Here is a 42,197-nt window from a genome sequence, read left to right on the forward strand (position 1 = left end):
GATCCCGCCAACCCAAAGATGGTTGACGGGCAGATCGGTGATCCTTGATAACACTTCAAATACCGGCAGGAACAACGTGCATTTAAGCCCTTAAAGAACGAGACCCACCAACCGGATGAGGGTTGACGGGCCACTTGGGGTGGGTGAAGCGTCGTCAAGCGCGTGCGGCGCCGAAGATAGCTAGGCATTCACCGACGAACCACCCAGAGCCGAGTCAAGGATTCCCGCACCCACGAGATAGTTGGCCAAATCATTCAAGTCCGCTTCGTCCCCGTTGGCATCATAGCCGTCCATGACGTACTCGATAACCGCATTGCCATCCTCAAGCACTTCAGCTATCACATACTCATCTTCCTCACTAAAAGCACCAATCTGGGAGCCGCGGGCCGAGGTGAAATCCTCGACGGTGCCGGCCAGCCCAACGCTTTCAGTATCGCGTATAGCATCCTTGTTCTCTGTGTACTGAGCCACGAATTCTCTGTCCGGACCATAGATGCAAGAAATCGTCGGAACCCACTGAACATCTAGGCCCAGATAGTCCGCCTGCCCGAAGAATGACGTGTCCTCATAGCACTCGTCCGAAAGGTCAATGAGCGGAGCGGGCACCGGGGCAGAAACCTCGGAGGCGCGGATCCTGTCAACCTCATCGGAGTCATATGTGCTGTTCCAATAGGCATTGTCGGAAGCACTTGCGTCTTGTGGCGCATCATCAAAATCGGCAGCAACATCTTTGAAGAAAGAAACTGCAGCAATAATAGCGACGACTGCGATGATGGCGAATACAAGAACAACCGCCAGAACGATCCACAATGCTTTCTTCGAGCTTGGCTTCTTTTCGGGCGCCTGTGGCATCGCCGGTCCGCCGGCGTGAGCACCTTGATTTTGATTGATAAAGCCAGGCGGTGCTTGGTTGTGCTGCGGGTTCTGGCCAAATCCACGGGGCTGCTGCTGCGGGCTACTGAAAGGGTTCGTCATGCCGATCAATTTAGCAGAGACCTACATCACATTACTGCCAACAGTGCAGGATGCGAGGCCCATTCCCCGCACTGGCTTTTCTATCTGGCAGCGAACCGAACTAGACTTCCTCCCGATGAATACTTTCGCCGACCTCGGCCTCCCCCGCGATGTTGTCCGCGTCCTCGACAAACAGGGCATCACGACCCCCTTCCCTATCCAAGAAGCCGCGATTCCCGACGCCCTCTCCGGCAAGGACGTCCTAGGCCGCGGCCCCACGGGCTCGGGAAAAACCTTCACGTTCGGCCTTCCCATGCTCACTCGACTTGCCGAATCCGGGGTCTCCCGACCGGCGCACCCCCGCGGTCTCGTGTTAGCACCAACGCGTGAGCTGGCAACGCAGATCCAACAACGCCTGGATGAACCCGCAGCCGCGCTGGGACTGCGTGTGTTGGCAGTTGTCGGTGGTGTCAACATCAACAACCACATTCGCTCATTGGCCCGCCCGGTTGATCTACTTGTTGCTACGCCGGGCCGCGCACTGGATCTCATCGACCAAGGCAAGCTTTTCTTCGACCAGATCACCATCACTGCGCTCGACGAGGCCGACCAGATGGCGGACATGGGCTTCCTTCCCCAGGTACGCAAACTGCTCAATCTCACCCCACCAGACGGCCAACGCTTACTCTTCTCCGCCACCCTCGACGGTGAGGTCAACAAGTTGGTTAAGCAGTTCATGCACGACCCCGTAACCCACTCCACAGCCCCCGTCGAGGCCGCCGTGGACACGATGGAGCACCACCTCATTTTCATCGGCACGCGCGAGGCACGCAACGACGTCGTCCTGCGGCTCGGTGCGCGCAAGGGCAAGACCATCATGTTCATGCGGACCAAGCACGGAGTCGACAGGCAGGCGAAGAAGCTGCGCAGAGTCGGTATTAACGCACTGCCGCTTCACGGCGATAAGGGCCAAGGTTCACGTACCAAGGCGATTGAGGGATTCGCCGACGGGAGCGTACCCGTGCTCGTCGCCACGGACATCGCCGCGCGCGGTATCGACATTGCGGATGTCTCCCTCGTCGTCCACGTAGATCCACCCGCCGAGCACAAGGCTTACCTACACCGTTCCGGCCGCACCGCCCGCGGCGGTGAGTCAGGAACCGTCGTCACACTCGTTACCGACGAGCAGCGCGACGAGGTGGCCAAGCTCATTGCAAAGGCCGGAGTGGACCACACCGACCTCGACATCAGTGACCGCGCCAACCCCGCCAGCAGCCCCGAACTTGCCCAGATGACCGGTGCGCGCAAGCCGAAGGGCGAGCCGCTCGGGCCACCGAACCAACAGCAGCCTAAGCAGGAAGCACCGGGGCACCGCCGCCGCGGCCGTAACAACCGCCGCCGTCGAGGCAGTGCTGGACAACGATGATTCTCGCGCCCAAGGATTGGCAAGCCCGGATGCGACAGCACGAGGAGGAAGCAAATGAGTTCCTCGCTCGCTATCGCCACCCAGGCTCGTATCACCCTGTCTACGACTTCCTTTTCGAGTACTACCCCGTCCGCCCCTCTCATCTGCGCCGTTGGCACCCAGGCGTAGGGGTCACCCTGGAAGGGAACGCTCCGCACAGCGAATGGCGCTACTACCGCCGCACTGCCGAGGGCATCACGATGGACACCGAGGCCTTCCTCGAACGCCGCGGCGGAACCGTGCGCTACATCCTGGAACTTCTGGAAAAGACGGCGCACAATCCCACCCAATTTGATTGTTTTGGCCTGCATGAATGGGCCATGGTGTACCACACCGATTCCCCTCGCCATGACCTGCCGCTGCGGTTGGGAGCGGAAGGGACGAACGCAGTCGTCGACAAGCACCGCATCAAGTGCACGCACTACGATGCCTTCCGTTTCTTTACTGAGCCCGCCCGCCCGCTTAACCTCACGGTGCTGACCCGTGAGGACCAACCGGACAACGACCAGGCTGGCTGCGTCCATGCGACTATGGATTTATATAAATGGGCGTGGAAATTGGGCCCGTTGGTGCCAGGTGACTTGTTCCTCGATACCTTCCGGTTGGCGGTGGCCGCGCGCACGCTCGACATGGAAGCCTCGCCATATGACTGCCGCGAGTGGGGCTTTGGGGTTGTCCCCATCGAAACGCCAGAGGGAAAGTCTGAGTATGTGCGGCGCCAACGCGCGCTTGCCGACGCCTCCGAGCCGCTCCGCGCGCGGCTTGTCTCCCAAATTAGAGCAGCGCTGAGCGCTACAATGAGAGACCATTGATGTGACCCATCGGGGCGCCCTCTACTGCCCCGAGACCCCAGCGCGGAAGGAAAACGATGGCCCGGCACTCGGATGGAAAGAATAACTATGCAATCGCACCGTGGGTCATCATCGTGGCCGTCCTCGCGGTTTTGGCGTTGGTTATCGGCGCATTCTTCCTCTTTCGCGGAGGGGAATCCGATTCGAGCGAGCCAGTAGCGGCGGATAAAACCACTGAGTCATCGGCCGTACAGAAACCAACGAGTGAAAGCACTAGCGCTACGTCTGCATCGACCACGCCCTCGAAGTCAGAACAGCCGTCCAAATCGGTATCAGCCGCGCCCAGCACTGAAAACAAGGAAGATCAAGGGGTGGCGCCGAATACGTTGTTCCTTCTTGATACCTCCGACAACCTTGCGCCGTACTTCAATGAGGTAACCGAGGGCGTGGCGGAGGCGGCGTCGGCAGTCGGCGCGGAGGGAAGCCAGGTGGCTCTCTGGAACTATTCCTCACCCATTTCAGCCACGGCCACCGTGGGCTTCCGTCAGAATGTAGCCTATGGCGACGCCGAGAACGTGGCCTTCGCAGTACAGCAATTCGGCACTGGTGGCGTTCCTCAAACTCGCAGCGCCGTGGTTGCGGCACTGGATAACGCCACGGACCAAGAGGCAGAAACGGGCAAAGACGCCCGCGTCGTGCTCGTTACTACCGGGACCCAACAAGATATGGATGACGCAAGCTTTACAGAGGCAGTCAAAGCTGCGCGCGGTCAGGGCGTTAGCTTGAGCGTGGTGCATATCGGTGAAGGTGAAAAGGACGCCGAGCTCGAAAAGCTCGCTGACTCCTACAAGACCATCTCGGACCCTTCAAATGCCCAAGAGGGCAAGAAGGCCATCGCCAACGCCGCCGGGGCACGATAACCGGGACACTTCAGGCGCATCGACGCCGCACATCAAAAAAGCCGCCGCTTCCTCTAGAGCACTGACGTGAGCTGCAGTGACTAAGAGGAGCGGCGGCGGATGGCTTCCTTAGGAGGTTTTGCGCTTGCGCCGAGCAGCCAGTTCGTCGAGGCCAAATACAACGTCGACTTCTTCGTCCTCCACAACGCGCTCGGCCGGGAAGGAAGTGATGGTTCCGGAAAGCTCCTTCAGGATGCCTGGGACAGCGATGCCAAACACGCCCTGTCCACCGGCAAGAAGGTCGATGACTTCGTCGTTCGAGCGGCACTCATAAACCGTGGTGCCGTCGGAGACGAGGGTGAGCTCAGCAAGATCATTAACTCCGCGATCCCTCAGGGATTCCACCGCGAGGCGAATATTCTGCAAAGAAATGCCGGTGTCCAAAAGGCGCTTGACAATCTTGAGAACCAGCACGTCCTTAAAGGAGTACAGGCGCTGGGAACCAGAGCCGCGAGCAGTGCGAATCGAGGGCTTCACCAGGTCCGTGCGCGCCCAGTAGTCCAACTGGCGGTAGGTAATGCCGGCTACCTGACAAGCGATGGGCACGCGGTAGCCCAGCTCCTCGTCGGGCCCGACATCAAAAAGGGATTCCTGAACGTAGTCGTTGGCTGCGAAATCTTCGAGCGGCAGTGCGCTGGACTCGGGACGGTTATTCTTACTGCTCACGTAATTACTCCAGTGATACTTGAGGGGAGTTCTATTTTTCTATTAAAGGGCACGTCAGCGACCGCGTCAAGAGTCGTCCTCCGTGAACCTCTAGTAGAACTTTAGACTTTTTGAGTCACTTTGTCATCATTAGTCACACGCGTGTCATTAAAAAATTCAGTGGTAGCACGACTAAAGCGACGCCACAGAGGGCGCCGCTTCTAATGTCTAGCTGGGATCAGGGCTTAGGGCTGAATTATGTGGAAGGGAGCTTAAACTCCCCTTTTACTCCTCTTCACCATCTTTGCCGCCGAGCAAATCTTCCTCGGAGATTCCGGAATCACGCATCATCTGCTCGAAGTCATCGTCCTCCAGCGCGCTTTGCTGGGAATGGCGCTCCTTAAACTCGCGCATGCGCTTCTCCGGGAACGTCTCCAGGGATTCTGCCTCGCGTTCTAGGCCGTAATATTCTTTAAGGTCCTCATCGCTAATGTAAATGGCTACCTCGTCGAGCACATCCTTCTCAAAATGAATGGGCAACCCATAGTGATCTGCGAGGACAAGAGCGTCGCACAAGCGGGCATCGTGCTCTTCGCCGGTACCATCCAGGAGATCAACCATGAAAACGCCCTTACGGTACTCGGACACGCAAATATGCTCGATGCCATCTAGCTGATCCGCAAAGGCGATGAGCAGTTCATACGTGCTTGGGCGCGCATTAAAGTGCCGCTCAAGTACTTGGAGGACACGCGCGCCGTCGATGGGTGAGACCCAGACCGGCACGTGCCGGTCCGCCTCCGCCCAATAGAAAAGAGCACATAGGTTATTTTCGGGGCCAACGGGGTGGATACCTAGAAATTTCAATACTTCAGTGTTCATGGAATCCACTTTTACACACATTCCTTGCACATGGTTGTCGGGCCGGTTAAGTGGCGTAGAAAAGTCGGCGCCAAACTTACGGAAATAAAAGCCCGTATGGTTTAAGGGCGGAATTCGTCACGAAGCTCGGTCTTGACCAACGTCCCGTGAAGCGACAGAACAAGGGCCGCCATCTGCTGAGAAAGCTCCTCGGCCTGTTGCGGGGCAGTATCAGACTTCGAATGCGCCACCGGCGTTGCCACCTGCGAAATCATGTCCGCCTGGCGGCGGGCAGCATTGCGCAGCGACTTCAACTGTCGCGCCTCAAACCCGAAGGATTCCAGCGCCACGGCCGCGGCCACGATGGACACGTCATCCGTATCAAAGAAGCCCGCCGGATCCGGCTTAATCAGTCCCACAGAAACCAGCTTGGCGATGTTTTCCTGCGTAGTGCCTGCTTGGTCGGCCACATCGGCGTCGGTAAGCCGAGTGACCACCGGCGCGCGCAGCTGCTCGGCGCTGATGAGGGCCTCGGCCTGGGAGGACACGATGGCGGTAACTTGCCCCGAATCCATCGCGTCTAGCTGTTCCCGAATAACCTTGAGCGGCGTATAGTGATCGCGCTGCGCGGTCAGAATATAGCGAAGACGATCAAGGTCCTTCTGGTAGTAGCGGCGGTAGCCCTTCGCGGTGCGCTCTGGAGTAATCAGCCCCTCAGATTCCAAGAAGCGAATCTTCGACACCGTCACATCCGGAAATTGCTTCTGCACGTGCTTCAGCGTTACGCCAATAGACATGGGCTTCTGCTTAGCAGGCTTGGTCTTCTTGACCACGGAAGACGCTGCTGCGGCAGCGGCGGTGGACTTCTGTGCGCTCACGATAGGACTACTACTGCTTTCTTCACGATTTCACTATGACAAAAGGGGAGCTCAGGTGGAAGCTTCCCCCGGCCTTCTCCCCTAGTTCTTTAGGACAGGCACTGCCTTATTTCGGGGCAATGAATACCAAGCGGAATTTACCAATCTGGATTTCATCGCCCACTTCGAGTACCTGAGCATTGCGCGGCTCGCGGTTCACGTAGGTTCCGTTGAGCGATCCGACATCGACTACCTCAAACTGACCGTCCTTCGCGCGGAACTCCGCGTGGCGACGAGACACGGTGACGTCATCGAGGAAGATATCAGCCTCTGGATGGCGGCCGGCGGTGGTGGTCGGCTGATCAAGCAGGAAGCGAGCGCCTGCATTGGGACCGCGCTTGACGACGAGCAGTGCCTGGCCCTCAGCCAAGTTCTCAGCGCCAGCAACGGAGGCGTCAGAACCCGCCGCGGTGCCGTTTTCCATCTCCTTGAGAAGATCTGCGCGGAAGACAGAAGTAGTTTCTGCCTGCGGTTCCGGCGTTCCGGTATTCTCGCTCATTTTTACCTCCGAAGGGTCGGATCAATGTTGACTCATTCCATATTAGCGACTCCGCCGCCCGCGCGAGTCGCCTCTCCGCAATTTACATCAACGGAAAATGTTTCCTATGCCCTTGAGCACGGAGTTTCCGCCCCCTGATAGTGGGTTATCGGAGACCATATAAGTCCACGTTGCGCTCGGGCGGGACAGGCCGTGATCCTCTAGATGGGCTCCATCTGAATCGATAAGCACGGTTTTAAAAGTATCAACGGCGTCATTAACCGCGCGCTGCGCGAGGTCTTTAAACTCGCGCACCGCGATGCGGTGGTATTCGTCGATTGGCGTCTCGCGGGCGATGGCACGTAGGTGAATAGATTCCCGCACATCATCCATCAACTCCAGGTGGTCGGCCCATGCCTGGTCGAGGTGGAAGAGCATAATCTCACGGGCCGCCCGCTCGCGCGCTTCAGCGGAGACGTCACGAAGCTCAGCGGCACGCTCCGGTGCCCGCTCAGCCAGCTCCTGCCAGGCTTGGTCGGTATCGAGCAGCCTGGCTCGCCGCTCATCAATGATGATGCGCTGATCTGCGAGCAGGTGGTTGTACTTCCAGGTCTGCGCGTGAATCTCTAGAAGCTGCCCTTCGGTCACGCGCTGACAGTGTGCAATGAAATCACGAACCCTTTTGGATTCGATGAGCCCGTCGGCATCGGGGCGGGCGGACAAGGATTCATCTTCCCCACCCTGTTTAACCACGTCATCTTCTAAAGAAACGAAGAAGACGGACTTGCCAGGATCTCCCTGGCGGCCAGCGCGCCCGCGCAACTGGTTATCCAAACGTGAGGAACGGTGCCGCGAGGTGCCGAGCACCGCCAGGCCACCCCTCTCGACGACGGCATCGCGGTCTGACTCATCAGCGCCACCCAGCTTGATATCCGTGCCGCGGCCCGCCATCTGGGTGGAAACGGTGACACGGCCGACGTCGCCAGCCTCCGCCACAATGCGCGCCTCGTCCTCGTCATTCTTCGCATTAAGGACGTTAACCTCGATCCCCCGTTCGCGTAACGCAGCGGCAAGATCTTCGGATTCGGCGACGTCGTGGGTGCCCACCAAAACTGGTTGGCCGGTGCTGTTGATCGCGACGATCTCGTTCACGATGGCCCGGGACTTCTCATCCACCGAGGCATAGATGCGATCCGCCTCATCGAAGCGCTGCAGTTCCTTGTTTCTATCGATGACCGAGACGTGGAGGGTATAGAACTGGCGCAGCTGATCGGTCGCCTCCACAGCGGTACCGGTCATCCCGCACACCAACGGGTAGCGGCGCATGAGTTCCTGGAGCGTAATGGTGTCGAGGATGCGCCCTCCTTCCGATACCTCCAAGCCTTCCTTGGCCTCCACAGCGGCCTGCAGGCCGTCGGGCCAGCGCTGCAGTTCGGCTACGCGGCCGCGGGAGGCGTCGATAAGCTGCAGCTTTCCGTCCGTGATGATGTAGTGAATGTCACGAATGAGCAGCGCCTTCGCGTGCAGCGCCAAGTTCACTTTGACTAGTACGGAGCCGATATTCTCCTCGGAGTAGAGCGAATCAATGCCCAACTCGCGCTCGACTCGCGCCGCTCCATCGTCGGTCAGCGCCACCGTGCGCCCATCCTCCGCGATGACATAGTCCTGCTCCTCACGCAGGCGCGAAACCACGTTGGTGATGTGGCCTGTGGACTCCTCACCCGGGCGGTTTCCGGCGAGGACGAGGGGAACGAGGGCTTCGTCGACAAGCACGGAGTCCGCCTCATCCACCAACGCAACATCTGCGCGCGCCTGTACCGTCTGCTCGCGGGAGGTGATCTGGTTATCCCGCAGAACGTCGAATCCCAGCTCGTTGACGGGAGCATAGATGATATCGCTCAGGTAGGCCGTGCGACGCTCCTCTGGGCCTAGCTTCTCGGTGACCGAGGCCACCGTGAGGCCGAAGAACTCCACGAGCGGGCGCATCCACTCGGCATCGCGCGCCGCTAGATAGTTATTGACCGTCACCAGGTGGACGCGTTTTCCGGTCAGCGCAAAACCAGTCGCGGCCATTGCGCCCACCAGGGTCTTTCCCTCGCCGGTGGCCATCTGGATGACGTCACCCTCAAGCAAGCGGAGAACGGCTTGGGACTGGACATTAAATGGGCGCATACCGAGCTTGCGTTCGCTGGCCACAGCCAGAGCGGCGAGGAAACGCGACTTATCCGCAATCGCGCCATCCTTCACGCATTCCCGTGCGGTGGTGGCAACGTCTGCATCCGATAAGTTGGCAATTTCTTCCACCGCGGAATCCGCAGCCGTGACGACAGCTTTCGACTTTTTATTGTTGCGCTCGGACTGCGCGCCCATTGCCTTCCAGAACCAATCGAATGCGCCCATGAGCACTCCTCCATCCTTGTGCGTCATACAGGTCTTCTATCGACTTTAGTCAACCCCGGTTCGCAGGCGTGCAGTTGCCCTTATATCCTTGTGGGCATGCAATCCGTGAACGTGTCGCTCCCCTCCAGCACCGGTACCACGATGGCCGGAACCATCGATTTCCCAGACTCCCCTCCGCAAGCCTTCGCCATCTTTGCGCACTGCTTTGCCGGCTCGCGCCATACCCCCGGCGCCGCCCGCGTGAGCAAGCAGCTGACAAACTTTGGCATCGCCACCCTACGCTTCGACTTCCCAGGCTTGGGACAGTCCGAGGGAAATTTCGCTGATACCTGTTTCAGCCAAAACGTTGCAGACATCCAGGCCGCCGCCGAGTGGCTGGCCCAGAACTACTCCGCACCGCAGCTCCTCATGGGGCACTCGCTGGGCGGCGCCGCTGCCCTCGCGGCGGCCAACGGCATTCGTTCCCTTAAGGCCGTCGCCACCATCGGCGCTCCTTTCGATCCCGCGCACTCTGTACTGCACTACGCCGACAAGATTGGCGAGGTCGACGCCAATGGCGAGGTAGAGGTCACCTTGGGCGGCCGCGCGCTAACCATTTCGCGCCTTTTCCTCGAAGACCTTGCTGAGACCAACCCGGAGGAGTACCTTCCGCGCCTACGCAAGCCCCTGATGGTGCTGCACTCCCCCATTGATCAGACCGTTGGCATCGACAATGCGCAGAACATTTTCCGCACCACGCGCTACCCCAAGTCCTTGGTCGCCTTGGATAAGGCTGATCACCTCGTCACCAAGCAAGGCGCCGCCGCACGCGCTGCGGACCTGATTGGCGCGTGGGCGGAGCAGTTCATCGTTCCGGAGAATCTTCCCGCGCCGGTCGCAGATGACTCCGCGGTGGCAATCCCTGCGGTGGGCACGAGGATGGGCGTCGTAGTACGCCACAACGACCGTTCTGTGACCGCTGACCGCACGAAGAAAAGCGGCGGCAAGGGCCAAGGTTTTACCGCTGAAGGCCTCCTCATGTCCGCACTGGCTGTGGCAAGCACCCAGGCCATCAAGGCAGCGGGCAAGGCACAGAAGATCGACGCGAAGGCTCTCGAAGCTGTGTCCGTCAACATTACCCAAGAGTCCGAATCCCGATTTACACGTACGGTGACACTTCCTGCCTCCCTTAGCGCGGACCAACAACGCGCGCTTGGCGACGCCTCCGCATCCACCACCATCGACTCCCTCCTCACCGTCGAGGTGACCACCACCGTGACAACCGCGGCACGATAGATTCACATGATTGTTCTCAACCCTCTTGATCCGGCTGCCCGCTGCCCCTGCGGATCCGGCTTGACGTTTGGCGAGTGCTGCTCGCGCTACCACGCCGGCACGCCCGCGCCCTCGGCCGAGGCGCTGATGCGCTCGCGGTTCAGTGCTTTCGTAACCGGCGACGAGGACTATTTGCTCCGTACCTGGGACCCAGAGACCCGCCCTGAGCGCCTTAACCTCGCAGATAACGGCATCCGCTTTTACCGCCTCGATATTATCGACACCGTCGCCGGCGGCCCCTTGGACGATACCGGCGTCGTTGAGTTCGAGGCCTTCTATAAGGGCGCCGCAAAGGGTTCTCAACGGGAACGCTCCTCTTTCCGCCGGCAAGACGGGCAGTGGGTATATTCCACCGGCGAGTTTTAGCTGCCGCTAAAACGAAGGGTGACCTGGGATTTGTCGAAGCGAATACCGCTGGTGTAATCTGTAGCAGTTGCACCAAATGGTGCGGCGGCGGACTATGGCGCAGTTTGGTAGCGCACTACACTGGGGGTGTAGGGGTCGCAGGTTCAAATCCTGTTAGTCCGACAGCATCCAGGCTGGTCAGAGCTTTTCTGACCAGCCTTTCTTTTTCGCCCAATTCATAGGCGGCGCTGTTTAGCGGATCTACTTCTCTTGGCTAAGGACGTAGCCCAGGGCGTCGATAAGCGTGCGGCGAGAATCCGGCGATTGTTCATTGAGAAAGGCCTGCCATTCCCCGCCTGGTGCTAATGCGGCAAGCAGCAAGCACAACTGAGCACCGGCCTCATATGGCAATCGATTACGCAGAAAGTCTTTGTCGATCTGCCCGGACTCTAGGAACGGAACAACGTCCGTGAAACGCGCTTCCTTAGTGTTGTCGAAGTACATCGGGCCAAAGTCATACCCCACCGCACGTGAGGCCATTATCCCGAGGTAGGTAGCCGTGCCTTCCACGGTTTCCATCCAGCGTTCTTGGCTGACGTAGTCAGGATCTGCAGCTAGGCGTTCCTTTTCCAGAGCGAGCAATTCTGTGGCCAGTTCCCTCAGCCGAGCTTGGTCTGCACCCGCGTCGCGGACTGCATCGAGCAGCCGCATTCTCTCGTCGAGCAGCTCCACCCCATGCGGGGAGAGCTCGCCAAAGACACGCGAGTCCAAAGCCCACCGAGCTTGACCGTAGAAGTGGAAGGATTCATGCGCGAAGAAGGTAATGAAGTGTTCTGAGGAGAATTGCTTGTCAAAATTATCCTCGCCGAATTTGAGGTAGTAGACATCGCTCCCATGGACCGTCGTGGTCTCGCCCACCGTGTTGAAGTTGCCGCCGGCAATCTTAATCGGCCACAGCCTCGGGTAGATCCGGTCCAACCGATAGACTTCGAGGCCGGCGGGGTTATCGCCCATGTCTACAGGGGCAGCGAAGGGCGAAGAGACTTCTTGGGAGGGGTTGATCAGGTAGGAATAGTGGGTCTTCCTGCTGATTAGCAGCGTGGGGTGCTCGGTCGCAGCCGCATTGAGCCAGGCCGCCGAATCTGGAGCATCCTCTACGGCAGCGGCGTATTCCGAGTACTCCTCTAAGGCGCGCCGATCAATCGGGTCCAACTCTCCCACGGATATCCCTGCGGTATTACGCGCCACGTGTACGCTGCCGGCGATGATCACGACGACGAGCAGGATTACGCCGATTTCCCACCACCGGCACGGCAACCTCCGCGAGCTCTTCATAGTTGCGGGCTGAGCTGATTTGCCCACCTACTTCACCTCCAATGGGTCGGCGGTACCGCGAACGACGTGGCGCATGAAAGAGAAATTAGTGCTTAAAGGACTATTACAGTCACGCTTCCCACTCTATAGTCCGGTGTTTACGACCTACTCATCGCCTAGAACCGCCACAGGAATGGTGCTCTTATTGCGATAAACCATCTGGTCAACACCGCTGTGTTCGTTGTGCCATCCCGACGGGAGGGTAGACGCCATCACGGGCAGCTCTGAAACGCGCACTCACGCTGCTATAAACAGCGAGCTTTGCCCCAATGCTGCGCTTGCCTACCCTTCAATCGCTCATGCAAACAGCCCCACTGCGGATGCAATGGGGCTGTTCTGTAGTGCTCTGCCTGAGATTTCTCTGCTCAGGCTGGAACTACGAGTTGGTCTTAGCGGTTAGCGCGCCACGGAATGCCTTCCTTGGGCAGGTAGCCCAGCAGGTAGAGGTAATCAATAGCGCCGAAGATGGAAACGATTAGACCGCCACCGAGAATCGCTCCAAGGAATGAGTAACCAACAGCGGAGGACATATCAGCGTCTTCGCCATCTTTACCATCTTTGCCGTCGACGCCATCGCGGCCGTTGATGCCATCCTTGCCGTCACGCCCATCGCGGCCGTCACGGCCATCCTTGCCGTCGGCGCCGTCCTTGCCGTCACGCCCATCGCGGCCGTCCTCACCGTCGCGTCCATCGCGGCCATCCTTGCCGTCGGCACCGTCCTTGCCATTACGGCCAGGCTCCCCGTCTTCACCGTTATTATCCTCATCATCGGAATCTACAGGGGCCGAGGTAGTGGAAGCAGGCTCGGATTCCTCCGTCGGATCCTCAGGTTCGGCCGCCTCGGACTCAGTAGATTCAGGCGCAGTCGACTCTGCGGACTCAGAAGCCTCATCTGATGCGGAGGGTTCACTCGACTCGGAAGGCTCAGTGGACTCGGAGGGCTTCTCGGAATCAGAAGGCTCGGCGGACTCGGAAGGCTCAGAGGACTCGGTTGTCGAGGTGGAATCCGGCGCTTCGTCGCTGACCTGCTTGCCATTGAGCATGTCCGCACACTTCTGTCCAGCCGGTGCGTTAACCTCGGCCAACGCAGAAGCCGCGGTCGAGATACCAGACAGGGTGGACTCAATTTCCTTGCGCTGAGTATCGCTCAGCTTCAAGTCCTTAGCGGCACTAGCGCCCGGGAAAAGGCCAGCAATCGTAACGGCGGCATTAAAAACCTTCAATACGGTAGCGACTCCAGTACCGAAAGCACCATCAGCAAACTTGATGAGCCCAGAGACGGTCTTCTTCGCCGCATCCGGGTTCTTCAAATCGACATCAGCATCGGAGTTCTCGATCTTTGCGATAGCCATGCCCTGCGCACGTGCGAGGTCCCACGTGACATCCTTGTCTTTCTCGCCTTCACGGACCATTTCAGCGATCCGCTCCCACGAGCTTGCGCCAATCTTCTTGATGAAGTCCGACGGGACGAGATCGCCGACAACAGGAATAACTTCCCATACGGTCTGCAGCAGCTTGTTGCCGCCATCATAGAATGCACGAGCTAGGTCGAGCTTGCGCTCAAGAATCTCGCCTTCCTTACCAGGAGCATCAGAAATCTCACAGACCAGCTTGCCGTCCTTCTCGACGACCTTGATCGAAGCGTCAGCCGTCGATGCTTCAGTGCTCTTCAGCTCATCAAGCGTCGTCGGTTTGCTGTTTTCCGCGTCATAAAAGCTGATGTCGTTGTTGCGAGAGTCGCGGTCAAGCTCTTCAATCGCGTTATCACCAGCGTTGTCTTCATCAACCAGGTTGCCGTCTTCGTCGAAGGCAGTGCCGTTGACATCAAGAGTGCCAGTGCCATTCTCCTCATGAACGAAGGAAGATTCTGCCGGTTCCTCTACCGCAATTGCCTGAGGAGCAACGATAACGGAGGAAAAGGTAGCCACTGCCGCTACAGTGGCGACAATGCGAGAGCGAGTAGGGCGCATAGTTAGTCTTTCTTAAACTGAAGTGAAAACCCGCTTAGCCTTATAAGGCTTGCGATTAAGGTTCGGACGTGGCCACCATACAACCTGCAGAGTATATTTTCTACACTTGAGCAACTACTTGCTACCCCCATTCAGAGACACCGGCCATCGACATCTTTGCAGTTCACGCCGTAAACATTAGTCGCTCCAGACCGATTTCTACCCCCTTCACGCAATGAATGCGCCCAGCCAAAGCCCACGTCCACACCACCCCGACAAGGTGCAGCCACCCTCAGATATTGACAAAAGAATCCCCACTTTCACTCTAAGAAAGTGGGGAGGAATATGATGCGAATCACTCTCAGTTGAGCATCCCGCACGCTCATTTCACTGAACTAGCCTGCCATGCCATTGAGGCTTCGCATGATGCCGCCGAGTTCGATATCCATATACTGAGTCAGAATTTCAAAAATAAAATCGGAATTATACCCACGCAATGGCCCGTTGGTGCTCAGCATGGCAAGACCGTGGGCGCCAGCCCACACTGAAATCACTAATGTAAAAAGAACCCATGGAGTGCGCGGCCCGTCCACCTCATCGATAGCCTCGCGCACGAGAGACATAATGAACCCAAAGGCTCGGCCGAACTCGCTGAAATCACGTTGAAGCTCGACCGCTTTATTCGCGTTTGGCAGGAAGTCATCCTCAAACGACATGGGCACGATCGGGCCGGATGCGATCTTAATGAGCGCCTCAAATCCTTGCGGGTCATGCAAAGCATGCGAGACATATCCATAGCCCGTAGCTTTAATCTTCGACACTGCGCTAGCGTCCTGCGGCAACGCGGCTACCTGACGGTAAATGAACTCATAGTTGATTTTGTCCAAATAGCGCTCCAAGAAACTCGCCAGCTCTTGGTCGCTTTCAATAAGGTGTTCAGCCTCTTGGACGCTAAGTCCTGCTCGTTTTGCGGCGCCACCGATATGCAAGCCAGTCACGCCGTGGTCTAGAGCCTCCTCAACGGCACCTCGGAGCAGAGCTCTCCGCTGCTCTTCTTCAGTCCCCCGCGGAAAGTTTTCTGCACTGATTAGGAGTGTTTCAGGCTGCTCCCCTGCCAGGCCGCAAGGTTCGGCGCGCTTGATACGCTCGCCCCTAAAAAAGGGATAAAGACCAACGCTCAGCGTATCCATAACAGCACTAAAGGTTTGCTTTTTCGCCGCTGGCGAGAGGTAGCGCAGAATCCCTTCGGCTGCAAGCTGTGTAACGCCGTGTAGGTGGGAGAATATCGACAGAGCAGAGAGCAGCGTCCCATAGGCATCGAGCTCCGTGCCGCCGGATTCTTTAATAGCGTCTTTAGTCAGGTCAAAAAGAATACGCATAATGGGGCAGGTGTCAGCCTCTCCATCACGGCTAGCAAAGTCCTCAGCCGTCAATCCCGTGCGGGGAGAAGCGTAGACAGCAGTAAAAGCCGCAAAAGAGGATGGGTCCTCGACCGCAAAAGAAAAGTAGGACAGCGCGGTCGCACGAAGCTTATCTACCGCGGTCGCATTCTCGGGCAATTCTTGTAGGTGCAAATCAATAGTTGACGTCAGCGCATCATTGAGAGAGTGCTTAGTTGCCTCGACGAGTTCCGCTTCGGAAGCAAAAAGTGCCTGAGCTTCCGCAAGAGGCACATCAACCTGGTCAGCAACCTCCCGAAGGCGCACTTCATCGATGCCCACCTTAGCAATGACCCGGCCAGCTTGCTCAATCAGAAGCTGCTTAAAGGGCTGGCTACTTTGTTCCACACCTACTGAAGTATTCACAGTGTTCAGCCTACCTAGGAAATGACCGATTTTACATTCATAAACACAACATAGGAGGATTTAAAGGTTTCTCTCAGATTCCTTTTCTCTATCAACTCGCCCATATTATGTCCCAGCCGAAGCCAACATATACATTGCTACAAAACTTATACAGTCCTGCCCACATCGTGGACAGGACTTATAGAGCGCGCCTAGCGTGGCATTTCAGAGGCAGTGGGCTCTTATTCCTGCAACGTCAGGTTCCCAGGCACACTGCTTCCGCACTCAATCTTTAGGACTTAAGCGCCCTCGTTACCGATACGATCATCGAGCTGGTCGCGAGCAGAGTCAATCTTGTCGGCCTTATCTTCGCCGAGCTTACCCTTAGCAAGATCAGCGCCCTTGTCCAGTGCGCTGTCCGAAACCTGCTCGCCCTTATCGGAGTTCAGCGCGTCCTTTGCCTTGTCAAAAATACCCATTCCTACAATCCTTTCGTTACTTCTACTCTTTCTAAGCGTGCTAGCTACCAACGTGTCGATACGCCTGCGGCTACAACCGATCAGTAGGCGTGAACCCCATCGATCGGCTCCGCACACTACGAACAAGTGCACTATCGACCGCTGCATTCACGTTGCGAGCCATCACGAGACTCCACCGTACCGACGGTCCAGAGTCTTCGCCACACGAGTTATTAATCACCCTAGTTATGAGACGTACCGTTCCCACACAAAGCAGCACTCTAAGAATTCTTAGGGTCGGCGCATCCGTTTACCCCCTCCACCTACCCCTTTTCGTTCAACAACTTGCTAAAAGCAGGCGCGCTTTCGTTGGCATTGCTGTGCACTCTAGGACACACTTCTTTGGCTGCGCTCCGCGCTCAGTTCTTTGCGCAATAATTAACGCACATGCCCTCGTCCGTAGATCAATCGCCAAAGTACAAGCCTGCCCACAATGCCTTCTCCTCATTCTGAGCCAACTCCCCGACCCGCTACACAACCTGATTCTTCGACGCCCTCTCGTGGGTTAGAAATACCCACAAACGATGACTCAGCCTTTGGCTTAGTGTGGCCCGGAAAGAATGCTGCCGCTGCGCTTGCTGCCTCTCAAGCTGCGGGGAGATACACGTTGATAAGCGGCTCGGATTCCACCACCAATTCAGTCACCGTCGCCGATAATCTATCCGCGCTCAAGAGCTTTGTTGCCCGCGGTATGAAGGCCGACGTCATCTATATCGACCCGCCGTATAACACCGGCAAAGATTTTGTTTATCGCGACAACTTCCGCCAACGGCGAGAAATGCGCTCAGAGCACTTTGGTCAATGGCATGCCGAATGGCTTTCTATGATGCTTCCACGACTGATCCTTGCGCGTGAAGTACTCGCAGACACAGGATTCATCGTGGTTTCGATCGGCGAATCAGAGTGTGCCCATGTACGCCTACTCCTCAACGAGGTATTCGGTGAGGATTGCTTTGCAAGCCAGCTCATTTGGAAAAAAGGCGGTACTGGAAAGAATGATTCAAAATATGCCGTCCAAGAGCACGAATATGTCCTTTGCTACGCCAAATCTCCGGAAAACTCCGGATTCAATGTTGATCTAGGGGCACAGACATCGACCCGCTACAACCATCGCGATGAGAAGGGTAACTATTCCCTCGTTCGCCTAGATTCCAAGACCTTGGGTTATCTGCCAAGTCTCGACTTTCCCATCATCGGTCCGAAAGGTGATAAATACTGGCCTCATCAACCCGACGGGAAGTCGAAGGTGGCGCGCTGGCGTTGGGGGCGGGACAAAGTTGATAAGCACTATGACGACCTGGTTTTCAGACGCGGCTTTGTCTACACCAAAAACTATGAAAAGAAGGGTGCGCGCCCACGCTCCATACTGGACGGGGAACGATTCGGCGTAACCCGTACAGGCCGTCGTGACGCTGAAGAGGCACTCGGTGTTAAAGGCGTATTCGATTTTCCCAAACCAGTGCGGCTTATCAAGCACCTCATCGCAATCGCCGGCGGCCCCAACGCGGTAGTCCTCGACTTTTTTGCTGGCTCTGGCACCACCGCGCAGGCCGTCGTCGAGCTCAATCGCGAGGATGGCGGCCAACGCTCCTTTCACCTCGTACAGATTCCGGCCCCCACGGAAACCACCAGTGCCGCGCACCAAGCTGGGTATAAAACGGTGGCAGATATCTGCTTAGCGCGGGTTCGCTCCCTCGGCATCCCCTTTAATCACTACACGCTCAGCGAGTAGTCCACGAAGGAATCAGTCCTAGGCCACTCCGTGTTCCTCGGTGTCTGCAGGCCGGCCGGGGATACCGAAGAAGTCTAGTACCGCGTCGGTAGCGAAACCTTTACCCACCTCAGTTTTCGTAGCGTTGTTTCCACCAGGCCACACGTGGGATCCGCCTTCGATGCGAATGTGCTGCAGCGGTGCTTGGCAGGCAATCCATGTCTCTCTGGTAGCACCGTTTGTGAGACGTACAGACTCGACGTCGCCACGACACTTGTTACGACGCTGATGCTGCCCAAGCACTTCTGCGACCGAAGCATAAGCAGTCTCGTGCCGCACGCCGCCTTCATAGTTGACAACGGGGTCTTTTGTACCGTGAATATCCAAACGGCCAACAGGTTTTTCTGAGCAATCCGTATGGATGCCTTCGTAATAAGCCGCCGATACAGTAGCTACCGAGCGAAACGTCCCCGGCATACGGCAGGCTAAGAATGCCGCGAATCCTCCTCCATTGGACAGGCCCGCAGCGAAAATAGCGTTATCGTCTACCTCATAAGTCGCGCGCAGGCTGTCCACGATTGCTCGCACGAATTCTAGGTCTTCTTCCGCGCTGGTAGCAGCATAAGGCGCCGGAGCCCACGCCGCATTTTCCCCTGCAGGGTAGGCGACTATGGCGTCAGCCGCATCAAACTGGCTGTATTGCTCCATGTTTTCCGGAGAATCTGTATAACCGTGGAAGGACAACAGGACCGGCCAGGATCGATCTGCAGTGTAGTTTTCGGGCACGTGGAGGAGAAAACTTCGTCCAGAGGCCAACTTCATTTTTTTCGTGTGCCCGGGGTCGGGGCCAACGAGCATAGGGGCGACGGGGAAACCGAGGTCACTTCTCCACTCTGCTGTTGATGGAGAAGTCGTCGTGTCTTCTTCAGGCGAGCTGCACGAGACCAGCGCCATGACGCAAGCTGCGGTTGACATGATCCCAGCCAGCGTGCGCGAACACCGCAGCCATGCTGCGGAATCTTCACTCATCATTTGCCTCGCCACGCTCGCCCTCGGGAAAATATCCTCGTCCACCTTAAAACATCCCACCGACATCCACGAACCTGCAGCACCGCGGTAGATTTAGGAGCATCATGAGCCCAACTCCTTCCGAATCAACTGATTCCCCCAGCGCCTCATCCCCTTTCCCGGTTCCCGAGCATTACCCCAGCTATCGCCCGGCTTCGGGGAAAGAGGCACCGAGCTTCAGCACAGTTCAGCAGCGTCTTCGTTCTGCCCAATCATTCAGCCACGGTGCTGACGCCTATCATGACGTGCGTCCTGGTTACCCGCAGGAGGTATCACGGCTCATTGCCTCCGCGCGGACTGTCCTCGATGTTGGCGCAGGCACCGGAAAGCTCACTGAATCACTAAACAACCCCGTTGTCTACGCCAGCGATCCATCCCCTGACATGACCCGAGTCCTAAACCGCCTCGGGGTGCCGTGCTGGCGTGCAACTGCCGAAAACACTGCGCTTGCCGACGCCTCCCTCGACGCCCTCACCTGCGCGCAGACCTGGCATTGGGTTGACGTCCAACGAGCCTGTGCAGAATTTGACCGGGTTCTCCGCCCCAACGGAAAAGTCCTCTTGGTGTGGAACACTCTGGACGTCAATGCGGACCCGTGGGTCCTGCGTCTTTCCCGCATCATGCATTCCGGAGATGTCCACCGTCCCGGTTTCTATCCCGCTTTTTGTGAACCATGGACGCTTCGCCAAGAGCTCCGCTTGACGTGGGAACACGAGCTGAGCCCCGAAGGCCTTCATGCTCTTATGCATACTCGCTCATATTGGCTTCGCAATGGCCAAAAGATCCATGAACGCATGACACATAACCTCAACTGGTACCTCTTCGAACACATGGGCTTTCGCCCCGGCCAAGTCCTTCGCATTCCTTATCGGACGGATGCGTTCTTATTGGCCCGCGCTGGCGAGTAGCCAGCCCGCCCCAACCATGACAACTGTCACGTCTAATTGGTGACACCACGTCTACGCTGCACATATCTGCCCACCATAGCGTGAAGATATGAACACAACACGCACTCTCCTACCAGTCATTGACGTCAATGGCGTCAGCAAGGTTTTTAATGCGGCCTCGCCCAATCCTGTACAAGCGCTTCACGACGTCTCCCTTTCCATTCATCGGGGCGAAATCGTTGGCCTGCTGGGAACGAACGGCGCCGGAAAAACGACGCTTATTGATCTCATCCTGGGCCTGACAACACCGACTTCCGGCACTATCCAGGTGCTCGGAGAAAGCCCACAGACCGCTATTAAAAGCGGACGCATAGGAGCCGTCATGCAATCCGGCGGCCTTCTTCCTAACATCACCGTCAAGGAAACCCTCGAGCTCCTCGGCGCGGCCTTCCCATCTCACCGTGCGTTTGACGACATCATCGAGCGCGCAAATCTAGGAGATATCCTGTCGCGCCGCGTGAGCAAATGCTCCGGTGGTGAGCAACAACGCCTCCGCTTCGGACTGGCCCTCTTAGGAGATCCGGAAGTGCTGCTTCTCGACGAGCCAACTACTGGCATGGACGCCGGTGCCCGACATCACTTCTGGGAAACTATGCGCGAAGAGGCAGATGCCGGCCGAACCATCGTGCTCACCACCCATTACCTTGAAGAAGCCGAGACCTTTGCCCAGCGCATCATCATGCTCAACAAGGGCCACATTCAAGCCGATGGCTCGACAGAAGAGATCCGCAACTCCAACTCCACCCGTGTCATCCGGGCCGCCTTTCCCGGCGAGGTGCCACATGCGCTTACGGCCAACCTACTTCCCGGAGTTATCCACCAAGAGCAAACAGACACGGGGCTGGTCATCACTGCTCGAGACTCTGATGCGGTGGCACGCTACCTGCTTAACGAAACCACTGCTCGCGACATCACTATCACAGGACACAGTTTGGAGGATTCCTTCCTCGAGCTCTACAACGCTACATCCAGTAACACCACGCGATAAGGAGATTTCACATGAGCCCCCACACCGCTGCGCACCCCACTCTTCGCACCACCCTGAACTACGCTGCCCACGACCTAAAGCGGCTACGTCGCGACCTGCCCACGCTCTTTTTCAGCGTTGGTCTTCCAATCATCTTCTATATTCTCTTCGGCGCCATGCAAGAATACGGCCAAGTCGAGTTTAACGGCGGAAATGTTGCTGCCATGGTGATGATCGGCATGGCTCTCTATGCCGGTGCTACAGGTGCTGTTGGCGCCGCCGGCTCCATGGTTGCAGAAAACCGTGCAGGATGGGGCCGACAATTGGCGCTCACTCCCCTACGCTCTTCCCAGCTAGGGATTTCCAATTTCCTCAATATCGCGGTCCGCGCAATCTTACCGATCGCCGCTGTCTTCTTTACCGGTGCACTCACCGCAGCAAGCATGCAACCGACCCAGTGGGCATTAGCATTTCTTGCTACCGTCGCCTGCGCTATCCCCTTCGGCTTCTACGGCATGGCCTGTGCCATGCTCTTTCCCTCAGAAAACACCGTCTCTATCACAACATCCACTATCGTCATTCTCGCCTTCGCCGGAAATGTCTTCATGCCGCTAAAGGAATCGCTACTCGCGGTCGGACGATTCACTCCGATGTACGGCGCACAGGCTCTTTCTCGTGGGCCTTTGTCTGAAGGCGCCCAAATGATCAATAGCGAGCAGCTCTTTATTGAAGACCCGCTATGGTACGCATGGGTTAATATCGCTGTATGGACAATGGTTTTCGTCGGGTTGTGTCTGATTCTTCACAAGCGCGACAAGAACCGAGCATGATGAGTAGCTTCAAGGTTCGCAATGCCGCTTTCGCAGCTATTTGGTTGATCTTTCTCCTGCTTGTCCTTCTCCAAGTTTTGTTCCTTCCCACTTATACGCCTGCTCAGCGGACCTGGGCTGTGGCCATCACTGTGTTTTTCTGTGTGGCCTACTTTCTCTCCTTTGGTTCTGTCGACTTCTTTCCGCGCGGCTGGACCTTGGGTCAACGCGTAACCCTTCGGTGGGTTATCCTCGCGCTACTCGCCCTAGCATCTATTCCGGGATATGGTGCCTGGGCTGTCGCCTTCGTCCCATATCTCGGAGCGCTCGTAGCCTATACACAACCGTTCAGGACTGCCGCGACGGTTATTATGCTCACCGGCATACTTGCTGGTATCCCCGCATGGATTTACGAAAATCCTCGCTTCATGGACCTTGCGATCATCCTCTTCGGCTGGCCGCTTCTCATCTTGGTCCTCGGAGCATTGTCCCAGAGAGAGGACACTGAGATAGCTCTTCGCCATGATTTAGATCTGGCGCATCAACGCGAGGATATTGCCTCTGATATCCATGACCTTCTCGGCCACTCGCTTACTGCTATCAACCTCAAATCCGAAGTAGCCCGTCGGCTAATCGAACACGACCCCGCCAAGGCAGCTGCCGAGCTCGAGGAGATTAGCGCCCTGTCAAGGATGTCACTCGCCGAAGTCCGCTCGACTGTTACCCGCATGAAGAACCCTACCTTTGCCGGCGAGATCCACGCCGCGCGCCGGATCCTCGAAACCGCCGGAATACAAACTCACCTTCCGGATACCCTCACGCGCCCCCAGTCTCATGAAGATCTGTTCTCCTGGGCGTTGCGGGAGCTTAGCACCAACGTCGTGCGACATTCTGGGGCTACTGAATGCTGGGTACTACTCACGGAGAACTCCCTCAAGGTTACGGACAACGGCTGTGGCTTCACAGAAGACGCTACGCGTGCACTTGCTTCCGGTCTCACGGGCCTCGCAGGTCTTCGCCGCCGGGCAGAAGCCGCCGGCGGTGAGGTCACAATCGAGCGCGCCGGCGGTTTGACCACAGTCCGCGTGACGCTCAAAGGACCTGATACGCAGGAGGTTAAGCAGTTTTGACGAACGCCATCCGGGTGCTCATTGCTGAGGACCAGTCTCTAGTTCGCGGCGCGCTTACCGCGCTCCTTAATACCGAGCCGGACATTGAAGTCGTTGCAGGCTGTGGCTCTGGGACTAAGGTCGCGGAGCTCGTCGCTAAGCACAGCGTTGACGTGGCTTTACTCGACATTGAGATGCCTGGTATGAACGGCATCGATGCTGCCAAGAGTATCGCCAGCACCGACTGCCGGAGCCTTATCGTCACCACATTTGGACGGTCCGGTTACGTCAAACGCGCTCTCGAAGCAGGTATAGATGGCTTTCTCGTCAAAGACACCCCTCCCGATGAACTCGCTGATGCCATCCGCCGTGTCCATTCGGGTTTGCGCGTTATCGATCCGCAGCTTGCTCAGGACATTCTCTTCGCCCCCGACAACCCACTGAGCGAACGAGAAATCGAGGTATGCCGCCTGTTAGTCCGTGGACTCGGCTCCGCTGATATCGCTTCGCAACTTCACCTCAGCGGCGGGACCGTGCGCAACCACGTCTCCGCCATCATGGCGAAGACGCGGGCTGGAAATCGCTTCGAGGCTGCTCGGCGGGCCGAAGCAAACGGGTGGATTTGAGGCCTCTTCGTGGTTCCGCCTTCAGCCCGCTAGCGGAGCTATCGGCGTTGGCGGCGCTCGCGCACGCGCACCGCGATGCGCACGGGCGAGCCGTGGAAACCGAAACGCTCACGGAATTTACGCTCTAGGTAGCGACGATAGCCAGCGTCCAAGAAGCCGGTTGTAAACAGCACGATGGTCGGTGGTTGCGTCGACGCCTGAGTGGCAAAGAGCACTCGCGGCAGGCGGTTATTATTCATCGGCGGTGGGTTCGCGGCAATTGCGTCACGCATCCAATTGTTGAGCTGACCGGTGGACACGCGCTGATCCCAGCTTTCTAGGGCCTCGATCATGGCAGGCTCAAGCTTTTGCAAGGCGCGCCCGGTCTCAGCAGAGATATTCACGCGGGTCACCCACGGCAGATGCCGCAGGTTCTCATCAATTTCGCGCTCTAGGTAGTAGCGGCGATCCTCATCCACAAGATCCCACTTGTTAAAGGCAATAACCAAGGCCTTTCCGGCCTCAAGAATCATGTTGAGGACGCGTTGGTCTTGCTCCGAGACTTCTTGGGAAGCGTCGATAAGCATGACGCACACCTCGGCCGCATCAATCACGCCGCGCGTGCGCAAGGAGGCGTAGTACTCGTGGCCCTGCGCGTTTTTAACCTTCTTGCGCAGACCTGCGGTATCAATGAACTTCCACAAACGCTGGTCCAGCTGCACCAGGGAATCAACTGGGTCGACCGTGGTGCCTGCAGCATTGTCTACCACCGAGCGCTCCTCCGCCGTCAGCTTGTTCAGCAAGGAGGACTTGCCCACGTTCGGCTTGCCCACCAACGCCACGCGGCGAGGACCGGAGGTAATCGAGGAATGACGCGGTTCCGCAGGGAACAAACGGAGGATCTCATCGAGGACGTCGGCACCGCCCCGACCATGCTGAGCGGATACTGGCCACGGATCACCCAAACCAAGCGCGTAGAACTCGGCCATGTCTGCATACATGGTTTCCGAATCAAACTTGTTGGATACCAGGATGACTGGGACCTCGGAGCGCTGCAATTTGCGGGCCATAACCGCATCGGTCTCAGTGATGCCCACCTTGGTGTCCACCACGAATACGATGACGTCGGCAGTTTCCATCGCCTGCTCTGCCTGGCGGGCGATAGCAGCATGGATTCCCTTGACGTTCGGGTCCCAACCTCCGGTGTCCTGAACAAAGAAGCGCTGGCCATTCCATTCCGCTACATAGGACACGCGGTCACGGGTCACGCCCGGGTGGTCCTCTACAACAGCTTCACGGCGCCCAAGGAAGCGATTCACCAGAGAAGACTTGCCCACGTTCGGGCGGCCCACTACGGCCACCGTGCACAAGTTTTCCTCCGTATGGCCCTCACCGACACCAAAGGCGTGGGATAGGGCTTCCCATTCTTCCTCGCTCAGCGGAGCCTCATCGTCGAAATCGGTCTCATCCTCACCAAAATCGGCCTCGCTGAATTCAGACTCGTCGAATTCATAGTCAAAGTCTTCAGAGTCGAAATCCTTCGGAGCCCAGCCGCCGTGCGGATCGCGTACGACCTCTTCTTCAAGTTTTCCGGCCGGATAGTGAAATTCCGTCTCAAAGTCTTCCGGCTGCTGCGCCGGATCTACATCCGGATTCTGCGGTTCATTAGTCATGTCAGGCCTCCTGTGCAGCCGATTCTTTGACGACGGCGATGAGAGCGTCAAGGACCTCATCTCGGGTCATCTCGGACGTATCAACGAGTACCGCGTCCTCCGCCGGGCGCAGCGGCGATGTAGCGCGGGAAGAGTCGGCGGCGTCGCGCCGTTCGACGGCGGCAAGCACGGAGTTAAAATCCGAGTCAATGCCGGCAGCTAGGTTTTGGTCGTGACGGCGCTGTGCTCGGACCTCGGCGCTAGCCGTCATGAAAGCCTTCGCGGGGGCGTCGGCAAGAACAACCGTGCCGATATCGCGCCCTTCAACAATTGCGCGGTGAGCTTGGGCGGCAAGCTTACGTTGCAGTTCAACGAGGTTTTGGCGTACTTCCGGAATGGCGGAAACTGCCGAGACATTGCGGGTGACCTCATCTTCTCGGATGACGCGGGAGACATCCTCGCCATCAAAGATGACCATGGTGGAATCTGGATCATCAGACACCTCGAGAGGCAGGTCAGCAGTCGTGGAAATCACCGCCTCAGTATCCGCTGGGTCCACACCCGCGCGCAGCACAGCAAGCGTTGCCACGCGGTACATTGCACCGGTATCGACGTACTTGGCCTCAAGCTTCTTGGCCAGTGCTCGGCACGTCGTGGATTTACCGGTTCCGGAGGGACCGTCAACAGCCAGAATGAGGCCTTGATTGGGCATATTTGAAATCATTACATCCCCACCGCCTTGTACAGGCTGGTCAGTTCGTTGGAGTTCAGTGCACGCAAGGAGCCGGGCTTCATATCACCCAACTGCACCGTGTGGAGTTTGGTGCGCACGAGACGCTGGACCGGATACCCGGCTTCCTTAAGCATGCGGCGCACGATGTGCTTCCGGCCTTCGTGCAGCTCGACGCGCACCAGCGAATAGCCCTGGTTCTTGTCCACGATCTGCACATAGTCCGCCTGCGCAAGGCCATCGTCCAATTCGATGCCCTCGCGCAGCTGACGAACGAGCTTCTTATCTGCTTCGCCAAGGACAGTCGCGAGGTATGTTTTGGTCACCTCATATTTGGGATGCATGAGACGGTTGGCAAGTTCGCCGTCGTTAGTCAACAAGAGAAGCCCCTCGGTATCCGCGTCGAGGCGCCCGACGTGGAACAAGCGCTGGCCTGCTACCACGCGATCAGCCACGACATCTCCCACGCAAGGACGGCCCATGTCATCCGACATCGTGGACTGCATACCGCGCGGTTTGTTGAGCACGAAGTATTGGGTCTCCTCGTTGACGTTGATGCGTGTGCCATCGACGCGAATCACGTCCGTGTTGGGATTGACACGAGTGCCCTGCTTGATGATGACCTGGCCGTTGACCTCAACGCGGCCTTCATCGATGAGGATCTCTGCATGGCGGCGCGAAGCAACGCCGGCCTTGGCCAAGACCTTTTGCAGGCGCTCGCCTTGGTTCTGGGAGCCCTTCTTATTTTTACCGTCTACCAGCCAGTCCGCGCCCAAGTCTCGGGCGATAGATTCTGCGGTGGCCTTCTTCTTCACATGCTGATGGCGGGCCGGCTTAGCGTTCGACACGATCATGTCGCTGTCACGCTTTTTCTTTTCCGGTGTGCCATCGCGGCGAGCGGGTGGAGTCACGGGAATGTGTCCTCTCAATAGTTCTTCAATTTGCGGCGCGCGGAAACACGCCGATGTCCGGCCGCAATCCTACCGCAGACAGCGCCTTTATGAGTAGTCCTCGTCGATCTGCTCGATGTCCGGCAGCAGCGGAGCGAGATCCGGGAGGCGCTCGAGGGAATCAATACCGAGTAGCTCTAGGAAAAGCTCAGTAGTCTCATAGTGATGTGCGTTGCCAGCTGAGGGCTCTGGGCTCTCTATCTCCCGGATGAGCCCCCGCAACATGAGCGTACGAACTACTCCGTCGACGTTGACGCCGCGTACGCCAGCGACTTGGGCTCGGGTGACCGGTTGGCGGTATGCGATAACGGCCAAGGTCTCCAATGCCGCGCGGGAAAGCTTGGTTTGGGTGCCATCGAGAACAAACTGCTCGACGGCATCTGCGTTCTCTTTACGCGTATAGAAGCGCCAGCCCTCCGGCGTCTCCCGCAGATCGATGCCAGAACCGCGCTCGCTCAGCTCGCGCTCTAGTGCACGCAGAGTATCACTGACGACGGTGACCTCCGCATCCAGTACACGGGCCAGCTCCTCCACGCTGGCTGGCGAATCAATAACGAGGAGGATGGACTCCAGGCGTGAGCGCAACTGTGAAATAAGAGGCAAAGCTCCCTGTCCGCTCGGGGCTGCGAGGTCGCTGGGGGCCAAGGGTGACGTATCGTCCATGACTCGGTAGCCTACCCTAATCCCAGTTCGCCGCCGCGACGACCGCCGGGTCCACGTCGAGCCCGGTCCAAGACAATTCAAGTGGCCCCAAAGACTCTGGCTGGGAAGCATCAACCGCTTTGGCTTTGTAGAGCTCCAACAACGCCAGGAAACGTCCAACGACCTCCATAGAGATGGTGCAGTCCCTGGTTAAGGCTTCGAAACTCATCCATTGGCCCGTGCCCAGCATCTTGAGCGTCGTGAGGATCTTTCCGGCTTGCTCCGGCACGGAGACAGCAACCTGGTGAATATGGCCTGTGGCAACCTCTTCCGGGGGTTTGGGCCGGAAGACACCAGCTGCGAGTTCGGCGAACGTGGCCGGAGTATGCCCAATCTTGACTGGCGGAAGAAGGTTGCTAAAGCGCTCCTCCATCGCCACCGCACGCGGATAACGCCGCTGGGCCGCGCGCTGCCATTGCGCGAACTGGTCGGCAACCTGCTTATAAGCCTTGTACTGCAGAAGGCGCGCAAAGAGGAGATCGCGAGTCTCCAGGAGCTCAAGATCTTCAAAGTCATCGACTTCGCCACGCGGCAATAACCGAGCCGCCTTCAAATCCAGAAGTGTTGCGGCGATAAGAAGGAACTCCGTGGTTTCATCCAGATCCGCGGTTGCCCCTAAAGCACGCGTATAGGCCACGAACTCATCGGTAACTTCAGACAGCGCCACCTCCGTAACGTCCAGCTTCTTCGCCTGAATCAGCTGCAGCAGCAAGTCGAAAGGGCCCTCAAAATTGCCCAGGGCGATGCGAAAGCCGGTAATCTCCGGTTGGGTCATAATGAGCGGCTAGCCGTTAGCTCGCTCGATGACCTCTTTAGCCAGGTCGCGGTACTGCTTGGCTGCCTGGGAGCTGGGCGCCCAAGTAGTAATGGGCTCGCCGGCTACCGACGTCTCTGGGAAACGAACGGTACGTGTAATCACCGTGTCAAAAACCTTGTCCCCGAAATACTCCACCACGCGGTCCATGACTTCCCGGGCGTGGCGGGTGCGGCGATCAAACATGGTAACCAGAATTCCCATGACCTCGAGGTCGAAGTTAATACGGTCCGCGACTTTCTCCACGGTATCGGTCAACAGCGCGAGGCCGCGCAGGGAAAAGAACTCGCACTCCATGGGGATGATAACTCCCTGCGAGCAAGCCAAAGCATTGACCGTGAGCAAGCCCAGTGAAGGCTGGCAGTCGATGATGATGAAGTCATAGTCCTTGCGTACCGGGCGAAGGGCACGAGCCAGGGTATGTTCGCGGCCCACTTCATTGACCATCTGGATCTCAGCGGCGGAGAGGTCGATGTTGGCGGGGACGAGGTCGAGCCCGGCCACGCCGGTGTGCACGATAGCGGAATGCACTGAGACTTCGCTATCAAGCATGACGTCATAAATGGTGTCCTGGATCTGGTCGTGGGTCAGTCCCAGGCCGGCCGAAAGAGCACCCTGCGGATCCAAGTCAACGAGGAGGACTTTACGCCCCAGCTCCGCCAAACACGCGCCCATATTGATGGTGGACGTGGTTTTTCCGACGCCACCCTTCTGGTTGCACATGGAAATAATCGTGGCGGGACCATGCTTTTCCAATGGCTCCGGTTCCGGAAGCTCCCGCAGTGGGCGGCCGGTTAGCCCGACCTGTGCTTCCGAGGCCTCAAACAGTCCCTCGTCGCTCACAGTCACACCTGCTTCCTTGACCTGTACGGCCCCTGTGCGGTCTTTCCGCTTCGGCTTTGCAGCAACACGAGGCGCCGCATTCTTACATCCTTGTGATTATAGGGTACCCCGTGGGTGCCTGCGCCGCGATTATAGCTAAGGAAAACCGGTGAATAAAGTCCATGGCCTAGATTAGGCGTCCTCCTGTGCTCTCTTCGACCGGCGTCCCTTAAGCGCGAGCCACACGATGAGCGCGATAACTCCGAGGCCCGCGATACCTGCTGCAAGTGCGCCAACTCCAAGCCCCGATTCTCCTTGTTCCTCTCCGCCGGCCTTGTCAGCTGCATCAGAATCTAGCTGTTGCTCCGCAGGCACCTCACTCGCGCTCTCACGGGTTGGATCGGTGAGCGTGACTACCAGCTCAGCGGACTGAGTGTCCTTGTTCACGAACTGCATGATGAAAGGATTGTCCGGCTCCGCCCCCTCTGGGTAGGTCAGGGTCATGGTGCGCGAGCCTTTGTCGATCTCCCGTTTGACCCCCTCTACGAACTCGCCTTCCGCGTTGAGGTAGCGCAGCGTAACTCCGTCATCCTCAAGGTGCTTGAAGCGGTTGTACAGGTCGAGAGCCTGTTTGAGCCCAAGCTTGGCAGTGATTGTTTGGCCGTCAATCGTGGATTCCAGGTTCACATAGGAAGTATTCGAATCATCAATTCCTTCCCACCCGCGGCCTGTTCGCGGAGGAGGCACGTGGCCTTGACCAGAGCCATCCGCAGCGGGCGCCGAGCCATCGGCGGGAGGCTGCCCTCCGTTCTGCTCACCACCTTCTGCACTGTCATCGGAGTTCTCGTTCCCCGCTGGTCCCCCGTTGCCCCCGGGGTTGTCCGGGTTCTCGTTGTCCTGCTGCTCACCGCCGAGCTGGCCCGGGTCTCCGTTCTCAGCTGCGTCGTTGAGTTCATCGGCGGTGACGTCGGCGTCAGCAACGAGCACGATGGTCATGGTCACGCCTTGGTAGGTCACCGGCACACTGATTTGTCCTCCCGCGGGTGGTGCGGTCACCGTAGCGCTGCCGCCGGAAGCAGTGACGTTCCAGCCATCGGAGGCCACGTTGACGTCGACAGGCACTGGCAGCGAAACAGTCGTCGTCTGACCAGCCGGCACCGGAATGGTGGCGTCTTGTGCAGAGGCGGCGGCCGTGCCGAACCCTGGCAGCACCCCAGTTGCGCTCACGATGCCCGACGCGACGCCGGAAAGGGAACCTACGGAGAGCACGGAAGCTAGCGCAACCGCTCGATAGGTTCGGGACAAAGAAGTGGTTGAAGCCATAAAAATCCTTTTCATCGGTAGAAGTCGTGACGATTCTAAGCGCTCTTAGGCGCGTGGATGGGCAGTGCGCCACACTTCGCGGAGTGAATCCGCAGTGACGTGAGTATAAATCTGTGTCGTCGTCACGGAAGAATGCCCCAAGAGCTCCTGTACGGTACGCACATCAGCCCCGCCCTCGAGCAGATGGGTGGCAAATGAGTGACGCAGTGTGTGCGGAGAGATTTTAGTGCTCAGGTGGGCGCGCTGCGCTGCGGTCTTGATCACGGCCCAGGCGCTTTGCCGCGATAAAGACTTGCCCCGAGTGTTGAGGAACAGGGCGTGAGAGGCTCCCGTAGCCAGCACTGGGCGGGCACGCACTAGGTAGTTCTCCACCGCTGTCACCGCATGTGAACCCAGCGGAACTAGCCGTTGCTTATCGCCCTTGCCGCTCAACAACACAATGTCACGAACTGAAGCACTCCCCTCACCCGTCACATCGTCCACATTTAGCGCGATGATTTCGGAGATACGTGCGCCCGTACCATACAGCATCTCCAATAGAGCGCGATCTCGGATATCAATGGGCGTTGCAGCATCACCGCTAGGGATGGCATCGAGGAGTGCCTCCACATCCTCCACGCTGAGAGTCTCCGGCAGCGGTTGCGCCCGCTTGGGTGGGGAAACCTCCGCCGCGACATCTTCCTCAATCATCCCCTCGGCCAGGGCAAACTTATGCAGTCCTCGAGCGACAACCAAAGCGCGACTAGCAGAGGACTGCGCAAGACTCTTACGCAAGTAAACGAGGTAGTTCTCCACGTGCGAGCGGGTTACGTGGCGCAAATCCGTGATCCCAGATTCCGCAAGCCAATTGACGTAACGGTTAATGTCTCGACGGTAATTGCTTACCGTATTCTTCGAGGCACCTTTTTCCACCATGAGGTGCATCAACCAAGCTTGTCCGGCGGCTGCGGCGGGGTTAGAGGGCGTCACAGCTGCTTAAGATCCGGACCCGGGCGCCGGTGAGCGATCGATTCCGGCCGTAGCTCGAAAGGAGAGTCAACTGGGCGCGGGGTGGCATCCCCACGCACGCAGACATATGCCGCAAGGATTCCTGCCACCGCAATGGAGTTCACAATCTCCCCCACCAGGATGCGCTCGACAGCCTCCGCAAGGGGAACCCATGCAAAGCCCATGTCAGCTTCCTCGTCGCCTTCGGCGTTGAGTTTGGGCACGCTCGACAGGCCTCGCGCCAAGAACACGCGCACGGCTTCCTCGCAGAATCCCGGGGAGGTCACCAGATCAGTCAACACTGCCCATTCCTCGGCGGCCAGGCCGGCCTCTTCCTGGAGCTCGCGTTGCGCGCCGCTGAGCTCGTCTTCGCCCTTCACGTCGAGCAAGCCGGCCGGCAGCTCCCACAGGCGCTTGCCGACGCTATGCCGGTACTGCTCCACCATGGCGATACGGTTGTTCTCATCCAACGCCACAACGGCTACAGCACCAAGGTGCTCGACAACTTCTCGCTGAGCAACAACCTCCCCCGGCATGACGACATCATCGCGGCGAACAGCGATGATGGGGGCGTCGACAAGCAGCTCGGTTCCCACCGTACGAAAATGGTGTGACATCTAGAGATCCTTCGGCAGCGCCGGCGCTGCGCTTTCAGCATTCGCCGCAGAACCATACACACCGTGGCCACCGTCGAGTTGTTCCTTCACGGCTAAAACGCTGGCCATCTGGGACACCGGGTGATCAATGGAGTCCACGGTGCTGATCTTCGTCTTGTCGGCTCGGAGTTTATCCAGGACGCCGTCGTCACCGGCGGATTCCACGCGCCCTGCATAAACCATCGCGGTATCCACCGAATCAAAACCTTCTAGGAAGTTGACCGTCGTATCGATGGCGTACTTCGCAGCAGCGCTGTCGTCTTCCTCTCCCGGGGTCATGCCTCCGCCCACGACGACTACGGCCTGGGCAGGAAGAATAGTGCCATCCTTGTAGTCAATGTAGCCGGCATCGCGCAGAGCCCGCAAAAGGGTCGCGCGATCATCAACTGATGCAAGCGGCTCGGTGGTCTCAGCATCCATCATCAACCCCGCCGCAAGTGCCTGACCAGCATGTGTGCCGGAATCAATCTTCTTTTTATCGAGCTTCGCTCCCGCCGGCAACGTGGTGGTAACGAGGGACAAAAGCTTGTCCGCGGATTCTTGGGCTACAAACTTCTCAGTCAGCTTGATGCTTCCTGCATCGGTGGAATCTGCAGAACCCAGCAAATCCTTGACGGCCTTGACGTCGGCGTCGTCGGCATCGGGCATACTCACAACCATGACCGGGCGCTGCGCCAAGGAACCATCCACCACGTATCGGCCGAGATCTCCCATAACGGAATCAGCAGAGTCTAGCTGGGCCTCCGCGATGTTATTCTCAAGAACCAGCTTTCCGTATTTCTCGCGCACCTCACTGGTCGATTCACCCCCGGGACCCGATCCGGAATCCATGTTTGGAGCAATCACCAGCGTACCCAACGCAATGCCAAGGGCTGCGCCGAAACCGAGGCCGGTGATAATGAGGGACTTAGGCGACATCATTATTTAAACCACTCCTGCACGCTTAACGCGAAGTTATTCCAGGTATCGATCAGGTTCTGGAGGAAGGATTCATCGCCGCCCAAGCCGACGATCAGAATAACGACGGCAAGTGCTACGAGGATGCCAAGCAGCGCCCACAGCCATCCCATAGCTCCGGAATCGGGCGCGGAATAAAGGTTGATAACAGCGTCCGCATCCACCAGGCGCGTGCCCGCCTTCATGTGGCACAGCAAAGCCGCGGGCGTAGCATTCGGCTCGTTAGCAAAGATGTCGTCGAGGTCGAGGGATCCGCCAACCTGCACAATCATCTGAGCCTCGTGGTAGTCCGCAAGCAACAGCGCGAGATCGGTAGCTGAATCCGTGGCGGCAGGGAAGGTCATCGCACCAATCCCCAAATCCTGAATGCGCTCGAGCCCGTCAGCAGTGCCGTCCGGCTCGGCGGGGAGAATAACCTGGGCACCGCTGCGCAGGGTTTCCGAGCTCACCTCGGAAGGGTTACCCACGATGAAGTGAGGCTGGTATCCCAGCTCAACCAGGGTGTCCGCGGCAGCGTCCACGCCGATAATGATGGGTTCATACTCGCGGATAAAGTTGCGCAGGAGCGTCAGCTTCTTGCGGTGTTCCTCAGTGGGCGAGACCACGAGAACTTTGCGCCCGGCCATGACGGACCCTGCATCGGGAACACCCAGGCCATCGATGAGTAGCGGACCTTCGGAATGAATGAACTCAATGGAGTTACCGAAATATGCCTCCATATGATCGATGAGTTCCTGCTGGGCAGAAGCAAAATTCTTTTCCGCCCGGTCGCGGGTAACCACCGTTCCCGAAGAAAGCTGGGTATCGCCCGCAAAAATGGCGCCGTCTTCGGTCAGACGCGCCTTCTTTCCATCCTTGAAATTGTCCACAAAATCTTGGCCTACGCCCTCGATGAGGGTGACATCGGCGTCGAGAAGCATGTGGGGTCCATAATTCGGGATAGAACCAGTGGAGAACTCCGCGACGTTGATCACGGCGGCCGGCTTCATATCCACGAGGGTCTGGGCCTCTTGGCGGGAGATATTGGCGGCGTTGATGACTGCGAAGTCACCAGCGCTAAACTTCTTCATGCCCTTGCCACCCGGGGTGCAATCACGCAGCGCGCCGTGTTCTCCAGGCAGATCGGTATTACGGGAAAACAGACTCATGTCTGACAGTTTCCCCTGTTAGGGGCTCAAGGTGTGGAAGGCGCGCGGAAAGTCTCGACTTCTGCTTGAGCCCTATCGAAGAGCTCTTGTGCATGCGCGCGGCCCGTCTCGGTGTCATCGAGGCCAGCGAGCATACGCGCGAGCTCCTCAACGCGCTCCTCGGCGGTCAGATCCGCAACACCCGACGTGAATTTCTCCTTCGACACGTGCAAGTGTGAGTCCGCATAGGCGGCCACTTGCGGCAGGTGTGTGACACAAATGACCTGGTTGGTGGTGGACAGCCGCGCTAGACGACGCCCAATCTCCACCGCCGCGCGGCCACCGACGCCGGCATCCACCTCGTCGAAGACCAAGGTGGTCCCGTCGCCGCTGGCCAAAACTACCTCCATGGCCAGCATGACGCGCGAGAGCTCACCGCCCGAGGCCGCGGAAGCCAAGGGCTTGCCGTTGAGTTGAAATTCGACCTCATCCGCGCCGGACTTGGAGTACTTCGTCTTCTTGACGGCGGCCGTCAAGGTGGAGTTCGGCATGGCCAGGCCATGAATTTCTTCGGTGACCTGAGCCCCGAGCTTCTTCGCGGCCTTGGTACGGGCGGCAGTGAGCTTTTCGGCTTTGGACACCATCGTCTTTTCGGCCTCCATTACCTCTTTCTTTAAGGCCTCAAGGGCCTCGGTAGAGGTATCCAACGTAGCGAGTTTGGCCTCAGCGGCATCCCGCCAGGCCAGGACTCCATCGATATCAGCAGCATATTTGCGGGTAAGCCGCTTGAGCTCCTGTTGGCGCTGTAGGGATTCCTCGAGGAGGTTGGGATCGGCGGGTAGATCGCTCAAATACGTCGTGAGGTCGGCAGCGATGTCGGTCAGCTGCGCGGTGACTTCGCTAACGCGCTCCCCTAGGCGAGCGAGCTCGGTATCACTTGCCCCAGCGAGTGCTGATTCGGCGGCGCCGACAAGATTGACGGCGGTGTCCTCATCCCCAAATCCTTCGCCCCCATCCAGAGCACTGAGAGCGGTGGCTGCGCCCTCACGCAAAGCATCAACATCTTGCAAGCGCTTAATAAGGGTCACGAGTTCGGCATCTTCGCCTGGTTGCGGATCGAGCTCGGAGATCTCCTTAATAGCGAACTGCAACCTGTCAACTTCCTGCGCCATCTCGCGCCGTGATTCCGTACGACGCTGATAGTCCTTAGCCAACGCGCGCCAGTGGCTAAACGCATCGGTATATGCGGTGCGAACCTTGTCAATCGCAGGTTCAAAGCGATCGATCGCTGCCAATTGTTGATCGGCAGATAGCAAACGCAGCTGGTCGTTCTGACCGTGCACAGTAATCAGGTGGGAGGCGAACTCCCCCAATGTCGCCGCCGGCACTGAACGCCCACCCAAGTAGGCGCGTGAGCGTCCCGCCGCCGACACCGTGCGGGAGGCAATGAATTCGCCGTTTTCATCTGGCTCACCGCCTGATTCTTCGACTACCTTCGCTACGGCAAGAGAACTGGAGGAAAAGTGCCCTTCTACGGCTGCTTTCGCGGCGCCATCGCGCACACGTGATGCATCCGCGCGACCGCCGGCGAGAAGGCGCAGTCCAGTTACCACCATGGTCTTACCAGCGCCGGTTTCGCCGGTGAGCACGGTGAGTCCTGGCGATAGTTCCGCTGCGGAGCTTTCAATCACGCCGAGGTCAGAGATGCTGATATCAACGAGCACGGTGAGCTATCTTCCTTCCTAAATACGCGCCAAACAACCTAGTGACGCGGCCCGCGCCAACCTTCCACGGGGAGGCGCAGCTTGGACACCAGACGATCAGTGAATGGCTGCTGATCTAGACGTACCCAGCGCACCGGCCTTTCACCACGAACGACCTCCGCGCGCGAACCTGGAGGCATCGAGACTTCCCGGAATCCGTCAAGGATGACCACGGCCGGAGTCGTCGCCGACGCCGATTCCACCGCGACTTGCGAATCCGGAGACACCACGAGCGGTTTGGTAAACAAGGCATGCGCGTTGTTTGGCACAACCAGGATGGCATCAAGAGAAGGCCACAGAACTGGCCCTCCGGCGGAGAAGGCATAGGCCGTGGATCCAGTCGGAGTGGAGATGAGCACGCCATCGCAACCAAAAGCAGATACCGGGCGCCCATCCACCTCGAGGATGGCGTCCAGCACCCCCGAGCGGTTGAGATTCTCAATCGACGCCTCATTGAGCGCCCAGCTACGCTCACGCAGTTTCCCGTCAGCATCAAACACGGTGACGTCGATAGTAAGCCGGTCTTCGACCTCATAGGATTGCTCGATAACTCGTACTAACGCACGGTCGAGTGACTCCGCTTCCCACTCGGCGAGGAAGCCGACGTGGCCCAGGTTTATTCCAAGCACGGGAACATCGACGGCACGCGCCATATCTGCCGCGCGCAAAAATGTGCCATCGCCACCGAGAACCAGCACCAATTCACAACCTTCGGCAGCAGCTGGCGTATGCCGAACATGCTGCAGGCCCGGAAGGACGGTATCCGCTGCGCACACGCGCACCTTGATGCCTGCCTCCTGGAGCAGCTCCGCCGCGCGATGCGTAGCGGCAAGATTATCCGCGCGGCTCGCGTGCGGAACAAGAAGAATTTCGCGGCGGTTGGTGCCCTCCGCGGCGACACTACTGCTCACTGGGGTCCTTCCTTGATAGCCGTCTCGATCATTGCATCAAGCCTATCTTCCGGGGTGGACAATCCATCCTTGACCAACCAGAGGAAGTACTCAACATTGCCGCTTGGTCCAGGTAACGGCGATGCCGCCACGCCTTTCACGCTGAGCCCGAGCTCCTGAGCGAAGATAGCGACATCCTTGGTTACTTCCGCCCGTAGCTCAGGAGAGCGCACCACACCACCGGACCCTATCCGGTCTTTGCCCACCTCAAACTGTGGTTTGACCATGGGCAATAGCCACGCGCCATCAGCCATGCACGATGCAATCGCTGGAAGCACAAGCTTCAGGGAGATAAACGATAGGTCACCAACCATGGCGTCGCAGGGACCATTCGTGTGCTCAAGTGTCAGGTGGCGAATGTTAGTGCGGTCGAGCACCGTAACCCGTTCGTCATTCTGCAAACGCCACAACAACTGCCCGTAGCCCACATCGACGGATAGCACCTCCGCGGCACCGCGGCGCAGGCACACATCGGTAAAGCCGCCAGTCGACGCCCCCGCATCCAACACTCGCTTTCCCCTAAGGTCAACGTCGAAAGCCTCGAGAGCGCCAAGGAGCTTGTGCGCGCCACGCGAAGCCCAATCATCCCCCTCGCTGGCCTCAACCTTGATAGACACCTCAGGCTCAACTACCGTCGCGGGCTTCATCGCTTTGAAACCCCCGACGGTCACGCGGCCGGCCTTGATCATCTCAACGGCTTGTTCCCGTGAGCGCGCAATCTTTCGGCGCACTAGCTCCGCGTCGAGACGGCGGCGTTGCGGTGGCATGAAAAGCTCCTCTTCCCTTAGAATCCTCGACGGTCAGCGCTAATTGTCTTGGAGCGCATCCCGCAGCACAGTATGAGCGCGATCCAGCTGAGCAAGTTCTTGTTCAAGGTTCTCAGCTGGTTCATTGAGAATCTCCGCGAGCGACGCATCCAGCTTCTCCGGAGCCAAAACCGCGCGCGGGTCATGAGGCTTTACCGCCATGTAGACACAACCCTCTCCGCGGCTTCACTCCGTGGCTGAATGTAGCGAGGCGGCTCAGCACCGGCCCAGGCAACTTCGAGGACGGTACGCAACGCCTCGATCGACGTCGATTTCTCGTTCCCGCCTTGAAGAACAATGTCGTAGCCGTCAAACCGTGCCCGGAAGCCTCCCTGGGAACCTGGGCGCGCCTGTGCGGCCGATAAGGAGAGCTCGTGGAATCCTGCACCAATGAAATCAGGGCGTTCCTCCGCAGTAGCTTCAATCAGAGCAAGCTCCCGGGACACACCTGTAAGGACGTGGAAGGTATCCATTGCAGCGTTGTTGCCGCCAACAATGTCCGTGTCAAGGCGGTCCCCTACAGCTAGAGGCTTCGTCGACCCCACGAGCTTAGCTGCTTGAGTGAACATAGCGGGTTCCGGCTTACCTGCCGAAATGGGTTCTACGCCGGTAGTTGAAACGATAGCTGCGACTAGCGAGCCGTTGCCCACAGCCATTCCGCGCTCCGTCGGAAGAGACGTATCCAGGTTGGAGGCAAAGAACTTTGCGCCGTGATTAATTGCCAACGCGCCTTCAGAGAGCTGCTCCCAGCCCACCGACTTGTCCATACCTTGCAGGACCGCGGCGGGCTTATCGTCGGCACTGTGTACAACATCGAAGCCCGCCTCACGCGCCAGTGAACGAAATGAGTCCGCGCCGATGACGAGGACTTTCGCGCCTGCTGGAAGTTCCTCACGAGCGATCTTGACTACCGCTTGCGCAGAGGTAACAACGTGTTGCGCATCCGTCTCCAAGCCGATCTCGCCGAGCATACCGGCTACGGTTTGGGGGCTTCGGGATGCATTGTTCGTGACATAAACTGCAGGAATACCGCAGGAATTGACCACGTCGACGACGCACTGAAGAGCCTGTCCGCCCTCCCATACTGTTCCGTCGAGATCGAGGAGCAATGAATCATGGGTTTTGAGAATACTCATTATTTGCACTCGGCCAGACGCTCTGCAGCGTCGGTCCAGTCTCCTTCATCGATGTCAATCGCGTGCTGGAACCACTCCCGGGCCTCTTCCTTGCGGCCAGCCTCCAACAAAGCATTGGCATAGGCGTAGGAAAGGCGGCATGCCGAGAATCCCGTGGAATCCTTAGAAGGCTTTGCGCGTTGGATGGTAACTACGGCTGAATCTGCCTGCCCCATGTCCAATCGCGCCCCTGCAGCAACGATAGCCAACTCGATCGCATCCTCCGCCGCGAGTTCCTTAGCCTCCTCGCCCCGCCACAAATCAACAGCCTTTTCTGGGCGCCCGAGGCCTCGCTCGCAATCAGCCATGACCGCGAGCAGCCCAGGGCCACCGGAAATGCGGCGCGCTGCACGCAGCTCCGCAAGGGCTTCCTTCCACTCTCCAGCCCTATATGCAGCGATTCCGTTCATTCCACGGACGACTGATACACGTCCGGCACGGTCTTTGGCAGCACGTGCATGGCGTAGCGACAGTTGGGGGTCGTCCTCAAGCCACGTTGCCGCCATGATGAGGTGTTTAGCAACGGCTTCGGAGTTTTCCTTGGAGAGCGACGAAAGATCCTGAAGTACCGAAGGATCAAGATCCGTAATGTCGATATCAGATGGCAGGTCTGGATCTGTCATACGACGACTGATGCGCTCCTCACGGTAGCCTGAACGCTGTGGGTGCGAGACCTTATTTTTGCCGCCGCCATGCCCATTGCGGTCGTTGCGGCGAGGTTTAGCGCCTGCGCGGCCACCTCGGCGGTCGTCTCGGCGATCACCGCGACGCTCTTCTCGACGCCCCGCTGCGCCGCCGTGCTTCTCAAACTTGCGGCCCCCAGAGCCGTAGTGCCCACGGTTGCCTTCTGCGGAACCTTCGCGGCCACGGCCGTGGTTACGGGAGTTGGATTCAGACATTAAAGCCATGCACTTTCTGCGGTAGACGTGTCCGTATGTACCGAACCAGTCTACAGGTCACGGCCCCAGAAACGGCAATACGAACCAACTGCTAGTGAAGTGCCCCACAACCTACGGTCCCAGTTCGGCGACTACACACTATTCGGCGGCCAGGCAACCTCACCCAAACGCCACTCATCACACACGCACTCTAATCCCGCAGCCACCTGCGAAGAGCTAAGTCCATGCTCTACGCTTCCGTGCTCCAATGGCATACCACGGACGACTGCCCAAAAGGTCCAACCATTGTTCCAGGCGAGGCGAATTCGACGCGCGAACGGGCCTGACCCCCGGAAAGTAGACACATCGGGGGTTAGCTATGCTGCTTGGGTTGGTGTAGCTGATGTGAGTGCTTCGAAGTCATTGGGGGGCTAGAAGGCCGCACCAGGAGTACCGTCTGTGCCACTTTCCGATCATTTAGTACGTCGTTAATTCATCCATTTGAGCCGGGCTCGCAAAGCCTGTTTATCCGTAGCTGTAAACCCACTCCTCGAATGTCTTGAAGGGGCCTTCAACGTAGTCCTTTTCTTGAAAATCGTACATTCCACATATAACCGACCCATTGGGCTTCTGTTCGAAGACGCCCCAGACAAAACCGTCATCATAGGCTACTGGGAAGAAGCGTTTTGAATCGACAAGATCGACTGACCGGAAATCTTCTAGAAACCCTTCGAAGGCGTTTTCATAGACTCCGTATGGGGCAGGTGTGAAGAAAACTAACGATGGCGGAGAAAAGGCCGTGTAATGCTTCCAGAATTGGAAGTATTGTTCGGGAATCCAAGATGGAGCCACCGACTTCAGCTGAGACAGTTCACTTTTACTTAGTCCGTGGCCGTACACGTATGAGAGTAGCTTATCTGAGAGTTTTTTCTGACCGGTCATAGGTAGTCCAATGCCTTTTCTTTCCAGTATGTGTGTCGACACTCCCTAAAGGATGCGCGGTCGTCAAGGGTTACATCTGTTGGAAACCCGCTCCCATTCATTCTGTGGAATATAGGGAGAACTTTAGCGTTTTCTGTGTGCATCTGTTTTGTAATTTCTACTACAGCTGTTCGATCATCTTGGCCGATATGGTGCAAATTCACCGGGTTTCGATCTATCCATATAGGGGCGCGCCATGCCTCATTAAATCGACATTGTTGCCAATTCCACCACCAACTTCCCGGGGAAGGCACACCTCTTTGTGCGGATTGAATACCTGTCTACCAGTCTGTTGATATACAACACCCACTGACGCGCGACAACACAACAACGCACCAAGAAGGAACGCAAGCAGCCACGAGATATCAAAGCCATTTAGCAGAAGAGCGAAGAGGAAAATGCAGGCCGAGGCCACGAGCATAATGACTAAGAACAGTAAACCGCCGCGCCCATCACGTACCTGCGGTATAGGCCTCTTCGACAAAAATGCATCGAGAAACCTGAAAGAGGAAGGATTGCCATTCTGTGTGCTGAAGCGCACGGACTTCAGGTCCTTGAGGAAGGCCGCGTTGTAGGAATGAGAGAACGTAGCTGACGTTTGGGTGAACCGCATCGCGTACTCCTTACTTTCCCGCCAAGGCACTGATATGAATGATTCTAATAAGCCGATACGCTCAAGGCGCGGTGCAAGAAGCACCTTCTCTACTGCATGAGCCTTTGGTCGAACGTCTCACTCCTCCATCTGAATGGATATATGCTCCGGAATCTTGAAGCTGGGCTAATGTGTTTGTGTGTGGCCATTAGTGCAGACCTGGAAGTGCATTCACGCAGGTCGCCGATCCTGGCCCCTTGGTGCTTGACGACGCCTACTTGCAGGTCTGTGTTTTCGGGTCTGTACTTGTAGGCTGTATGCAAAAACGACGAGGAAGCCCGTCACCGTTGAGTTGTTGCTCAAAG

General features: G+C 57.9%; 43 protein-coding genes and 1 tRNA gene. 13 read left to right on the forward strand and 31 right to left on the reverse strand.

Annotated features, from left to right (window positions below):
* Positions 1 to 180: 180 nt before the first annotated feature.
* Positions 181 to 975 (reverse strand): hypothetical protein, encoded by a 795-nt coding sequence (locus tag HMPREF2792_RS07690; RefSeq protein WP_232748497.1) that lies wholly within the window; start codon positions 973 to 975, stop codon positions 181 to 183.
* Positions 976 to 1,090: 115 nt separating this feature from the next.
* Here HMPREF2792_RS07690 and HMPREF2792_RS07695 point away from each other — a divergent pair, with 115 nt between their 5' ends.
* From HMPREF2792_RS07695 to HMPREF2792_RS07705, 3 genes are read left to right on the forward strand one after another with little or no spacing between them, the layout of a single operon-like run.
* Positions 1,091 to 2,380, forward strand: coding sequence for a DEAD/DEAH box helicase (locus HMPREF2792_RS07695; protein ID WP_070532578.1), 1,290 nt, complete (start codon positions 1,091 to 1,093; stop codon positions 2,378 to 2,380).
* Positions 2,377 to 3,231 carry a 3-methyladenine DNA glycosylase gene (locus HMPREF2792_RS07700; RefSeq protein ID WP_070532497.1) on the forward strand — a complete coding sequence of 285 codons (855 nt, stop codon included), beginning with the start codon at positions 2,377 to 2,379 and terminating at the stop codon, positions 3,229 to 3,231. The genes HMPREF2792_RS07695 and HMPREF2792_RS07700 overlap by 4 nt, the downstream gene beginning before the upstream one ends.
* 56 nt (positions 3,232 to 3,287) lie before the next feature.
* Positions 3,288 to 4,130, forward strand: coding sequence for a vWA domain-containing protein (locus tag HMPREF2792_RS07705; RefSeq protein ID WP_070532500.1), 843 nt, complete (start codon positions 3,288 to 3,290; stop codon positions 4,128 to 4,130).
* A gap of 108 nt (positions 4,131 to 4,238) precedes the next feature.
* On the opposite strand, the gene HMPREF2792_RS07710 is transcribed toward HMPREF2792_RS07705, so the two are convergent.
* From HMPREF2792_RS07710 to secA2, 5 genes are all read right to left on the reverse strand, one after another.
* Entirely contained in the window at positions 4,239 to 4,799 is a 561-nt protein-coding gene (locus tag HMPREF2792_RS07710; RefSeq protein WP_154762730.1) for a MerR family transcriptional regulator, read from the reverse strand.
* A gap of 300 nt (positions 4,800 to 5,099) precedes the next feature.
* Entirely contained in the window at positions 5,100 to 5,693 is a 594-nt protein-coding gene (locus tag HMPREF2792_RS07715; RefSeq protein WP_070524859.1) for a bifunctional nuclease family protein, read from the reverse strand.
* 101 nt (positions 5,694 to 5,794) lie between these two features.
* A complete protein-coding gene (locus HMPREF2792_RS07720; RefSeq protein WP_070524832.1) occupies positions 5,795 to 6,550 on the reverse strand; it encodes a transcriptional regulator FtsR in 756 nt (251 codons plus the stop codon).
* A gap of 106 nt (positions 6,551 to 6,656) precedes the next feature.
* On the reverse strand, positions 6,657 to 7,088 hold the full coding sequence (gene odhI, locus HMPREF2792_RS07725; RefSeq protein ID WP_010186533.1) for an oxoglutarate dehydrogenase inhibitor Odhl: 432 nt from the start codon (positions 7,086 to 7,088) through the stop codon (positions 6,657 to 6,659).
* Between the two features lie 87 nt (positions 7,089 to 7,175).
* Positions 7,176 to 9,467, reverse strand: coding sequence for an accessory Sec system translocase SecA2 (gene secA2, locus HMPREF2792_RS07730; RefSeq protein WP_070532581.1), 2,292 nt, complete (start codon positions 9,465 to 9,467; stop codon positions 7,176 to 7,178).
* A 96-nt stretch (positions 9,468 to 9,563) separates the two neighbouring features.
* On the opposite strand from secA2, the gene HMPREF2792_RS07735 reads away from it, so the two are divergent.
* From HMPREF2792_RS07735 to HMPREF2792_RS07745, 3 genes are all read left to right on the forward strand, one after another.
* Positions 9,564 to 10,742, forward strand: coding sequence for a bifunctional alpha/beta hydrolase/OsmC family protein (locus tag HMPREF2792_RS07735; protein ID WP_198530312.1), 1,179 nt, complete (start codon positions 9,564 to 9,566; stop codon positions 10,740 to 10,742).
* Between the two features lie 6 nt (positions 10,743 to 10,748).
* Entirely contained in the window at positions 10,749 to 11,147 is a 399-nt protein-coding gene (locus HMPREF2792_RS07740; protein ID WP_070532508.1) for a YchJ family protein, read from the forward strand.
* 88 nt (positions 11,148 to 11,235) lie between these two features.
* Positions 11,236 to 11,309 (forward strand) — tRNA-Pro (locus HMPREF2792_RS07745).
* Positions 11,310 to 11,387: 78 nt separating this feature from the next.
* Here the strand turns inward: HMPREF2792_RS07745 and HMPREF2792_RS07750 are convergent.
* From HMPREF2792_RS07750 to HMPREF2792_RS07765, 4 genes are all read right to left on the reverse strand, one after another.
* Positions 11,388 to 12,488, reverse strand: a complete 1,101-nt coding sequence (locus HMPREF2792_RS07750) for a hypothetical protein (protein WP_158011587.1) — start codon at positions 12,486 to 12,488, stop codon at positions 11,388 to 11,390.
* Positions 12,489 to 12,889: 401 nt separating this feature from the next.
* Complete coding sequence (locus HMPREF2792_RS07755; RefSeq protein ID WP_070532511.1) at positions 12,890 to 14,470, reverse strand: hypothetical protein; 1,581 nt, start codon at positions 14,468 to 14,470, stop codon at positions 12,890 to 12,892.
* 374 nt (positions 14,471 to 14,844) lie between these two features.
* Positions 14,845 to 16,254: a TetR/AcrR family transcriptional regulator gene (locus HMPREF2792_RS07760; protein ID WP_070532514.1), complete on the reverse strand. Its 1,410-nt coding sequence runs from the start codon at positions 16,252 to 16,254 to the stop codon at positions 14,845 to 14,847.
* Between the two features lie 278 nt (positions 16,255 to 16,532).
* A complete protein-coding gene (locus HMPREF2792_RS07765; protein WP_070524820.1) occupies positions 16,533 to 16,712 on the reverse strand; it encodes an antitoxin in 180 nt (59 codons plus the stop codon).
* Between the two features lie 472 nt (positions 16,713 to 17,184).
* Between HMPREF2792_RS07765 and HMPREF2792_RS07770 the strand changes: the two genes are divergently transcribed.
* Entirely contained in the window at positions 17,185 to 18,483 is a 1,299-nt protein-coding gene (locus HMPREF2792_RS07770) for a site-specific DNA-methyltransferase (RefSeq protein ID WP_083306408.1), read from the forward strand.
* Positions 18,484 to 18,501: 18 nt separating this feature from the next.
* On the opposite strand, the gene HMPREF2792_RS07775 is transcribed toward HMPREF2792_RS07770, so the two are convergent.
* On the reverse strand, positions 18,502 to 19,284 hold the full coding sequence (locus tag HMPREF2792_RS07775) for a CE1 family esterase (RefSeq protein ID WP_232748499.1): 783 nt from the start codon (positions 19,282 to 19,284) through the stop codon (positions 18,502 to 18,504).
* Between the two features lie 94 nt (positions 19,285 to 19,378).
* Here HMPREF2792_RS07775 and HMPREF2792_RS13300 point away from each other — a divergent pair, with 94 nt between their 5' ends.
* From HMPREF2792_RS13300 to HMPREF2792_RS07800, 6 genes are all read left to right on the forward strand, one after another.
* Positions 19,379 to 19,582, forward strand: a complete 204-nt coding sequence (locus HMPREF2792_RS13300; RefSeq protein ID WP_232748500.1) for a hypothetical protein — start codon at positions 19,379 to 19,381, stop codon at positions 19,580 to 19,582.
* Between the two features lie 13 nt (positions 19,583 to 19,595).
* Complete coding sequence (locus tag HMPREF2792_RS12655) at positions 19,596 to 20,438, forward strand: class I SAM-dependent methyltransferase (RefSeq protein WP_083306409.1); 843 nt, start codon at positions 19,596 to 19,598, stop codon at positions 20,436 to 20,438.
* Between the two features lie 88 nt (positions 20,439 to 20,526).
* Positions 20,527 to 21,465: an ABC transporter ATP-binding protein gene (locus HMPREF2792_RS07785; protein WP_070532520.1), complete on the forward strand. Its 939-nt coding sequence runs from the start codon at positions 20,527 to 20,529 to the stop codon at positions 21,463 to 21,465.
* An 11-nt stretch (positions 21,466 to 21,476) separates the two neighbouring features.
* On the forward strand, positions 21,477 to 22,274 hold the full coding sequence (locus tag HMPREF2792_RS07790; RefSeq protein WP_070532523.1) for an ABC transporter permease: 798 nt from the start codon (positions 21,477 to 21,479) through the stop codon (positions 22,272 to 22,274).
* A gap of 407 nt (positions 22,275 to 22,681) precedes the next feature.
* A complete protein-coding gene (locus tag HMPREF2792_RS13305; RefSeq protein WP_232748501.1) occupies positions 22,682 to 23,383 on the forward strand; it encodes a sensor histidine kinase in 702 nt (233 codons plus the stop codon).
* Positions 23,380 to 23,988: a response regulator transcription factor gene (locus HMPREF2792_RS07800; RefSeq protein WP_070532530.1), complete on the forward strand. Its 609-nt coding sequence runs from the start codon at positions 23,380 to 23,382 to the stop codon at positions 23,986 to 23,988. The genes HMPREF2792_RS13305 and HMPREF2792_RS07800 overlap by 4 nt, the downstream gene beginning before the upstream one ends.
* 38 nt (positions 23,989 to 24,026) lie before the next feature.
* On the opposite strand, the gene der is transcribed toward HMPREF2792_RS07800, so the two are convergent.
* The 20 genes from der to HMPREF2792_RS13025 all read right to left on the reverse strand — a co-directional run bounded on the left by der (position 24,027) and on the right by HMPREF2792_RS13025 (position 41,937).
* Positions 24,027 to 25,640, reverse strand: coding sequence for a ribosome biogenesis GTPase Der (der, locus tag HMPREF2792_RS07805; RefSeq protein WP_070532533.1), 1,614 nt, complete (start codon positions 25,638 to 25,640; stop codon positions 24,027 to 24,029).
* Between the two features lies 1 nt (position 25,641).
* Positions 25,642 to 26,343 carry a (d)CMP kinase gene (gene cmk, locus HMPREF2792_RS07810; RefSeq protein ID WP_070532536.1) on the reverse strand — a complete coding sequence of 234 codons (702 nt, stop codon included), beginning with the start codon at positions 26,341 to 26,343 and terminating at the stop codon, positions 25,642 to 25,644.
* On the reverse strand, positions 26,343 to 27,260 hold the full coding sequence (locus HMPREF2792_RS07815; RefSeq protein WP_070524802.1) for a pseudouridine synthase: 918 nt from the start codon (positions 27,258 to 27,260) through the stop codon (positions 26,343 to 26,345). Before HMPREF2792_RS07815 ends, cmk begins: the two co-directional genes overlap by 1 nt.
* Positions 27,261 to 27,347: 87 nt before the next feature.
* On the reverse strand, positions 27,348 to 27,962 hold the full coding sequence (scpB, locus tag HMPREF2792_RS07820) for an SMC-Scp complex subunit ScpB (protein WP_070532540.1): 615 nt from the start codon (positions 27,960 to 27,962) through the stop codon (positions 27,348 to 27,350).
* A 16-nt stretch (positions 27,963 to 27,978) separates the two neighbouring features.
* Positions 27,979 to 28,776 (reverse strand): segregation and condensation protein A, encoded by a 798-nt coding sequence (locus tag HMPREF2792_RS07825; RefSeq protein ID WP_070532543.1) that lies wholly within the window; start codon positions 28,774 to 28,776, stop codon positions 27,979 to 27,981.
* A 9-nt stretch (positions 28,777 to 28,785) separates the two neighbouring features.
* On the reverse strand, positions 28,786 to 29,664 hold the full coding sequence (locus HMPREF2792_RS07830) for a ParA family protein (protein ID WP_180952111.1): 879 nt from the start codon (positions 29,662 to 29,664) through the stop codon (positions 28,786 to 28,788).
* A gap of 165 nt (positions 29,665 to 29,829) precedes the next feature.
* The gene (locus HMPREF2792_RS07835) at positions 29,830 to 30,960 is read right to left on the reverse strand and encodes a hypothetical protein (RefSeq protein ID WP_070532546.1); all 1,131 of its coding nucleotides are present in this window, start codon (positions 30,958 to 30,960) and stop codon (positions 29,830 to 29,832) included.
* A gap of 45 nt (positions 30,961 to 31,005) precedes the next feature.
* Complete coding sequence (gene xerD, locus HMPREF2792_RS07840) at positions 31,006 to 31,884, reverse strand: site-specific tyrosine recombinase XerD (protein ID WP_070532589.1); 879 nt, start codon at positions 31,882 to 31,884, stop codon at positions 31,006 to 31,008.
* A 41-nt stretch (positions 31,885 to 31,925) separates the two neighbouring features.
* On the reverse strand, positions 31,926 to 32,564 hold the full coding sequence (locus HMPREF2792_RS07845) for an NUDIX domain-containing protein (RefSeq protein ID WP_070532547.1): 639 nt from the start codon (positions 32,562 to 32,564) through the stop codon (positions 31,926 to 31,928).
* Positions 32,565 to 33,524, reverse strand: coding sequence for a copper transporter (locus HMPREF2792_RS07850; protein ID WP_070532551.1), 960 nt, complete (start codon positions 33,522 to 33,524; stop codon positions 32,565 to 32,567). It lies immediately after the preceding gene.
* Positions 33,524 to 34,708: a putative cytokinetic ring protein SteA gene (gene steA / locus HMPREF2792_RS07855; RefSeq protein ID WP_070532557.1), complete on the reverse strand. Its 1,185-nt coding sequence runs from the start codon at positions 34,706 to 34,708 to the stop codon at positions 33,524 to 33,526. The genes HMPREF2792_RS07850 and steA overlap by 1 nt, the downstream gene beginning before the upstream one ends.
* 26 nt (positions 34,709 to 34,734) lie before the next feature.
* Complete coding sequence (recN, locus tag HMPREF2792_RS07860; protein ID WP_070532560.1) at positions 34,735 to 36,411, reverse strand: DNA repair protein RecN; 1,677 nt, start codon at positions 36,409 to 36,411, stop codon at positions 34,735 to 34,737.
* A 38-nt stretch (positions 36,412 to 36,449) separates the two neighbouring features.
* Positions 36,450 to 37,361 (reverse strand): NAD kinase, encoded by a 912-nt coding sequence (locus HMPREF2792_RS07865; RefSeq protein ID WP_070524783.1) that lies wholly within the window; start codon positions 37,359 to 37,361, stop codon positions 36,450 to 36,452.
* A complete protein-coding gene (locus tag HMPREF2792_RS07870; protein ID WP_070532563.1) occupies positions 37,358 to 38,167 on the reverse strand; it encodes a TlyA family RNA methyltransferase in 810 nt (269 codons plus the stop codon). The genes HMPREF2792_RS07865 and HMPREF2792_RS07870 overlap by 4 nt, the downstream gene beginning before the upstream one ends.
* Before the next feature lie 39 nt (positions 38,168 to 38,206).
* A complete protein-coding gene (locus HMPREF2792_RS13165) occupies positions 38,207 to 38,368 on the reverse strand; it encodes a hypothetical protein (RefSeq protein WP_168164024.1) in 162 nt (53 codons plus the stop codon).
* Complete coding sequence (locus HMPREF2792_RS07875; protein WP_070524845.1) at positions 38,359 to 39,342, reverse strand: HAD-IIA family hydrolase; 984 nt, start codon at positions 39,340 to 39,342, stop codon at positions 38,359 to 38,361. The genes HMPREF2792_RS13165 and HMPREF2792_RS07875 overlap by 10 nt, the downstream gene beginning before the upstream one ends.
* Positions 39,342 to 40,280, reverse strand: coding sequence for a tetratricopeptide repeat protein (locus HMPREF2792_RS07880; RefSeq protein ID WP_070532566.1), 939 nt, complete (start codon positions 40,278 to 40,280; stop codon positions 39,342 to 39,344). The genes HMPREF2792_RS07875 and HMPREF2792_RS07880 overlap by 1 nt, the downstream gene beginning before the upstream one ends.
* Positions 40,281 to 40,784: 504 nt before the next feature.
* Positions 40,785 to 41,201, reverse strand: a complete 417-nt coding sequence (locus HMPREF2792_RS07885) for a hypothetical protein (RefSeq protein WP_070532568.1) — start codon at positions 41,199 to 41,201, stop codon at positions 40,785 to 40,787.
* Positions 41,198 to 41,494, reverse strand: a complete 297-nt coding sequence (locus HMPREF2792_RS13460; protein ID WP_350337630.1) for an HNH/ENDO VII family nuclease — start codon at positions 41,492 to 41,494, stop codon at positions 41,198 to 41,200. Before HMPREF2792_RS13460 ends, HMPREF2792_RS07885 begins: the two co-directional genes overlap by 4 nt.
* Positions 41,416 to 41,937: a hypothetical protein gene (locus tag HMPREF2792_RS13025; protein WP_158011589.1), complete on the reverse strand. Its 522-nt coding sequence runs from the start codon at positions 41,935 to 41,937 to the stop codon at positions 41,416 to 41,418. Before HMPREF2792_RS13025 ends, HMPREF2792_RS13460 begins: the two co-directional genes overlap by 79 nt.
* Positions 41,938 to 42,197 lie beyond the last annotated feature (260 nt).

The sequence above is a fragment of the Corynebacterium sp. HMSC068H04 genome (genome assembly GCF_001811255.1).
In the GTDB taxonomy this organism is placed as follows: Bacteria; Actinomycetota; Actinomycetes; order Mycobacteriales; family Mycobacteriaceae; genus Corynebacterium; species Corynebacterium hesseae.

What these genes read in the sequence shown, in the direction of transcription:
- HMPREF2792_RS07850 (WP_070532551.1), bottom strand. Translation starts at nt 33,524, where the DNA reads ATGATGTCGCCTAAGTCCCTCATTATCACCGGCCTCGGTTTCGGCGCA.
- odhI (WP_010186533.1), bottom strand. Translation starts at nt 7,088, where the DNA reads ATGAGCGAGAATACCGGAACGCCGGAACCGCAGGCAGAAACTACTTCT.
- HMPREF2792_RS07885 (WP_070532568.1), bottom strand. Translation starts at nt 41,201, where the DNA reads ATGACCGGTCAGAAAAAACTCTCAGATAAGCTACTCTCATACGTGTAC.
- HMPREF2792_RS07705 (WP_070532500.1), top strand. Translation starts at nt 3,288, where the DNA reads ATGGCCCGGCACTCGGATGGAAAGAATAACTATGCAATCGCACCGTGG.
- HMPREF2792_RS07740 (WP_070532508.1), top strand. Translation starts at nt 10,749, where the DNA reads ATGATTGTTCTCAACCCTCTTGATCCGGCTGCCCGCTGCCCCTGCGGA.
- xerD (WP_070532589.1), bottom strand. Translation starts at nt 31,884, where the DNA reads ATGCACCTCATGGTGGAAAAAGGTGCCTCGAAGAATACGGTAAGCAAT.
- HMPREF2792_RS07715 (WP_070524859.1), bottom strand. Translation starts at nt 5,693, where the DNA reads ATGAACACTGAAGTATTGAAATTTCTAGGTATCCACCCCGTTGGCCCC.
- steA (WP_070532557.1), bottom strand. Translation starts at nt 34,708, where the DNA reads ATGAGTCTGTTTTCCCGTAATACCGATCTGCCTGGAGAACACGGCGCG.
- HMPREF2792_RS07755 (WP_070532511.1), bottom strand. Translation starts at nt 14,470, where the DNA reads ATGCGCCCTACTCGCTCTCGCATTGTCGCCACTGTAGCGGCAGTGGCT.
- HMPREF2792_RS07790 (WP_070532523.1), top strand. Translation starts at nt 21,477, where the DNA reads ATGAGCCCCCACACCGCTGCGCACCCCACTCTTCGCACCACCCTGAAC.
- HMPREF2792_RS13305 (WP_232748501.1), top strand. Translation starts at nt 22,682, where the DNA reads ATGGACCTTGCGATCATCCTCTTCGGCTGGCCGCTTCTCATCTTGGTC.
- scpB (WP_070532540.1), bottom strand. Translation starts at nt 27,962, where the DNA reads ATGGACGATACGTCACCCTTGGCCCCCAGCGACCTCGCAGCCCCGAGC.
- HMPREF2792_RS07695 (WP_070532578.1), top strand. Translation starts at nt 1,091, where the DNA reads ATGAATACTTTCGCCGACCTCGGCCTCCCCCGCGATGTTGTCCGCGTC.
- HMPREF2792_RS07765 (WP_070524820.1), bottom strand. Translation starts at nt 16,712, where the DNA reads ATGGGTATTTTTGACAAGGCAAAGGACGCGCTGAACTCCGATAAGGGC.
- HMPREF2792_RS07880 (WP_070532566.1), bottom strand. Translation starts at nt 40,280, where the DNA reads ATGTCTGAATCCAACTCCCGTAACCACGGCCGTGGCCGCGAAGGTTCC.
- HMPREF2792_RS07700 (WP_070532497.1), top strand. Translation starts at nt 2,377, where the DNA reads ATGATTCTCGCGCCCAAGGATTGGCAAGCCCGGATGCGACAGCACGAG.
- HMPREF2792_RS07690 (WP_232748497.1), bottom strand. Translation starts at nt 975, where the DNA reads ATGACGAACCCTTTCAGTAGCCCGCAGCAGCAGCCCCGTGGATTTGGC.
- HMPREF2792_RS07870 (WP_070532563.1), bottom strand. Translation starts at nt 38,167, where the DNA reads ATGCCACCGCAACGCCGCCGTCTCGACGCGGAGCTAGTGCGCCGAAAG.
- HMPREF2792_RS13165 (WP_168164024.1), bottom strand. Translation starts at nt 38,368, where the DNA reads ATGGCGGTAAAGCCTCATGACCCGCGCGCGGTTTTGGCTCCGGAGAAG.
- HMPREF2792_RS07775 (WP_232748499.1), bottom strand. Translation starts at nt 19,284, where the DNA reads ATGAAGTTGGCCTCTGGACGAAGTTTTCTCCTCCACGTGCCCGAAAAC.
- HMPREF2792_RS07835 (WP_070532546.1), bottom strand. Translation starts at nt 30,960, where the DNA reads ATGGCTTCAACCACTTCTTTGTCCCGAACCTATCGAGCGGTTGCGCTA.
- HMPREF2792_RS07825 (WP_070532543.1), bottom strand. Translation starts at nt 28,776, where the DNA reads ATGACCCAACCGGAGATTACCGGCTTTCGCATCGCCCTGGGCAATTTT.
- HMPREF2792_RS07785 (WP_070532520.1), top strand. Translation starts at nt 20,527, where the DNA reads ATGAACACAACACGCACTCTCCTACCAGTCATTGACGTCAATGGCGTC.
- secA2 (WP_070532581.1), bottom strand. Translation starts at nt 9,467, where the DNA reads ATGGGCGCATTCGATTGGTTCTGGAAGGCAATGGGCGCGCAGTCCGAG.
- HMPREF2792_RS07845 (WP_070532547.1), bottom strand. Translation starts at nt 32,564, where the DNA reads ATGTCACACCATTTTCGTACGGTGGGAACCGAGCTGCTTGTCGACGCC.
- HMPREF2792_RS12655 (WP_083306409.1), top strand. Translation starts at nt 19,596, where the DNA reads ATGAGCCCAACTCCTTCCGAATCAACTGATTCCCCCAGCGCCTCATCC.
- cmk (WP_070532536.1), bottom strand. Translation starts at nt 26,343, where the DNA reads ATGATTTCAAATATGCCCAATCAAGGCCTCATTCTGGCTGTTGACGGT.
- HMPREF2792_RS07875 (WP_070524845.1), bottom strand. Translation starts at nt 39,342, where the DNA reads ATGAGTATTCTCAAAACCCATGATTCATTGCTCCTCGATCTCGACGGA.
- HMPREF2792_RS07770 (WP_083306408.1), top strand. Translation starts at nt 17,185, where the DNA reads ATGCCTTCTCCTCATTCTGAGCCAACTCCCCGACCCGCTACACAACCT.
- der (WP_070532533.1), bottom strand. Translation starts at nt 25,640, where the DNA reads ATGACTAATGAACCGCAGAATCCGGATGTAGATCCGGCGCAGCAGCCG.
- HMPREF2792_RS07735 (WP_198530312.1), top strand. Translation starts at nt 9,564, where the DNA reads ATGCAATCCGTGAACGTGTCGCTCCCCTCCAGCACCGGTACCACGATG.